General features: G+C 51.5%; 35 protein-coding genes (1 of these 35 running past the window's edge). 18 read left to right on the forward strand and 17 right to left on the reverse strand.

Annotated features, from left to right (window positions below):
• Both ABDW72_RS11960 and ABDW72_RS11965 read right to left on the reverse strand, forming a co-directional pair.
• Positions 1–1,769: Kelch repeat-containing protein (locus ABDW72_RS11960; protein WP_347158798.1), on the reverse strand; the 1,769-nt coding region annotated here is incomplete at its 3' end.
• A gap of 687 nt (positions 1,770–2,456) precedes the next feature.
• On the reverse strand, positions 2,457–8,285 hold the full coding sequence (locus tag ABDW72_RS11965) for a malectin domain-containing carbohydrate-binding protein (protein WP_347158799.1): 5,829 nt from the start codon (positions 8,283–8,285) through the stop codon (positions 2,457–2,459).
• A gap of 647 nt (positions 8,286–8,932) precedes the next feature.
• Here ABDW72_RS11965 and ABDW72_RS11970 point away from each other — a divergent pair.
• Complete coding sequence (locus ABDW72_RS11970) at positions 8,933–9,148, forward strand: Sec-independent protein translocase subunit TatA/TatB (protein ID WP_347158800.1); 216 nt, start codon at positions 8,933–8,935, stop codon at positions 9,146–9,148.
• 80 nt (positions 9,149–9,228) lie between these two features.
• On the opposite strand, the gene ABDW72_RS11975 is transcribed toward ABDW72_RS11970, so the two are convergent.
• The 7 genes from ABDW72_RS11975 to ABDW72_RS12005 form a co-directional block, all read right to left on the reverse strand.
• Positions 9,229–10,347, reverse strand: coding sequence for an ABC transporter permease (locus tag ABDW72_RS11975; protein ID WP_347158801.1), 1,119 nt, complete (start codon positions 10,345–10,347; stop codon positions 9,229–9,231).
• Positions 10,344–11,450, reverse strand: a complete 1,107-nt coding sequence (locus ABDW72_RS11980) for an ABC transporter permease (protein WP_347158802.1) — start codon at positions 11,448–11,450, stop codon at positions 10,344–10,346. The genes ABDW72_RS11975 and ABDW72_RS11980 overlap by 4 nt, the downstream gene beginning before the upstream one ends.
• Positions 11,451–11,869: 419 nt before the next feature.
• On the reverse strand, positions 11,870–12,607 hold the full coding sequence (locus ABDW72_RS11985; RefSeq protein ID WP_347158803.1) for an ABC transporter ATP-binding protein: 738 nt from the start codon (positions 12,605–12,607) through the stop codon (positions 11,870–11,872).
• Entirely contained in the window at positions 12,607–13,533 is a 927-nt protein-coding gene (locus ABDW72_RS11990) for an ABC transporter ATP-binding protein (protein WP_347158804.1), read from the reverse strand. The genes ABDW72_RS11985 and ABDW72_RS11990 overlap by 1 nt, the downstream gene beginning before the upstream one ends.
• Complete coding sequence (locus ABDW72_RS11995) at positions 13,530–14,492, reverse strand: HlyD family secretion protein (protein ID WP_347158805.1); 963 nt, start codon at positions 14,490–14,492, stop codon at positions 13,530–13,532. Before ABDW72_RS11995 ends, ABDW72_RS11990 begins: the two co-directional genes overlap by 4 nt.
• 18 nt (positions 14,493–14,510) lie before the next feature.
• The gene (locus tag ABDW72_RS12000) at positions 14,511–15,797 is read right to left on the reverse strand and encodes a TolC family protein (RefSeq protein WP_347158806.1); all 1,287 of its coding nucleotides are present in this window, start codon (positions 15,795–15,797) and stop codon (positions 14,511–14,513) included.
• Positions 15,798–15,808: 11 nt separating this feature from the next.
• Positions 15,809–16,408, reverse strand: a complete 600-nt coding sequence (locus ABDW72_RS12005) for a TetR/AcrR family transcriptional regulator (protein WP_347158807.1) — start codon at positions 16,406–16,408, stop codon at positions 15,809–15,811.
• Positions 16,409–16,653: 245 nt separating this feature from the next.
• On the opposite strand from ABDW72_RS12005, the gene ABDW72_RS12010 reads away from it, so the two are divergent.
• Positions 16,654–17,667, forward strand: coding sequence for a zinc dependent phospholipase C family protein (locus ABDW72_RS12010; protein ID WP_347158808.1), 1,014 nt, complete (start codon positions 16,654–16,656; stop codon positions 17,665–17,667).
• A gap of 688 nt (positions 17,668–18,355) precedes the next feature.
• Here the strand turns inward: ABDW72_RS12010 and ABDW72_RS12015 are convergent.
• Positions 18,356–18,625 (reverse strand): hypothetical protein, encoded by a 270-nt coding sequence (locus ABDW72_RS12015; protein WP_347158809.1) that lies wholly within the window; start codon positions 18,623–18,625, stop codon positions 18,356–18,358.
• 324 nt (positions 18,626–18,949) lie between these two features.
• Entirely contained in the window at positions 18,950–21,385 is a 2,436-nt protein-coding gene (locus ABDW72_RS12020) for an outer membrane beta-barrel family protein (RefSeq protein WP_347158810.1), read from the reverse strand.
• Positions 21,386–21,767: 382 nt separating this feature from the next.
• On the opposite strand from ABDW72_RS12020, the gene ABDW72_RS12025 reads away from it, so the two are divergent.
• From ABDW72_RS12025 to ABDW72_RS12040, 4 genes are all read left to right on the forward strand, one after another.
• Entirely contained in the window at positions 21,768–22,832 is a 1,065-nt protein-coding gene (locus tag ABDW72_RS12025; RefSeq protein ID WP_347158811.1) for a sensor histidine kinase, read from the forward strand.
• Positions 22,829–23,593 (forward strand): LytR/AlgR family response regulator transcription factor, encoded by a 765-nt coding sequence (locus tag ABDW72_RS12030; protein WP_347158812.1) that lies wholly within the window; start codon positions 22,829–22,831, stop codon positions 23,591–23,593. Before ABDW72_RS12025 ends, ABDW72_RS12030 begins: the two co-directional genes overlap by 4 nt.
• 363 nt (positions 23,594–23,956) lie before the next feature.
• Complete coding sequence (locus ABDW72_RS12035) at positions 23,957–26,137, forward strand: PAS domain-containing sensor histidine kinase (protein ID WP_347158813.1); 2,181 nt, start codon at positions 23,957–23,959, stop codon at positions 26,135–26,137.
• Positions 26,130–26,522, forward strand: coding sequence for a response regulator (locus ABDW72_RS12040; protein WP_347158814.1), 393 nt, complete (start codon positions 26,130–26,132; stop codon positions 26,520–26,522). The genes ABDW72_RS12035 and ABDW72_RS12040 overlap by 8 nt, the downstream gene beginning before the upstream one ends.
• A gap of 50 nt (positions 26,523–26,572) precedes the next feature.
• Here ABDW72_RS12040 and ABDW72_RS12045 read toward each other — a convergent pair whose 3' ends face one another.
• The 4 genes from ABDW72_RS12045 to ABDW72_RS12060 form a co-directional block, all read right to left on the reverse strand.
• Positions 26,573–28,339, reverse strand: coding sequence for a chloride channel protein (locus ABDW72_RS12045; RefSeq protein ID WP_347158815.1), 1,767 nt, complete (start codon positions 28,337–28,339; stop codon positions 26,573–26,575).
• A gap of 163 nt (positions 28,340–28,502) precedes the next feature.
• The gene (gene ligD, locus ABDW72_RS12050) at positions 28,503–31,052 is read right to left on the reverse strand and encodes a DNA ligase D (protein WP_347158816.1); all 2,550 of its coding nucleotides are present in this window, start codon (positions 31,050–31,052) and stop codon (positions 28,503–28,505) included.
• A 400-nt stretch (positions 31,053–31,452) separates the two neighbouring features.
• Complete coding sequence (locus tag ABDW72_RS12055) at positions 31,453–32,253, reverse strand: DsbA family oxidoreductase (RefSeq protein ID WP_347158817.1); 801 nt, start codon at positions 32,251–32,253, stop codon at positions 31,453–31,455.
• 59 nt (positions 32,254–32,312) lie between these two features.
• Positions 32,313–33,248: a manganese catalase family protein gene (locus ABDW72_RS12060; protein ID WP_347158818.1), complete on the reverse strand. Its 936-nt coding sequence runs from the start codon at positions 33,246–33,248 to the stop codon at positions 32,313–32,315.
• 35 nt (positions 33,249–33,283) lie between these two features.
• On the opposite strand from ABDW72_RS12060, the gene ABDW72_RS12065 reads away from it, so the two are divergent.
• Complete coding sequence (locus ABDW72_RS12065; protein ID WP_347158819.1) at positions 33,284–33,619, forward strand: hypothetical protein; 336 nt, start codon at positions 33,284–33,286, stop codon at positions 33,617–33,619.
• Between the two features lie 127 nt (positions 33,620–33,746).
• A complete protein-coding gene (locus ABDW72_RS12070) occupies positions 33,747–36,557 on the forward strand; it encodes an alpha-amylase family glycosyl hydrolase (protein WP_347158820.1) in 2,811 nt (936 codons plus the stop codon).
• Positions 36,558–36,760: 203 nt separating this feature from the next.
• Here ABDW72_RS12070 and ABDW72_RS12075 read toward each other — a convergent pair whose 3' ends face one another.
• Positions 36,761–36,955, reverse strand: a complete 195-nt coding sequence (locus ABDW72_RS12075; RefSeq protein ID WP_347158821.1) for a hypothetical protein — start codon at positions 36,953–36,955, stop codon at positions 36,761–36,763.
• Between the two features lie 199 nt (positions 36,956–37,154).
• Here ABDW72_RS12075 and ABDW72_RS12080 point away from each other — a divergent pair, with 199 nt between their 5' ends.
• From ABDW72_RS12080 to ABDW72_RS12125, 10 genes are all read left to right on the forward strand, one after another.
• Positions 37,155–38,303, forward strand: coding sequence for a galactokinase (locus ABDW72_RS12080; protein ID WP_347158822.1), 1,149 nt, complete (start codon positions 37,155–37,157; stop codon positions 38,301–38,303).
• A gap of 53 nt (positions 38,304–38,356) precedes the next feature.
• Positions 38,357–39,382 carry a UDP-glucose--hexose-1-phosphate uridylyltransferase gene (locus ABDW72_RS12085; protein ID WP_347158823.1) on the forward strand — a complete coding sequence of 342 codons (1,026 nt, stop codon included), beginning with the start codon at positions 38,357–38,359 and terminating at the stop codon, positions 39,380–39,382.
• A 440-nt stretch (positions 39,383–39,822) separates the two neighbouring features.
• Positions 39,823–41,370, forward strand: coding sequence for a SusR family glycan utilization regulator (gene susR / locus ABDW72_RS12090; RefSeq protein ID WP_347158824.1), 1,548 nt, complete (start codon positions 39,823–39,825; stop codon positions 41,368–41,370).
• Positions 41,371–42,258: 888 nt separating this feature from the next.
• Complete coding sequence (locus tag ABDW72_RS12095) at positions 42,259–45,315, forward strand: SusC/RagA family TonB-linked outer membrane protein (protein ID WP_347158825.1); 3,057 nt, start codon at positions 42,259–42,261, stop codon at positions 45,313–45,315.
• Positions 45,316–45,327: 12 nt separating this feature from the next.
• Positions 45,328–46,929 (forward strand): RagB/SusD family nutrient uptake outer membrane protein, encoded by a 1,602-nt coding sequence (locus ABDW72_RS12100; RefSeq protein WP_347158826.1) that lies wholly within the window; start codon positions 45,328–45,330, stop codon positions 46,927–46,929.
• 68 nt (positions 46,930–46,997) lie between these two features.
• Positions 46,998–48,041, forward strand: coding sequence for a SusE domain-containing protein (locus ABDW72_RS12105; RefSeq protein WP_347158827.1), 1,044 nt, complete (start codon positions 46,998–47,000; stop codon positions 48,039–48,041).
• 98 nt (positions 48,042–48,139) lie between these two features.
• Complete coding sequence (locus tag ABDW72_RS12110; protein ID WP_347158828.1) at positions 48,140–50,611, forward strand: glycoside hydrolase family 31 protein; 2,472 nt, start codon at positions 48,140–48,142, stop codon at positions 50,609–50,611.
• A gap of 280 nt (positions 50,612–50,891) precedes the next feature.
• Positions 50,892–52,829 (forward strand): type I pullulanase, encoded by a 1,938-nt coding sequence (pulA, locus tag ABDW72_RS12115; RefSeq protein ID WP_347158829.1) that lies wholly within the window; start codon positions 50,892–50,894, stop codon positions 52,827–52,829.
• 251 nt (positions 52,830–53,080) lie between these two features.
• Complete coding sequence (locus tag ABDW72_RS12120) at positions 53,081–54,937, forward strand: glycoside hydrolase family 13 protein (RefSeq protein ID WP_347158830.1); 1,857 nt, start codon at positions 53,081–53,083, stop codon at positions 54,935–54,937.
• Between the two features lie 49 nt (positions 54,938–54,986).
• Positions 54,987–56,195 carry an aldose epimerase family protein gene (locus ABDW72_RS12125; protein WP_347158831.1) on the forward strand — a complete coding sequence of 403 codons (1,209 nt, stop codon included), beginning with the start codon at positions 54,987–54,989 and terminating at the stop codon, positions 56,193–56,195.
• Between the two features lie 260 nt (positions 56,196–56,455).
• Here ABDW72_RS12125 and ABDW72_RS12130 read toward each other — a convergent pair whose 3' ends face one another.
• Positions 56,456–57,671 carry the 3' portion of a vWA domain-containing protein gene (locus ABDW72_RS12130; protein WP_347158832.1) on the reverse strand. It continues 674 nt past the right edge of the window, so 1,216 of the gene's 1,890 nt are visible here — the last part of the coding sequence; its start codon lies off the right edge, out of view — the gene reads right to left on this strand; its stop codon occupies positions 56,456–56,458.

A 57,671-nucleotide genomic window follows, 5' to 3' on the forward strand; every position in this document is an offset into this window, starting at 1 on the left:
ATCTTCGTTCCTGCGGCCATACTTGCCAAACTATAGCTCTTGCCGCTGCTGGCCGATACGTTCGATACCAGCGCAGTGCTGGTGCTTTGGCTAACGACCGTAAAGCTCACCGACAACGTTGTGCCCGCTGTGCCTGTGCCTTTAGAGGCAGTATAAGGCGTCGCTTTTAAAGTATAGCTTCCCTCAGCAGGGGTCCAGGCATAGTAATCGCCATGTGTGTCATCTCCGAACAAAGCATAGGGTTTAGCACTTTCAGTTACGGTTTTCGTTTGCGTGCCGGAGAGTTGGAAAGTGACGCTGCCTACTGTGGCTGGGTCTGTATTTGCCCGGATGTTGAGGTTCCTGGTTGGCAAAGTTGCCAGATTCAGGGTGCTGCCGCTGGTTAGCGTCTGCAAATCCTGGTTGTTATCTGCATTGATCAATGTCAGACTAGCTACCTGCTGGCTAGTAGTATTGTCAACTCCAACAGGTGTTCCTTTGCGAGCAGTTTTAGAGAAGTTACCGCCGGTATAATAGATCAAACCATTTATAGCACCCGCAACACCTGCAGAGGTGGTAGACGGCAGTGGAGTCAGGTTTTTCCAGGTGTTGGTAGCCGGTGAATACGCAGTAACGAGGTTAGACTTTACGTTGTGGGATGTTTCTCCCCCTAACACCAGGATGCGATCTCCTATAACAATTACCGAAGAAGAGATATGATCGCGCGCCACAGGCATATCAGCCACTCTGGTCCAGGTGTCGGTTGCAGGGTCATAAACTTCCACGGTTTTCTGTGTCACAGTTGCGTTATCCTGGTGATGCGCCCCCCCTATATAGTATAACTTACCACCATACACAGCAGAACCGGGATGGTTGCGCGGGTTTGAAAGAGGAGCTGCAGCTTTCCAGCCAGCAGAAACATTATCCAAGTCCAGCACATAATGATCGGCTATATCTGCACGCGATAAATTTGCGCCGCCAGCATAGTGTAGTTTCCCCTGCACATACTGCATCTGGCCAGCAGCTAATTCCTTAGGAAGGTCGGGCAGCGCGGTATAGGTATTACTGGCCACATTGTAGCGCCATACTTGCTTGGTACCAAATACCTGGCCGGTACCGCTGGAGTTTGAAGTATAGCCTCCGGCAAAGTAAATATCTGTACCATCTGTGGCAAGCCCCTCATGGGTGATGCCACCGAAGTTTGAGCCATTTGGTTTGTGCGGCAGGTCGGCAATAGAGCTCCACCTGTTTGTTGCCGGATCATAAACATAAGCGCGTTTGGTTGGCGTCCAGTTTGGCTGTTTCAGCACATCATAGCCACCAAAGATGTAGAGCTTGCCATTTACTACTTCGCCATGCACTTCATGCGTGCCGATGGGCTGGCTGGCTACTGTACTCCATGTAATAGAAGTAAAATCAGAGGCTGTCGCAGAGGCAACAAGGGCATTGTTTGCTGTAGCAATGTTAGGTGCTGCTGTAACCGTGATCTCGGCCGTCGTATTTGCTGATAAGCCTGCCGCATCTGTCGCTTCTACCGTCAGGCTAAAGCGGCTTTGCATGTGGTAGTTCAGGAACTTAGCCGTGGTAATAGAACCGGTATTACTGTTAATGGCAAACGTGCTGTTCGTATTTCCTGCCGTAATCGTATACTTTAGTGTGTTTCCTACAGGTGCTGTGGCAATCACCTGCCCTACGTTCGTACCCAAAGCAGCCGCATCGGATAAGTTGAAGGCATACGTAGTTTTGCTAAATACAGGGCTGCCACTTACCGGCACCTGCCTAGTTTTCATACTCGGTTTAGCTGTAAGCAAGGCTGATGCGGCTTCTTTTCTGGTGTTGCCTGCTCCATACCCCGGCATAGTGGTTATAGCTAAAAGAATAAACAGGTAGAACCATTTCGGAAGGCCTGAACAGGTAATGATTCGCTCTCCTGCCCTTCGCTGCATACTTCTTCCTAAAAGCGAACTTTCTTGTAAATTTTCTCTCATATTATTTAGTGTTGATATTATTTATTTAGAACTGGTATATAAGCAGCCTTTAATTTTTTGCTGCATAAATTATATTATTATGTCTTTTAATTACGAGGAAAGTCTCCAACTGCGCTCTAAATATTAGAATTTGCGTCCAAAAGTTGTCTTTAGTTACTGAATCTACTTTAACATAGGGTATAAGGTTATTTTTTAATGGTGAATACACCAAAGCTGTTTCATAACCACAGAAATCCAACCAACTCTAGTATCCTAGACATCGTTATTGCTAACGTTATGAAAGCCCAAAGAACTTGACAGAACGCCTTTTTATACTTGCAGCAGTCTCACCAAGGTAATTTATCTACTCCGGCAACATCTTATGTTATCTGAACGTCAGCAGATTACCTTTATTCTTGAATTTAATTCAGGAATAAAGAGCTACAGTAGCGCTAAATAAAAAGGGAGAAGCTGAGCTTCTCCCTTTTTATTTAGCAGGTTGCCCAAGAATTACCTGATTAACATCTTTGCCTGTGCTTTACCGGAAGCTGCTTCTGCTTGGATTAAGTATATACCTGTGGCTAACTTGTTCATAAAGGCTATCTCCGTTTGAAGGCCCCCTTCCTGATTGGTGCGGGCAGTTCTCGTGTGCACAGAATGCCCCAGCACATCATATATAGTTAGCACGATGTCTTCCTCGGCTGCAAATCCTGTTGCTTCCATCCGAATCCTCTCGCCTTGGTTCACCGGGTTCGGGAATACCTGCAAATCAGGTTGCTGGCGCAGGTGCTGCTGGGTAGCGGTGGCGCTCAACGGTTGTGTGGCTACCAGCGCCTGCCCTGCTGCCACGGCCATGGTCAGGTAATTGGTCTCTGCTCCGGCAGCGGGGCTGGCCATGTTGCCGCCCAACGTTACTTTGCCTGCCGGAAAGCTCTTGCTGTAAAGCACCATGGAGCTGATCTTCGAGTCATCTACGCCTACTCTGTCTGCCAGCTTCGTCCAGCCGGAAAGCCAGCTCGGCAGCGCGGTAGCGCGTGGGTCATAGGCCACATACACGATGGCCGGTTGGCTTAAGGTAAAGCTCAGCACGGCAGTACTGGTGCTCCATTTATCGGCATTCGGCGGCTGAATGAGCCAAGCACCCTGCAGCACACTTGGTACGGAGGTAACCTGGTACGTACGGTCGGTATATAGCTTCCGGCCCACTGCCAGATCCGTTAACCCATAGCTGTTGCCACTGCTGCCTGCTACATTCGATACCAGCGCTGCTGCCCCGGCCTGATTGACCACACTAAAGTTGAGGGACAATGCTGTACCCGCCGTACCGGTACCTTTAGAAGCAGAGTACGGTGTTGCTTTGAGCGTGTAATTTCCAACCGCAGGTGTCCAGGCGTAGTAGTCGCCGTGCGTGTCATCCCCCAATAAAGCATAAGGAATTATACTTTCTGTTACGCTCTTGCTCTGCGTTCCAGATAACTGGAAAACCACACTGCCCACGGTCGAAGGATTGGTGTTTGCGCGGATGTTGATGTTCTTGGTCGGTAAACTCGCCAGGTTTAGCGCAGCCCCATTCGTCAGCATCTGCAGATCCTGATTATTGTCGGCATTAACTACCGTCAGACTGCTCACCTGCAGTTCAGAATCGGCTGCTGACTGGTTAACGACCGTAAAGCTCACCGACAGCGTTGTACCCGCTGTGCCTGTGCCTTTAGAAGCAGTATAAGGCGTCGCTTTTAAAGTATAGCTTCCCACAGCAGGGGCCCAGGCATAGTAATCGCCATGTGTGTCATCTCCGAACAAAGCATAGGGTTTAGCACTTTCGGTTACGGTTTTCGTTTGCGTGCCGGAGAGTTGGAAAGTGACGCTGCCTACTGTGGCTGGGTCTGTATTTGCCCGGATGTTGAGATTCTTGGTTGGCAAAGTTGCCAGATTCAGGGTGCTGCCGCTGGTTAGCGTCTGCAAATCCTGGTTGTTATCTGCATCGATCAATGTCATACTAACTACCTGCTGCCCTGCGGGACTACCCGTTACAGGTATGATCTCAATCGCAGAAACCTTTGGCTGGTCTACTTTCACTGAGAAATCAATGTTCAGCACACCATCTGTAACCGTTACATCAAAAGTTTTGGTAACAGCTGTCATTGCCCCTACCTCTGCATAAATGTCGTAGTCCTGCAGTTCTACGGCTCCTCCTTCCAGGTTCACGCTGAAGATCCGCTTCCCGACCCCGCCAGGGCCTCCGCCTGTAGCTCCCCAGTATATTTCGGCAAAGTGCAGATTTACTGTATAGGTGCCATTATTTACAGGAAAAGCGTAGCCAAAGGGCGTAGCCGAGCTTCGCTCTGTTTTGTATAACGCATCTGAGGTCGTATTTTTGATATCCGTGATGTTCAGGTTAGAGTATGACTTGCCTCCGTTAAAGTAAGCATCAGCTGCCCAGTTCTTGCCATCGGCTGTCACTGCTGGCCCGCCGGAATTGAGCTGGTAAGCAGCCGGATTGGTGGTAGTACCTCCTGCGTTGCCACTCAATGAAACGGTGGTACTGCCTCCCTGCCCGGAATGGCTGATAGCCAGCGTAGCGGTCTGCTCTGCCGTGCTGGTGGGGCTGAAGGTAAGGCTCATGGACACGCTCTGCCCGGCAGGAATAACAAACGGAAGATCATGCGGTGCCTTGTAAGCAAATGTACCCGCACCGGATGTACTCAGGGATGAAATGACAATGGCCTGTGTACCGGAGGTATTAGCTAAGGTAATAGTTTTGCTGCTGCTGGTATTAGCCGCCACCTCCCCGAAGTTTATACTTGTAGGTGCCGTAAGCTGACTTTGCGATACTAATGGAGCAAAAGGGTTGGTTGGTCCGAATAAAAAGAACGATTCCTGTGAGCTAAGCAGCGGGCTACCGCCCTGGTTACCTGCCCCTGAAACGATGTAGATCCCGCTGTTGCTTTCAATGGCTTGTGTACCGTGCCGGCCTTGGTTAAGCAGCGCCAGTTTCCGCCATGCTTTGGTCTGCACATTTAAAGCCTCTGTTTCGCGGTGGCCGGCCGGTTGCGTGCTCTCGCCGCCAATTACCAGCAGTTCTTCGCCCAGCACTACTGTTGCGGCACCAGCTCGTTGCGTAGGGATGTTACTAGAACTCGGCAAGGTAGCCCAGCTGCCACTGGTGAAGTCATACACATCCACTTCCGGCACCGTTAAGCTAAAAGTTTGGCCTGTATCGTAGGAGGTGCGCCTGCCACCAGCCAGGTAAAGTTTGTTGCCGATGATGCCGGCCTGGAAGTGGTCGCGGGTTCGCGGTGCGTTCGGGAGGGTCTGCCAGGTGTTGTCTCGCGGATCATACACATCAAACCAGTTTACAAAGCCAGACCGATGCCCGTTGACAATACCACCCGCCAGGTATATTTTTCCATCCCGAAGCACCGCCCCGGCTGAGCCCCTGCGCCGAGCAGAAGGTATAACCGGCCCTTTATACCATTTGTCTGTTAGAGGATTATAGATGTAGACGTTTGGCACAGGTGTTTCAGAAGGGTAAGATCCTGTAAAAGCGCCGATCACATAAATGAGTCCATCCACGGCTACCGCCTGGAAGTGGTGCAGCTCCATAGGAGTATTCGCTTTGTTTGCCCATACTTTGGTAGCGGGGTCATATACCTGCACGGGTTTGATGCCGCGGCCTCCGATCAGGTAAAATTTGCTGCCTACCTGCACATAAGCATTTTCCTCCCGTCCAACAGGTGTACCGCTCGATGGGGTAATCGTTTGCCAGTCACCCGTAGCGGTTATCTGGTCAGGCGTCACATACACATAATCCCAGTTAGCTGTGAACGGAGTGGCTCCGTCTGATGTGGAAAGAATACCCACAGCTAAAGCTGGTGTTCCTTGCACGGCTGCCAGCACGTTGCCTTTCAGCTGGATGGGCGTTCCGACGTTTACAACGCTGCCGCCATTAGTGGCATACTTGGGCTGCACTGTACCCGTGGCCGGGTTAATAGCCAGGAACAAATCAAGCGTGGAAGATGGAATGCCACCGGAGAGCGCATACTGCTTGCTGGTGGCCACGCCGTCTTCTTCATACATGACGAGAATACCCCCTGCCCCGCCATTGGCGTTCAGCACAATTTTCAGGTAATTGTCCTGATCACCGGTACCTATGTAAATTCCCTGCGACTGGTAATCAACGGGCGTGTTGCCGTTGAAGAAAGTCCCCGTCATACGACCCTCCACTGTAAAAGGCCCGGACCCGGATGATACATTCACCCCAAACTGGAAAGCACTTTGCTGGCTGTTACTCCCCTCGTAAGCATCTCCTGCTGTAACATTCACAACAGACAAAGCTCCCGCTGTTCCGCCTGCGATTAGGTTATTTTCGTCGTACAGGTTGCTATAGTTCGTATTGTTGCTCATCAGCCCTGTGAAACCCAGCCCGAAGAACCCTGTACCGGGATTGTTGTTGTACAGGTCGTACCGGATGGGCATTCGGGTATCCAAACCGTTCTGCGCATCTAAAACAAAATAATCGGAAGTATCTGGAAGGCCATCGTTGTCATCGTCCGTATCCTTCAGGTCCGAGAGCTGGTCTTTATCGTTGTCGGCTGGTTTGCTGGAGGCCGAACAGGGGTTCGTATGGTTGTCTATCTCATCGGCATTGGAGTAGCCGTCTCCATCATCATCCAGCGAGGTACTGTACTGACCGCTGCAGGAAGCATAGTCGTTTGGTTCGAAAATGGCGATACCGTTTGCGCCATACGTGGCAGCCCATACTGAGCCGGGAAATACCTCATCATCCCCCTGAGCTACGATGTCCAGTGGCTCCGAACCAAAGTTTGATGCAAAGGGAGCATCCTTATTCAGCTTGCTGCTGCCCTTGCTGTTCAGCACGCCATCGCCGGCATCGTTTAGCCTGATGCGGTGTATGTCGCCGTTATAGCTGGCCACCAGCAGGTTTCCTTTCAGGGCATTGCCAAAGTTAGAAGCCGTATACTCTGTGATGCCGTTCGTGGAGTAGGTAAAGGTGAGCAGGGCGTTATCGGTTTCGCCTGGATTCTGGAAATCACCCTCTTCTTTCTTAGCCATACTTAAAGGCACCGGCGGCCAGTCGGCAGGCAACGGATTGGAGCCGGATTTGCTGCTGCGCCACACGCCGGTAGAGCCGGAGCGGGTATATAGACCTGCCCCGGAAGGATTGGCGCGGATCGGATCGGGATGGCCCGCATACATGCTGCCCGGCGTGTAATTATCGATGTTGCCGACGTAATGAAAATTATCCAGGTTGTTCACTTGCGGGTCGTTCACGCCAGGGCCGGAGGAACCGGGCTCCCCGGAAACATACTTGTTGGTTACCGTGCCATCAGTCCCCTCGTGATCAGGGTAGCCGCCCCAGCCCTGGTTAGCGCCGTTATCTACCGTGTACATGCGACGGGCTTTGCCGGGCGTTTTCGTGATGATAAGATCATAGGGGTTGCGGTAGCCGGCTGAATACACCTGCACAGGGCCACCGGCTACCAGTTTGGCCTGATTCAGCCCGTTATTCCCACCAAACGGATCATTTTGGTCAGTGCCGCCAGAAGTATTGGTGCGGGTCGGGTCATCAAGGGTAGGCAAATCATACTTATACTTGGTGCTGCCACTGCCTTTGGTCGACATCGCATCGATCGCATTCAGATCAACAGAAAGGATCGCTGCCGAAAGCGCATACTCACATATGTATGCGAAGTTGATGGAGGGAGATCCGGCATTCGTAAAGCCACCTACAGCCACATACAAGATATTCTTCTGCTCATCCAGTTGCATGCCGTTCGGAGCATGATTCTCTTCGGAGCGGGGCAGGCCACGAACCAGGTCTACTTTGTCCCAGGCGCTCCCGGTCCAGGTGAGTTTAGAGATGATGCCCGAATTCGTGTCGAGGTTCAGATCGCCGGAAGGCCCCCCCATACGGCTGTCGCTGGAAGTAACGTAAAGCACCGGATTGCTGCTGGTGCCTGTTACCAGCAGCCCTGTTACCTGGCGCGTCGTCACGCTGGTGTTCAGCGCGCCATTATCGTTGTGGTTGGGTATCTGGTTGATCAGGTTGATCGTTTCTGTTGCGGTAACGGTGTAATCATTGGCACCATTCCGTTGGATTTTATAAGCTTTGAGGATGCCGTTTTGCTGGGCAACATACAAACGATTGTCCGGGCCAAACTGCAGCGAAGTCGGGTTAGTAAGCGAAACCCCTTTAAGGTTGCTTGATGAAAAATTTATACTTTGCGCCTGTGCTTCCGGGGCTCTGTAAAAGCAAAGTATAAGCAATAATAAACAAATTTTTTGACCAACACTATTCTTCGTAAATGTTACAATCATACGTATATACTTTAAGTTAAATACTATACCTGGTGCATCCGTCACCAGAGAAAACATACTTCCTACTAAGGCCCGAAGAGAAACCTCCCTTCTAAACAAGAAGGCAAATGCTTCTAATGACGCTTCAAAAAACTACAACCTGAGTAGCCATAGTAGTCAACTTAGGCAAACATACTGTCAACTGCCATATCGTTCATGCTTTCTACTTCTAATGCTACCAGAAAGTAGAACCATATTCCTTAACAAGCAGATGCAGGCAAACCGGGTGCTGCTTGGCTGCCACTTTACTATTTGATTCTCTAGTAATCCTACTTCAATTACAAGCAGGTGTTAAACAAATATCTATAAAATACAATACCTTAATTTTCCCTACTACGCTTATTCTTATTTTTAAAGTAATAGCACGACCCTTATTCATGGTAAAATAGTGCTTAATACCTGTGGAGCTTTTGCTTTAACAGGCAAGTGATAAAAAATGTACTAAGCTATGTCTTTACTGAACTTTTTGTCTGTTTTTAGTTTTAGGGATATGAGTAGTTGCGGTGCTTTGCTCCCGTATTAGAAGCCCCGAATTAATTCAGCAAAACTTGCAGTATTTAATTTTATTTCCCTCTACCTTTGTAGCGGTTCATTTAAATTTTAAAGCCATGGTATTCACCAACATTCTAGCTTTTATCGGAGACCTTGGAGGCTCAGAAATCCTCCTGATCTTAGTTGTCATCCTGCTACTTTTCGGCGCTAAGCGTATACCGGAGCTGGCAAGAGGTTTGGGCAAAGGTATCAACGAGTTTAAAAATGCCGCCAAAGAGGTGACGCACGAAATTTCGACTGCAGCCAAAGACGACGACAAAACTGTAAAGTAGATAGCACTTGTTCTGGCAATGCCAACAAAAAAGCCACTCCCAAGGGAGTGGCTTTTTGCTTTTAAGGTCTAGCGCCCGTTTCAGGCCCGCTTCCGGTAGCTCAGCACCGCCCAGCCGTTCAGCACCACCGCAAAGCCGAGGATTATCAGCAACTGCCGTTTGATGTCGGCCAGGCCCGCCCCTTTGAGCACCACCAGCCGGATCACATCGATAAAATAAGCCACCGGGTTGAGGCGCGTAATCCACTTGGCCCACTCCGGCATACTGTCGATGGAGGTGTAGAGGCCGCTCAAAAGTATAAACACCATCATCATAAAAAAGGAAATGAGCATGGCCTGCTGCTGTGTGTAGGCGTAGGTGGAGATGAGCAGCCCCAGCCCCAGCACCGCCAGCAGGTACACGGCCGCAAACACATACACGGTTACAAAACTGCCCAGCGGCACGATGCCGTAGATAGCCCAGGAGAGGAAAAAGCCGACGGTGAGCACGATGAGCCCCAGCACCCAGAACGGTATCAGCTTGCCAAGTATAAAATGGTACTTTTTGATGGGCGTAACGTTGATCTGCTCGATGGTGCCGATTTCCTTCTCCTTCACGATGTTGAGCGTGGCCAGGAACGAGCCCACCATGGTGACCAGTATAACCAGGATGCCCGGCACCATAAAGTACTTGTAGTTGAGCAGCGGGTTGTACCAGTTTTGCGCCGTAATCTCGATCGTCGGTTCGGGGCTGAAGCGCGGCAGCTGTATCCACTTCATGCGCACCTCGCGGTTATAGTCCTGGATGATGGTGCGGAGATAGGCGCCGCCGAGGTTTGCCTTTACGCCGTTGATGGCGTTGAGCGCCATGTATAGCGTCGCCTCATCCTCCCGCACCAGCGTCTTCTCGAAATCAGCCGGTATCTCCAGAATCAGGTCCGAGCGGTCCCGCTCCACCTCCCGCATCGCCTCAGGGTACGAGGCCGTGTACTCGTCCAGCTGGAAATAGCCGGAGGAAGTGATCTTGTGCACCAGCTGCCGCGAGTAAGTGGAGTGGTCGTGGTCGACCACGCTCAGCAGGATGTTCTTCATCTCGTAGTCGGCGGCCCAGGGCAGCACGAGCAGCTGCATCATCGGCATCACGAAAATGATGCGCAGAATGGCCGGGTCGCGGAAAATCTGCCGGAACTCCTTTTGCAGCAAAAACCGAAGCGTCTTCATCCCAGTCTGATTTTAAATTTCTTGATCGCTAAAAACAGCAGCAGCACCAGCATGCCCGTCAGAATCAGCGTCTCCCGCCACACCGCCGCCAGCCCCACGCCTTTGATCATTACCGACTTTACGATGATGTAAAACCACTTGGCGGGCACCAGGTTGGAGATGAGCTGCAGGATGCGCGGCATGTTCTCGACCGGGAACATGAAGCCGCTGAGCATGACGGTGGGCAGAAAAAGGCCGGTAAGGGAGATGAACATAGCCGTTTGCTGCGAGTCGGTGGCGGAGGAGATGAGCAGGCCCAGCGCCAGCGAGGTGAGGGTGAACAGGATGCTCTCCAGCACCAGCAGCGGCAGGCTCCCGTTTATCGGCACGCCCAGCACGAACACGCTCAGCAGCAGGATGCTGGCAATGTTCACCATGGATAGCAACAGGTAGGGCACGGCCTTGGCCACCACAATCTTCAGCGGCTGCACCGGCGACACCAGCAGCACCTCCATGGTGCCCATTTCCTTTTCGCGCACAATGGTGATGGCAGTCATCATCGTGCACACCAGCATCAGCACCATCGCCATCACGCCCGGCACAAAGCTGTAGGCGCCCTTCAACTGCGGGTTGTAGAGCATCCGGAACTCGGTATGGATAGTATAGGGCAGTTTGCGGTTGTTGGTGATGCGGTCCTGGTAATCGAGGAGGATGGCGCTGGCGTAGTTGGTGAGGGTGTTGGCCACGTTGGGGTCGGAGGCGTCGGCGATGAGCTGCACCTGCGCCTGGTTAAGGTGCTGCAAATCCTCGGCAAAATTCGGCGGCAGCACCACGGCCAGTTTGATGTTCCCTTTCCGGAATTCCTCCTCCACCTCGCGGTACGAATGCAGGTTCTTCTCCAACTCAAAGTAGCGGCTCGCCTCCAGCTCCGAAATCAGTGAGGCCGTGGCCGCGTCCTTCGACTGGTCGAGCACAGCGATGCGGGAGTTCTTTACCTCGTTCGTCAGGGCAAAGCCGAAGATGATGATTTGCACAATCGGCATGCCCAGCAGGATGAACATGGTGCGCGGATCGCGGAAGATGTGGTAAAACTCCTTCCGGACAAATGACAAGAACTGTTTCATCGGTTAGTTCTTTAATGTTTATACTTTGCGGTAGTTGCCAGCGCTTTCCCGGGTCCAACCACCCCTACCCCCTCAGAGCTACGCTCGTTAGCTCAAAACTCTCGTTTTGGCTAATCTAAGGAGGGGAGTTTGGTTTTCCATACTTCATCCTGCCCTTTCCATTGCTCACATCAACCCTACATCCTGGCGCGGGTCTCTGACCCGTGACTTTTGATGAAAGTGAAGTCTCTGATTTCACGCGCCTGCAAGGCGCAAAGGCTACACAGCAAAAGCTTTGGCTATACTTCCAGCCACTGTTTATACTTCCCCAATCGGCACGCGCGCGTCTGGAGACGTGCTTTTATACTTAGTCACGGGTCGGAGACCCGCGCCAGTTATACTCTTTACACTTTTCATACTTACAATACTTTCTCACACCTCTACTCCCCCCGCGTTGCCTTCCGCGCCAGCTTCAAGAAGACCTCGTCCATACTTCGGGCGGCGAATTGCTGCTTCAGGTTTTGGGGCGTGTCCAGCGCGTCGATGCGGCCGTCTACCATAATGGAGACGCGGTGGCAGTACTCGGCTTCGTCCATGTAATGCGTCGTCACGAACACGGTGATGCCGGTTTCGGCGGCCTGGTAAATCATCTGCCAGAACTCGCGCCGCGTCACGGGGTCCACGCCCCCGGTCGGCTCGTCGAGGAACACTATCTCCGGCTCGTGGAAAATGGCTACCGAGAAGGCCAGCTTCTGCTTCCAGCCCAGCGGCAGCGACTTCACCAGCTTATCGCCCTCCGCCTCCAGGTGCAGTTGCTGCAGCAGCCGCTGCGTTTTTTCTTTGATAAAGGCGCTGCTCTTGCCGTAGATGCCCGCGTAAAAGCGGATGTTCTCCCGCACGGTCAGGTCCTCGTAGAGCGAAAACTTCTGGCTCATGTAGCCGATGTTTTGTTTGATCTGCTCCGTCTGTTTGTACACATCAAACCCTGCCACCGTGGCCGCGCCAGAGGTGGGGAGGGAGAGGCCGCAGAGCATGCGCATGGCCGTGGTCTTGCCCGCGCCGTTGGCCCCCAGGAAGCCGAAGATCTCCCCTTTCTCCACGGTAAACGAGATGGCGTCCACGGCAGTGAAATCGCCGAAGCGCTTGGTGAGGCCGGTAGCGGTGATGGCTTTTAGCATCAGGAGGCGGTTTTCATCAGGTCCATAAAGCAGTCTTCAATGTTCGGTTGGATGGGCTGCACCTCCAGCTGGGCGTGCCCCTTTTGCTGCAAGTATACTTTCAGGTCCTGCTCCGTTGTCTCCGGCTTCAGCACGGCATGGTGGTACTCGCCAAAGGGGTAGCTGTCGAGCAGGCCCGGATAGGTTTGCAGGTCCTGCAGCAGGTGGGACATCTGCGGTCCCTTCACCGCCAGCAGCGGCTTGCCGAAGCTGCTGATAACGCCCTCCGGCGTGTCGATCTGCATCAGCCGCCCCTGCTGCATCAGCGCCACGCGGTCGCATAGGCTGGCCTCGTCCATGTAGGGCGTGGAGACGAGAATGGTGATGCCCTGGCTTTTGAGCTTTTGCAGCATCTCCCAGAACTCTTTGCGTGAAACAGCGTCCACGCCCGTGGTGGGCTCGTCCAGAAAAAGCACGGTGGGTCGGTGAATGAGGGCGCAGCAGAGCGCCAGCTTCTGCTTCATCCCGCCCGAAAGCTTGCCCGCCCGCCGGTCTTTGAACGGCTCTATCTGCACGTAAATATCCCGCACCAGCTCATAGTTCTCTTCTATACTTGTGTTGAAAATCGTGGCGAAGAACTGCAGGTTCTCGGCCACCGTCAGGTCCTGGTACAGCGAGAAGCGGCCCGGCATATAGCCCACCCGCTGTCGTATCTGCTTAAAATCCCGCACCACGTCGAAGCTATCCACTTCTGCATCGCCGCTGTCGGCTAGCAGCACGGTCGTCAGGATGCGAAAGAGCGTGGTCTTGCCCGCACCGTCCGGACCAATCAGACCGAACAGCTCGCCCGGTGCTACCTCAAACGAGATACCCTTCAGCGCCTCCACTGGCTCCTTTTTGGTACCGTAAGTTTTCACCACATCTCGCACTGCCACCGCCGCTTTCATCGCTCCTCCTGCTGGTTATCTTCCGGAAACACCACCTCGCCATACATGCCAATTTTCAGGTAGCCGTCGTTTTGCACCTTCACCTTCATGGCGTACACCAGGTTGGCGCGCTCGTCTTTCGTCTGAATGGTTTTGGGCGTGAACTCGGCCTTGTCGGATACCCAGGTGATGGTGCCCGGCAGCTTTTTGTAGCCCTCGCCCTGGTCCACGAGCACCGTTACCTGCTCGCCCAGTTTTACCTGCGGCAGCTGGTCGCCGGTGATGTAGGCGCGGAGAGTGACGGTGGAGAGGTCGGCAATTTTATAGAGTGCCTTGCCTGCCGCCGTCACCTCGCCCTCCTCGGCATACTTCGTGAGTACGGTGCCAGAAATAGGGTTGGTGATGCTGGCCTTGCCGAGTTGATTCTCCAGCTGCGCCACCTGCTTTTGCAGCGGCTGGCGTTCGCTCAGCACACCCCGGTTTTGGGTGGAGGTGGCCGTGCGCTGCACCTGTATCTGCTGCTGCGTCACCTGCATCTGCCCCTGCAGCACGTCAATCTGCGTGTTGAGGTCGTCGAGCTGTTTGGTGGTGGCGGCATCGGCGGCAATCAGGTTCTGCGTGCGCTGTTTCTCGCGCTGCAGGCTGGCCAGCTGCGCTTTTTGCACCTGTAGCTGGTCCTGCAGCAGCCGGATCTGCGGCTGCACGTCCAGCGTCTTCTCCTCCAGCGCGTTGATGCTGGCCTCCACCTGCTCCTTCTGCAGCGCCAGCGTCTGGGCATCAATCACGCCCACCACTTTGCCGGCGGGCAGCTGCTGGCCCTCCTCCACGGCAAAAGAGTCGATGCGGCCAGCCAGCTCCGAGGACACAATTACTTCGTCGGCCTCAAAGGTGCCGGTGGCATCGAAGTCAGGCTCGTTGCTGCCGCAGGCGCTAAGTATAAAACCGAGCAGGAGCGTAAGGTATAAGGATTGATTTTTCATGGTTGCGGATGTTTCTGGTTAGTAGCCGAGGGTGGTTTGATAGGTAAGCTGCGCCTGCAGGAGCTGCAGCTGGTGCAGGAGGAGCGCCTGCCGCGCCTGGTCTTCGGCGTATACTTCCCGCACAAAGTCGTTGGGGGTGATGACGCCGTTTTCGAGCTGGGCGTTGGCGGCGGTTTTTACCTTCTCGCGCAGGACAACAATCTCTTTGTCTGAGGCAATCAGTTGCTGCAGCTTCGTGATCTCCGCCTGCTGCTGCGTGAGCTGGGCGTTGGTGTTGAGCAGGAAGGTCTGCCGCTGCACCTCCGTCATCTGCTCACTCACGTCCAGCAGCCGCTTGTCGTTATGAAAAGTATAAAAGCTGCCCAGCGACCAGTTGAGCCGCACCCCGCCCAGGTACCACCAGTCGAAGTCGTTTTTCAGGAAGTTGAGCCCTGGCCTGCCGTAGCCTGTTTGCCCAAAAAGGCTGGTCTTGGGCAGGTTGCGCGCCAGCAGCAGCTTCTTTTGTTGCTCCAACAAGGTTTGCTGGTTGGAATAGAGCTTCAGCTCGGGCCGCTGTATTTCGGTGGGCGCAGGCGTCTCCTGTACTTCCGGCACGGCCAGCACCACGGCATCACCTATATCCTGGTTCAGGAACAGGCCCAGCGTCTGCAGCGCGGCGTGGCGCGAGGCCTGCAGTTCAGTGAGGCGCTGGTTGTTTTTCAGCAGCTCGGCCTGCAGCAAGTATAAATTGGAGCGAAAGCTGACGCCGTTGTTCACCTGCGCCTCCACTTTTCGGATGCCTGTCTGCAGGTCCTGCGCCACCAACTGCACCTGCTTCAACTGCTCATCCAGCAGCAGCACGCCCAGGTACAGCTGGTTGATGCGCTCCCGCAACTGGTGCAGCTCCACCTCCACCTGCTGAGTTTCCACGGCTGTGCGCAGCTGCTGCACTTTCTTCTGCTGGCAGATCACGCCACCGTCGTACAACACTTGGCTCACGTCGGCCGTCACTTTATACTGGTCTTTGCTCAGCTGCGGCCCCTCCACACCCGGAATCGGAATATCCAGGTTGGTTACCCCGGACTGGTAGGTGGCCTGCCCATTCAGCGACAGTTGCGGCAGGTAGCCTTTGTTCAGGTTCTCCAGCGTATACTTTTCCGTCAGCTGCACCAGGTTGCGCTGCCGCGTGACGGGGTAGTTTTGCTGCGCCAGCTCCTGCGCCTGCGCCAGTGTCAGTGTTTCCGGCTGCTGCGCCTGCGCCAGTCGTGTGCTCAGCAGCACCAGCAAAAGCAGCCTTACCTTTTTGTTTAACCAATTAGTTAACATAGGCTGAAAAACTAATTTCGGATAGAATTGATGATAAACTGCGGTATCTCCCGCTTGCGCGCCGCCATGAGTTGCCGGAAAGCGTCCTCCTCCATCCCCGAGACGTACTGCAGGATCGGCTTGGAGAGAAAGGGAAAGATGCACATCGATACCATGTTCAGGAAAAGCTGCATCGGGTGTACAGGTTTGATGAGCCCCTGGGCTGCCTCGCGCTCCACCTGGTCTGCAAACATCCTTAGATTAGGCCGTTGGTTGCCCCAATGTTTCTCCAGAAACTCCCCTTGCTGCACGTTAGCCTCATTTACCAGAAACAGGGGGATAAAAGGATTTTGCAGCATCCGCTCGATGTACTCCTCGCAAAAAAAATAGATCTTCTCAAATAGCGGCAGGTCCGCCTCCAGCAGTTGGTTAATGCGCGGCATCAGTTGTCCTGATACCTGCCGAAAGATCTCCTCGAACAGCTTTTCTTTGCTCCGGAAATAGTAGTGGAGCATGGCTTTGTTTATACCAGCCTCATCGGCAATGTCCTGCATGCGCGCACCTGCCATCCCTTTCGTAAGGAATACCTTTTTAGCGGCTTCTAAAATACGTTCTTCCGTGCTTCGTTCCATAACATCAACCATACTGTCTAACCGTATGGTTAACGTAAAGATTCAAACTTATATTCAGGATGTCAAGAGAAATTATAACTATTTACAATGCTCTTTGCCGTATCTATAAGCAAGGGCGCAGGAAGGTGAGGACGCCTGGTATAAATTTTGTAAAAGCCTCCGCAGTAAGTACCTTTACCTGCCGGATCATTCCCCGCTATACTTGTGCAGCGCAAGTGATATTCCGGTGCTTAATACCTTTGGTTATGAAAAATTTCCGTTCTAAAACAATTGTTCTTACTGCTCTGCTCGTTCTGAGCGCCGTTTCCGGTTTATTTGCCTGGGGTGCCTGGGGTCACCAGCACATCAACCGGGCAGCTGTTTTTGTGCTACCCGCTCCCATGCGCACTTTCTTCTACAACCATCTGGATTTTGTAACGGAGGAGGCTGTGGTGCCGGATTTGCGCAAATACACGATCAACGATAAGCCCGAATTCGCTCGTCATTTCATTGACCTGGAGGCCTACGGGGAACATCCGCTACGGGATCTGCCTAAAACGATGCCAGAGCTTATGGAGCAGTATGACAGCACTACCCTGCAGAAGAATGGCATACTGCCTTGGTATATCGAAGCAATGACAGCAAAGCTGACACAGGCCTTTAAGGCAAAGCGAAAGGCGGAGATTCTTTTCATCGCCGCAGACCTGGGCCATTATATTGCCGATGCTCATATGCCGCTCCATACTTCTATCAACCACGACGGGCAAGCGACCAACCAGCGCGGGATTCATGCTTTCTGGGAATCGCAGTTGCCGGAGTTGTTTGGTGATACCTATAACCTGCACACCCGCAACGCAAATTATATTGACGACATTCCTGGCCATACCTGGGACATCGTCGCGCATAGTCATGGCCTGGCAGACTCGCTGCTACGAGCAGAATTACAGCTCAAGAACTCCTATCCGGAGGGGCAACTATATGCTATAGACTCCGTTGGCGCTGTTGCAAAGAATAAGTTCGGCCAGCCTGTTCATTCCACTGCCTATGCCACAGCGTACCACCAGCGCCTGAAGGGAATGGTGGAGCGGCAAATGCGCTTGGCCGTAGTTGAAACAGCCAATTACTGGTACACAGCTTGGGTAAATGCGGGTAAACCCGATCTTACAGAGCTGGACCCGGAAAGCCTGACTAAGCGTAATAAGGAAAACCTGAAAAAAGATCTCAAGCTATGGGAGAAGGAAGGAAAAGTAACGGGCGTAAAATCTGAGGCTGAGTTTTAAGCTTCTGCAAAGTATGCACAAGAACTTCTACCGGCACAACAAGAGAAGCCATGTGGCAGCGGCAAGTTCTGTAGTTAGCAGGTATCCGGCGCAAGTATAAAGCTATGAGTTGCTTGTGAGCCAGAAGCAATTCAGGCAAGCGCAGTGTTGGCAAAGGCTTTCGGTGCGTTAGTATTTGGGATAAATTGGTTTCGTTTGACCCGGATAGTACAATAGTATACAGGTCAGAAGCGTATTGATTTGGGGCTACAGAGGGAGTAAATAAGGGTTTGTAGGCGGCCTGCTTTTACATCAGTTTAACAAAGTATAGCCGTCTCGCCCAACCAGCTTCACCTTTTTTTGCTTATCTACGAGGCCCAGCCGCCAAAAAAGCTTCCCCACTTGTGCAGCTAAAGCGGCAGGAGTTGAAGTATGCCTGCCGGCTATGGTAAAGCTCAAAGTGGAATCAATTGTACAAAGGCAGGCGAAAGAAAGTATCAGGACCTGCAGCCGCTAGGCCGACAGAAATATAGACTAGCTTTGAGCTTACAGTGGGTATAGCTCGATGAAAAGGGAATACTGGTGTTTCGTATGTGAAGTATAAGTTGCTTAGTTTGCAGCAGAAAACATAAAGCTTACCTGCTGTAAACTAAGCAGCAGAGATATAAGTGATTTATTGCACAGCTCAGCCGCCTCTCAAACATAGATATTATTTATAGTTAGCCCGTTGCTTGGCCTCTGATTTTAATGCTTCCAGCTCATGCTTGGCTGCTTTAAGGCGGTCTTCTGCGGCTTTTTGTCGCTCTTTTGCCTGCTCTACATATTGCTCTTCCTGCTTAAGCTCGGCTTCCAACTGATCTACACGCTGCTGCTGCGCCGCAACTGCCGGATCATCGGAGTATGAATTGCCTGATAAAACAGAACAGCTACCCAGCAGCGGTAAAAGTATAATTGCCGCAGCAGCGACCATATTTCTCATTTTTATCGGCAGTAGTATATTTTGTGTCATCATGAAAATCTTTAAAATTGTCTATTCCCAATACGGCTTCCGGCAGTAGAATGTTTAAACGGGGCTCTGCTTGGTAATTATACACCTCCGATAAAGTATTAATTGCATTACTTCACTCTGCTCTAGTATTGCCTGTTTAGAGTTTGGCCAGAACCCATTTAGCAAGCGTCTTACACCAACAGCTTGAGGCTAGTTTTTAGCTTCAACTATTCCTCCTAGGCAAGTCTAAACCGGATAGCAGGCTATCCGGATGATCCGAATAGCCTGCTATCTCATGTTTAACTATAAATAGACTTATTTTCCGCCGGCTCTGTTCAGCTCGTCCAGGCTCACGTCGCGCTTCTTTGCTTCGAACTGTGTGCCTTTATTAAAGCGGTAGCGCAGGTTTACTTTAAAGCTCTGGGCACCGGTATACTGGCGGGAGGTAATGTAGGTGCCGTTAAATTCGGTGTCGCCTCGCATGCGGCGGGTGCGGAAAATGTCAGTTACGCTCAGGCTCACATCCAGCTTGTCTTCCATAAAAGAGCGCTTCAGGCCGGCATCCATGCCCCAGCTGGATTTGATGCGGTACAGACCATACACCACCGGTCCCTGGTAGGCAGCATTCAGCTCCATCCGGATGGCTTTAGGCAATTGCACCTGCTGGTTCGATTGTGCCATGAACGTTACCTGGTCGTTCTCCAGCGTGTTACCATTCATTGCTTCGGTATACTGCTGGTAAGAAACAGTAGCGGTATTGTTCATCTGCCACTTCGGCATTACGTTAAGGGGAGCTACCAGCGTGGCGTAAAGGCTTTTGGCATCGTCTACGTTCTGCTGCTGAAACAGGGTCATCTTTTTAGTTTCGTCCTGCACCGGCACTTCAAAAATAAAGTCCTTTGTTACTGCATAGCCTAGAGTCAGGTTATAGGTTTCGTGGAGCACCTGCGTTACTTCCAAAGCATTGGTGAACTGTGGCTTAAGCTGCGTGTTGCCAATAGCGGCAGTATAGGGGTCGAGGTAGAAGACGAAGGGGTTCAGTGCTTCATAGCGGGGGCGGTTAATGCGGCGGCTAAAGCTGTAGCTGATCTGGTACTTATCACTAACTTTTTGCTGCACAAACAGACTGGGGAACAGGTTCAGGTAGCTCCGTTCTGTGGTCTGGTCCAGCGTTACAGAATGGCCTTCCGATACGGTTTGTTCGGCGCGTAAGCCTGCCTGCAAGCTCCATTGCTTGCCAAGTTTAGTGGCGTAGTTGGCATAAGCAGCATAGATGTTCTCTTTGTAGATAAAGTGGTTGCTACGGCTCTGGTCCAGTTGCTGCTGCTCGTTGGCCTGCACATAAAACCCTACTTCGTTGTCGGATACCACCCGGCTGGCTTTAGCGCCCAGTTCCAGTTTGCCTGCCCTGCCGATTGCTCTGGCAAAATCCGTTTTGGCGGCGTAAATGTCGTAGCCCGTCGGGTTTTGCGTGGTCAGGCGGTCCATGTATACCGGTGCGTCATTTTGCAGACTGTCGTAGTGGTTGATGAAACGGGCGTTGTCCTGGCTGCTCAGGCGCACATAGTCCAAGTCGGCAGACAGGGTGGTGCCCACTGTATCGAGCTTGCCTAGGTAATGTATATTAAATGTGCCGTTTTTATACTTCGCTTCGGATGTGTTGCTGGCTTGCACAAACAGGTCGTTCGCACGTTGGTTACTGCGCAGGTAAGTCTCGGAGCTGATCATATCATTTGTTTGGTAGTCAGATAGGGTAGCAGTTGCGCCGATGCTGTGGCGGATGTTCAGTTCATAGTCGGTGCCCAGGCGGAGGGTCGGCACAAAACGTGTACCCTCTTCGTAGATATCCTGCACCAGGTTGCCGCTACTGCTTTCGGCAAACTGGCGCTGCATGAGGTTGGTGCGGTAGTGCGTGCGCTCGGCCATATCAAGGCTACCAAAGGTGTTCCAGTTGCCTTGCTTGTAGTTAAGTTCGGCACCAGCCGTATAGCCCTGCAGTTTGCTGTACTGGTAACCGCCGTGCACGCTACCGTTCATGCCGGATAGCTCGTTTTTCTTCAGGTTGATGTTGATAATACCGGAGGAGCCTTCGGCATCATACTTGGCAGAGGGGTTTGAGATGATCTCCAGATTTTTGATGTTCTCGGCGGGCATACTCTGCAGCAGATTTTGCAGTTCTTTGCCAGACAGGTAAGCGCTTTTGCCATCCAGCATCACCTGCACGCCGCCTTTGCCGTTAAGTTTGATGTTTCCCTCTTGGTCTAACCACACGCCCGGCGATTTGGTCAATACCTCAAAGGCGGTGCTGCCGCCAGCCAGGGCGGTACCTTCCACACTCACCACTGTTTTGCCGGCCTCCGTCACCACCATAGGGCGCATGGCCTGCACCGTTACCTCCTGCAACTGCTGCGCGTCTTCGTTCATAATCAGCGCGCCAAAGTCCTTACCAAAGTTCTCCCCGCTCACCTCGAATGGAGTAGTCTGCAACGGCGCGTAGCCTAAAAAAGTAAGCTTGAGCAGGTAAGTGCCCTTGGCTGGCGACTTGATCAGGAAGTGCCCGTCCATGTCGGCAATGGTGCCGGTCACGACGGCAGCAGACGAAGCATCCAGCACGGCCACGTTCACAAAGCCAAGCGGCTGGTCCTGTGCATCTTTCACGCTGCCGGTCAGCATGTCGGCGGTGGTTTGTGCGTTTGCTGAAGCACCCAGGCTAATCAGCAGTACAAGTAGAAGTAAACGATACATTTTCATGGTTTTATACTTTATAGTGTGATTATTTTGATTGAATTCCTGTTTGATTGAATCAAAGATGCAGCATTGTAATAGGGAATGAAATGAAGTTCTGATGAAGCGGGATTTGAATGGAATGAAGCGGGATATCAGATACTTGAAATAGATGGAGGAACCTTGATTTTATGATGTCTTGAGTATAAAAGCAGACTGCTTCCGCAGGTGCGAGCTTGCAGCTCGCACCTAGCCTTTTTCAACAGAACTAAAAAGGTACGAGCTGCAAACTCGCACCAGCAGTGGCTTAACTAAGGAGGTCGATAAATCAAAGTCGCAACAAAATCCTGTAAAACCTGCTGCAGACAATTTGCTATATTGCAGGGCAAGTATAAATGCAATCCGCCGCATGATCGCGACCTATGATATGAAAGCGCAGCCCAAATCCAGCCGGATGTTTAGAAGAATAGCACTGGCAGCTGTCACAGCTGTCTTCTTCTACTATATCTTTGTATTCATCAACTTGGGCACGATCTGGGTGATGAACTCCAGCATTTTGCGGGAGCTGATGCTGATGTTTTTGTTTTTGCTACTTACTTTCTGGCTGCACGAAAAGATCTCCCGCTACTTCAGCACCAATCCATTTCCGAAGCTGCCTCCGTATGGCAAAACCTTCTTGGAGGCTGCCATTGTGATTGTCGTGAGCCTTTTCCTTTGTTTATTTATCATTTACCTGCCCACCTACATTGTTATTCCGGGGGTAAATATCCTTCCGCTCCGGGTGCGGCTCGGATGCACGGTTAGCACCATTATCTCGCTGTTCTTTTATTATTTTGTGGAGCGGCAGCGCGAACGCAAACAGCTGCAAACTGAGTTTCTGCGGGCCGAGCAGTTGCAAAAAGAAAACTTTAAAGCACAGCTGGAGGCGCTGAAGAACCAGGTAAATCCACACTTTTTGTTTAACAGTCTTAATATCCTCAGCTCGCTCATTTATGTAGACCAGGACCGCGCGGCGCAGTTCCTGGGGCAACTAGCCGACGTATACCGCGCCCTGCTTGATAGTGGCGGCAAAGAGCTGGTGCCCCTGCAAAAAGAACTGGAACTGGCAAACACCTACAGCAGCCTCCTAAAAACACGCTTTGGCGACAGCGTGCACTTCCAGGTGGACGTAAAGCCCAAGATGCTGCACTACCAGCTGCCGCCTACTTCGGTGCAGATGCTGCTTGAGAATGCCATCAAGCACAACGGCTCCACCAGCCAAAAGCCGCTCATAATTAGTATCCGTGTAGTTGATCAAAAACTAGTGGTGACAAACAACCTGCAGCCGCGGCTGGACGAGGTAAGCTCCACCAAAGTAGGCTTGCAGAACATCAGCAACAGGTATAAGTATTTGACTGATCAGCAGGTAGAAGTCGAACAAACGGATTCGGAGTTCATCGTACGCCTGCCCTTGCTACAAGTAGAAGAAGTATGAAGATTATCATAATAGAAGATGAGCAACTGGCCGCTGAAGCGCTGGCCGTCCTGATAAAACGGCTGCGCCCGGAATCGGAACTGCTGGCCATATTGCGTTCGGTGGAGGAGGCTGCGCACTGGCTGCTGTTGCATCCGGTGCCCGACCTGATCTTCTGCGACATTCACCTTTCTGATGGCAACAGTTTCGAGATTTTCCGGCAGGTGGATGTGAAGTGCCCGGTGATTTTCACCACCGCCTTTAACCAGTATGCCATCGAAGCCTTTAAAGTGCACAGCATCGACTACCTGCTCAAACCCATTAAGCCCGAGGAGGTAGCCAAGGCGATCAAGAAATATGAGGAGCTCCGAAGCCTGCACCTGGCGCAAGGAATGGGCAACCTGCAGCAATTAGTACAGGCAAACCCTACACATCAGCCTGAGCACCGTACTCGCTTCCTGGTCAAAAATGGCCAATCTATCAAAGCCATTCCGGTGAAGGAGGTGGCTTACTTTCTGGCCGAAGAGGGCGTGGTATTTTTGGTCACCTTCGAGAAAAAGCGCTACATCATTAGCCAGACGCTCGACCAACTGGAGGGGCAGCTGGACCCTGGTGCTTACTTTCGGGCCAACCGCCAGCTAATGGTGCACATTGAGGCGGTGCAGGAAGTGCGCCCCTACTTTAAAGGACGGCTCTCCCTGGTGCTCAACCCGCCTGTAGTAGAAGATATGATTGTGAGCAGCAGCCGGGCTGCCGCTTTTAAGCAGTGGCTGGACATGTAAGCAGCGTGGCGCAGCTGGCAAAAGTTAACTTCTTCTCCTTTGTTTTATCCTCATCGCCTGCACCCCGCTAAGCGAATGGCCAGAAAAGTACCTGCTGCCTTATCTACGTATTTTCACCGCACAAAAGGATTTTCTTACGTATAAACTACTAGCTTTTTCACTCTGCCAAGTTTTTTGTATCACTTTTTGAACAATCTGGAATTTAACAGTATACTTTCTGGTGAAGGCGCATTTCAAGTCAAATTTTTAAATCACCTTTGCAAATTCAAAAAGCGGTCCCTGGTCTAGCATTTTTATTTGTGGCAGACTTTTAGTGCCATATTAGCCCTTCCGGGACGGCCTTAGTGGCGCCAATGTGAACATATGCTTTCTACTAAGTTTTACAGTTCTATTGTAAGTAACAGCACCGACCTGATCTCGGTGATAGACCACACAGGCAGGTACAGCTATGTGGGCGCCTCTGTAGCACATATTCTGGGGTACAGCATCGAGGAACTTACCGGGCGCAGCGCTTTCGACTTTATACACCCCGAGGATTTCTGCGCAGCTTCAACTGCCCTGGCCGCCATTGCACAGCACCAGCAGGTCCGGCTGGCACCCTTCCGCTTTCGTAACAAAGCCGGCGCCTGGCGTTGGATCGATTGTTCTATTTCTAATATGCTGGAGAACGAAGCGGTAAAAGGCTTCGTGACAAACTCCAGAGACATCACCGAAACGGTAGAGGCTGAGTACCAGAAAGAGCAGCAGCAGGCCTTTTACGAATCGCTTTTTTTTGAACACCCCGATGCTGTATTTACCCTGAACAATCAGGGTATTTTTCAGCAGATAAACCGGCATGTGGCGAAGATCACCGGCATATCCGAAAACGAAACCATCGGCACCCACTTCGTTAAGTTTCTGCACCCTGAGGATACCGAAGAAACAGCCAAAGCTTTTTTGCGGGTGCTACAAGGCGAGGCACTTACCCTTGAAACACGCATCCTGGATGCAGCACAGCGGGAGCTGGACCTGTCTGTCACGCTGATGCCAGTATACTTCAGAGGCACTATTTCGGGGGTGCAAGGTATTGCCCGCGATATAACGGAGGTGAAGCGCAGCGAGCAACTGATAAAAGACCAGGCCGCGCAGTTAAAAAAGATCGTAGAAAGTATTACCGATCCTTTTCTTGCCTTCGATGCAGAATGGCGCTACACGTATGCCAACCAGCCGTTTGCCGCCTTTATGGGCAAGCAGCGTGATGAGTTGCTGGGGCAGGTGGTTTGGGACATGTACCCGGACGCTAAAAGTTCGCGCTTCTACCAGCAGTGCCTGCAGGTGGCTCAAAGTAAAGTGGCCACTACCTTTGAGGAAACTTTCCAGCAATTCGCGAATGCTACCCTCAGCTTCAGCATCTTTCCGGCCGATGGCGGCATTGCGGTACATTTTGTAGACGTGACCACCCAAAAAGCCGTTCACACCGAGCTGGAGAAGCTCTCGCTGGTGGCCAGCAAAACTACCAACGGCGTGATCATCACCGATAAAGACGGCAAAGTGGAGTGGGTGAACGAAGGCTTTACCCGCATCACCGGCTATAGCCTGGCCGAAGCCCTCCACCACAAGCCGGGCCAACTGTTGCAGATCCCCGAAACAGACCGGGAAACCATTCAGCGCGTCCACCAGAAGCTAGCCCAGGCTGTTCCTTTTTCCGAAGAAATCCTGAATGCCCGCAAAAACGGGGAACGGGTATGGTTCCTGATGGACATCACCCCTATCCTCGACGAGGCCGGTCAGGTAGTCAAATTCATCGCCATCCAAACGGACGTTACCGAGAAAAAAGCGGCGGAAGCAGAGCAGCAAAAGCTTACGAACGACCTGTTCAAGCACAACCGCGACCTGCAGCAGTTTACGTATATTGTGTCGCATAACCTGCGCGCGCCGGTGGCTAATGCTATTGGCCTGGCTGGTCTGGTAAACAAGGTGGATAAAAACACGCCTTTGTTCGATAAAACACTGCAAAAGCTGGAGACCTCTATCCACCAGCTGGACCAGGTCATCAAAGACATCAACCACATTCTTACCATGCGCGATTATAACCGCCACCTCCACCGCGAGGAGGTGCACCTGCTGGCGGTGTGCCAGGAAGTGCTCGGTAGCATGGAAGACAAACTGACGTCTATGCAGGCGCTGGTAACAGTGGCTGTAGATGCCAGCTACAGTATGCTCTCCAGTAAAGCGTATCTTTATAGCATACTTTATAACCTGGTTTCCAATGCCATCAAGTATAGCGCGCCCCACAGGATCCTGGCCCTGCACATTGCCGCACATAAAGACAAAAGAGGTTATGTGCTGACAGTAGCCGATAACGGGCTGGGCATGGAAATGCACGTGGTGCAAACTCAATTATTTAAGCTCTACAAGCGGTTTCACCCGAACACACATGGCAAAGGGATTGGCCTTTTCCTGGTGAAAACTCAGGTAGAGACGCTGGGAGGCAAAATAGACGTACAAAGTGCTCCTGACAAAGGCACAACTTTTACATTATACTTAGGAGCAAAGCATGTATAAGCAGGTATTTATTATAGATGATGATGAGGTAAGCATCTTCCTGACAGAGGCAACCCTGACCATAGAGAACTTTGCCAGCGAGTACAAGACCTTTACCTGTGCCGAAGCAGCGCTTGCTGCTCTTACCGCAAGTATAAACGGCACCTCGCCGGCTCCGCTGCCAGAAGTAATTTTCCTGGACCTGAACATGCCTCTGATGAGCGGCTGGGACCTGCTGGAGGCGCTTACCCTCTATGAAGCGCAGTTAACAGGCCAGTGTCGCTTTTTTATACTTACCTCGTCGGTAGATGAACAGGAAACTAAGCGGGCAGACAAGTATCAACTGGTTGCCGGCTTCCTTCAAAAACCACTGGAAGAAGAAACAATCCTGCGGCTAAAACAATAGCCTGGCAGCCGTAACATCAAAGCTTTGCGGCAGGCCGTTTTTCGTCCTGATCAGAAAAAGCGGTTTACGCGGGTCAGCTCCCGGCGGTACTGTGTCATGAGCCGGTTTTTAGAGATAAAGCCTTTAAACTTCTGCCCCCGCACTACTGGCAACGACCACTGCTTATACTTGTCGAACTTGTCAAGTACTTCCGAGGCGGGCTCATCAATCTCGGCTAAAACAGGCGCCTGGTGCATCAGGTCGCGGGCCAGGATGGTATCGTAGTTAGAGGTATCGCCCAGCCGTTTCCGGATGTCACTCAGCGAAATAATGCCTTTCAGGTTGCCCTGCGCATCCAGCACTTGCAACAGGCCTCTGTCGGAATTAGCGAAATTCTCCACCACCGACCGGAAAGTAGCATCTTCAGCTACCGGGTAGTGGTCCTCCTCCACCAGCTGTTTTATACTGAGCTCGTTTAGTAAGATACGGTCTACCCGGAAGGCCTTGGCCTGCCCTTTAGGTTGCACCACATGCTTGCTCAGATTTTCGAAATAGTACTTCAGGAAATAAGATACGGCACAGACCAGCATCAGCGGCACAAACAACTGGTAGCTTTGCGTGATCTCCGCCACTAAGAATATGGCCGTAACCGGCGCATTCATGATGCAGGCAAAAATGCTGGCCATGCCCAGGAACATGTAAGTGGCCTGGTTCAACCCGTAAAATGGGAAAACCAGAATCGCCACTTTATAAAAGAAAAAGCCCAGGAAGCCACCCGTGATAATGGAGGGCGCAAAGTAGCCACCTTCTCCGCCGGAGTTTACGCAAATGCCCGTGCTCAGCGGCTTTGCCATGGTGATCAGGAAAAAGAAGACCAGGTTAAACCATACTGTGTTTGGCAATGCCGCCAGAGGCGAATTAAAGAACAGCGAGCGTTCCTCTGAGTTCAGCAGGGCGTCGATGCTCACATAGCCTTCGCCATACATAGGCGGAAGCAGAAAAATAACGCTCCCCAGGGCAACGCCGCCCGTTAATGCACGCAGGTAATCATTCTTGATCTTGGCCAGGTAACGAAAGCAAAAGCTGTAGGTGCGCAGCAGATAGTTGGACAGGAGCATGCCCATAACGCCCAGCAGAATCACCAGCGGTATTTGCTCGTAGGCAAAATCGGTGAGCGGCACCTGAAAGCGCAAGTGCGAGCCCATAATGAACTCGAAAAGGATCTTACCGGTAGCAGCTGCTACTAGCAGCGGAATAAGAAGTGTAGGCGTAAACTCGGGCAAAATGGTTTCGAGGGCAAAGATAAAGCCGCCCATAGGTGCGTTGTACACTGCCGAAATGCCTGCCGCCACACCGCAGCCGATCAGCAGGGTACGCAGCCGGTAGCCCAGGCCCAGAAAACGGCCGATGTTTGAACCCACAGCGGCCCCATTCGTGATAATGGCTGCCTCTACGCCGGAGCTCCCACCAAAACCAATGGTAAGACCCGTGGTGATAAACTTGGAATAAACGAGCCGGAACTTGATAATAGAGGAGTTTTTCTCGATCGACTCGATCACGTTTCGCGTGCCGCTGAAATAGGCGGTTTTGCGAAAGACATTGCGGTTGAGGAACGTTACCAGCAGAAACCCGATCAGGGGCAGCAGGAAGTAGAGCAGCTTGGGGGCAAAGTATACAGCGTACTGCTCAAAATAAAAAATGATGGTTTTGATCAGAATTGCCGACAGGCCAACAATGAGCCCCACCACCACACTTAATATAAAAGGAAGAATGCGGTTGTTACTCTGGCTCCTGCGCCATTTAAAAAAGGCGAGCTGGTATCGGTTTAGTCTGCTCATGATTCTCCCACAGGGACGTCGCTACATGGAGCCGAATGTAGCAAATATTTATGAAGTATACCGGTCTTGGGCAATACTCTTGCGCCCTTTGCCTGCCGGGCAGCCTTAAAGTATAGGCAAAGGGCGCAGCAAGGCTGCAAACGTAGGTTATTCTACAGCAGCCTTACACCTGCAGCTTTTTCAGGCAGGCGGCCAGGTCTATTCCTTTCCCCCTGACGCCTTTAAAAAGATCGCCTTCTTTTTTGATGCGGCCAGGTATGTTCCGGATGGTGAAATCAGTAGGCCTGAGCCCCGGCTTCACCTCTTCCCAGTGCAGGGGCGTAGAAACGGTGGCTCCCGCCCGCGGCCGTACACTGTAGGGAGCCGCTATCGTCTGGCCGATGGAGTTTTGCAGGTAATCCAGGTAGATCTGCTTGCGGCGCTCTTTGGGGCTGCGCTCCAGGCTGGTAAGTTCGGGTAGGCCTGCATGCACCTGCTGCGCCACCAGGTGGGCAAAGTGGCGTACTTCTTCAAATTTATACTTGGCGCCGAGCGGCACGTAGAGGTGCATGCCCGTTGCTCCGGAAGTTTTACAGTAGCAGGCAGCGCCAATTTTATCTAGCACAGCCTTGGTAGCCAGCGCCACTTCCACTACTTCATCATACGTATTTTCGCCGGGGTCCAGGTCGATGACGAGGTAATCCGGCTGCTCCAGGTTGGCCAGCCGCGAGTTCCAGGGGTTAAGCTGAATACAGCCCAGGTTGTTGAGGTAGGCCAGCGTAGCCTTGTCGTCGCACACTACATACTCCACCTCCTGCCCCGTAGACTCTGCCTTTAGCGATGCTTTATGTACCCATTCCGGTGTATGAATGGCGTTTTTTTGAAAAAAGCCTGCTTTGGCGATGCCGTTCGGGTGGCGCAGCAGCGTTTCGGGCCTGTCCTGCAAATAGGGAAGAATGGTGTCGGCTATACTTTGGTAATAGGCGACGAGGTCCTGCTTGGTATAGCCTTCGTTGGGCCAATATAGCTTGTCGAGGTTGGTGAGGGGCACCTGCTGCCCGTTCAGGTTGAGGGTTTCCTTGTTTTCAGCTTTACTATTCTCTTCCTGCTCCCCTGATTTGGCTGCAGGCTTCGCTTTTCCTTTAGCAGCGGTCTTTTTAGTAGCTTCTTTCATCGCTTTCTCCTTTTGTTCTGCTGTTTCGCGTACTACAGCAGTCGCTTTCTTGTCTTCGCGCAATCCTTCAAAAATAGCTTGCCGCATCAGCCCGTCGGAGGTCCACTCGGCAAAGGAGATCTCCGCCACCAGTTCCGGTTTCACCCAGGTAGCCGGCGCGTTAGGCTTCACCTTACCCGAAAAAGGTGATTCTTCCTGCACTAACTCATCTAACTTGGCCTTCAGCATTTCCAGCGACTTGCGGTTAAAGCCACTGCCGCTCTGACCTACATAGGTCAATTCACCTTCTTCATATACCCCTAGAATCAGGGCACCAATGTGCTTGCGCTTGCCTTTGGGCTCAGTAAAGCCGCCGATCACCACCTCCTGCCGCAGGTGCGTTTTTATCTTGAGCCACTCGCTGCTGCGCTTGCCGGTGCGGTACGGGCTGTTTGCCAGCTTGCCCATAATGCCCTCCACCTGCTTGCGCTGCGCCTCCTTGAAGAAGTTTATCCCCTTCCCCACCACATGGTCTGAGTAACGAACAGCAGGAATATCCACTAATATTTTCTCCAGCTTTCTCTTCCGCTCCAGCAAGGGCAGGTCGCGCAGGTCCTCGCCATCCAGGTACAGCAGGTCGAACACGCAATAGTATAAGTTCTCTTTCGGGGTGTTCTGGTAGTTCTGCAACTCCTGAAAAGTAGCGTCACCCTGCTCGTTCAGCACCACGATCTCCCCGTCCAGCACGGCGGCATGCTTCAGCTGTTGCAGGCCTTCTACAATGGGTTCATACTTGTCTTCATACGATTTGCCGCTTCGGGAGTACAGTTCCACCTTGCCGTCCTGCACCTCGGCCACTGCACGGTAGCCATCCCACTTCACTTCAAATATCCAGTCTTCATTGTCAAAAGGGCCGTCTGTGAGTTTGGCCATCATGGGGATGATGTGGTGCGGCATCTTGGCTGTGTCTGCCTTCTTAGCTTTGGCTGCCGCTTTAGAGATTTTGGATTTGGCGGTAACCGCTTTTTTGCTGGTTTTTACTTTGCCCAAGTGTTCCTCGCTGTCATAGGGTTCATGCACGGCTTCGGCATCGTCTTTTTTGATTAGCAGCCAGGCATCTTTTTGCCGCCCTCTCATTTTAACAAGCGCGAACTCGCCCTGCAACTTGTTGCCCTGCAGCACAAATTTGATGCTCCCCGCCTGGAGGCCCTGTAGCAGCAGGGCTTCATCCTCCGCGCGCTTGTCCGTTTCGGCAGCGTAGTAGGTGCCTTCATCCCAGATATCGACGTGGCCCGCGCCATAGTTTCCCTCCGGAATATCGCCTACAAAGGTGCCGTAAGCAAACGGGTGGTCTTCCACTTCCACGGCCAGGCGCTTGTCCGCCGGATTCATTGAGGGGCCTTTTGGGACAGCCCAACTCTTGAGCACACCTTCCATTTCCAGCCTGAAATCATAATGCAGTTTGCTGGCTTGGTGGCGGTGCACGACAAAGCGCAGTGCTCCGGGCGAAGGTGTTTCGTTGCCTTCCGGCTCTGAGGTTTGGTTAAAGTTGCGCTTCTGGTTATACTTCTCTAAGGTCATCGGTTGCTGCTTTTGTCCGTATCAGGTCGCACGACACATGCTGCAAAGAGTTTGAGTACAAAGGAGATTTGAACCATGTTAGTTTATACTTTTCATACTTGCTCAAGGCGCGGTTTATACTTGCTGAGTAAGTTTTCAGCGCCTACCTGTACCGTTAGCTTCTTATAAGTATTTTATATCTCTTGCCTACGTCACCAGTCCTATTCTCAATATTTCTCTCCGTTTTATGTCGAATAATCCTAAAACGAAATAGACTATACTTCGTTTTTCGTTGGCCCTAAAGAGCAGGACAACTACTACCTGTCAGAACGGAAAACGCCCTTTACGGCCATACTCAAGTATAAGCGTAAAGGGCGTTTAGACAAGGTGTTTCAGCCGCTCAGCGGATGCACATGTATCTTTACTGATTGCCTGTTGTGTAGCTGTTCGCCTGCGACTGCCGCAAGGCTTCCTGCACCTCCCGATCCGTAGCACTGCCCCAGAATGTCTTGTAAACAGCGGCATCTGTGGCATGTCGGATGGGTTTCAGTTCCGGAGCTGCTTGTTGTAGGGCAAGCACCAGCGCATCGTAGGGACGGTAGCCCACGATCATCACGCCTGGCTGACCGGGCTTGTTAATGGTGAGTGTCGGGAAACGGCTGATGCCAAGCAGGCGCACCTGCTGCAAGTCATCCTCAAAGGCTTGCTTCGCTTCCTGTCCGCTGGCCGCCTGCTTAAAAGCGTCAAAGTCCAGCAGTTCGGGCGAACTTTCAGAGAGTTCTCTGGCTACTTCCAGCAGCACCTCCCATTTGCCAATGTTGCGGCCGTGCAGCATCACAGCTTCGCGCACGCGCCGCAGGTAATGCTCCACGGCGTCAGCCGACTGCAAGCCGGCCGCTTTAACGGCTATACATGCCGGAAAAGAAGAGGCAGGCGGATCAGAGAACCATATCTTGTCTTCTATCGGCATGCCAGAAGTATACTTGGCTTCCATCCAGAGTGGCCCCATCTGCAGCGGCTTGCTAACGGTGTTCATCGGGTCGCTGTACTTATCCCAGTTAGGTATAAGGCCGCCCATGCGATACCGCCATTTTATACTTCCGGCAAATTCGTAGCGCAGCCGGCGCCACTGAGGCTCCAGCGCCCAGCTCCAACAACAGAGAGGGTCGGTGTAGAACTCAATCTGCACCGACCCTGCCTGGGTATTCGTTTCGTTTTTCAATTTATCTTATTTCCATTAAGCTTATTCATGTAGGCAAAATCATTAGGCAAGCGTGCATGCTATTCATCATACGTGCTCCACTGGCTTACGCCTTCGGGCATCGACATCTTCACTTCTTCGCTTCGGATCTCGCTCAGTGCTTTGTCATTGGTAGATACACTCTCCATGGTGCGGTGCGTGCCTTCCGGTGCGTGGGTGGTCATACCCTGTGATTCAATCACGTGCTTAATCGGATCTTCGATGTACTGCCAGGTTTCGCCTTGTCCCAGCGTTTCGCCTTCGTTCCACGGGCCTCTGTACGAAGCACCATTCGACATGTTGAAGTACTTGTTGCTGAAACGGGGATCGCCTTGTAATACCCCGGGTGGAAAATTCGGCTGAATGGTGCAAAGGGCCGCCTCAAACATCTGATAATGGGCTACTTCGCGCGTCATCAGAAAGTTTAGCGTCTCTTTTACATAAGGATCATCTGTGAATTGCATCAGGTATTCATACACGATCTTGGCCCTCGACTCTGCAGCTATATCAGAGCGCAGGTCTACGGTCAGGTCGCCGTTAGCGTGGATGTACGCAGCCGTCCAAGGGTTGCCCTGGCTGTCAGCTGGTTTAGGGCCGCCGCCGGTTACTGCCCAAAACTGCGGGTTCAGCATACCTTCATGTATCACCCCTTCTTTGGCGGCTTTGCCGTCCAAAAGCTTCATAATTTCTGATTCTTCAGCGGCATTTTTCAAGTCGCCGTTTACCCCCTTAAGCAGCATCTGGATGGTAGCGCCCACAATTTCGAGGTGACTGAACTCCTCGGTGGCAATGTCCATCAGCATGTCATACTTGTCGGGATAGGGGTTTTTGGCAGCAAATGCCTGCGTAAAATACTGCAGTGCAGCTGATAACTCGCCGTTCGCTCCCCCAAACTGCTCTAGCAGCATGCCTGCAAAACGAGGATCGGGCTTTGATACCCGGGCATTAAATTGTAAGTCTTTTACGTGGTAAAACATAGTAGTTCGTATTAAGTTTTAAATTCATAGCGTACATGTTTTTGAACGGGAGAAACAGAATGGTGTTGCAATGCAGGCCTGTATTAGGCAAATCAGGTTTAAAAAACACGACAAACGCCATCCCTGTCTATTTCCTATTAAACCCACTAAATCCGGAAAATCAAGGCTGCCTGGAGACAGGCGGCGGCTTTAGAAGCGGTGTTGGCGCACCTGTTTGTGGCACCAGCACAGGCGTTGGCTGTAAAGAAGACAGCACTGAGCTGGCAGCAGGCGATTTTCCGGAATGGGAGCAAAGTAAATGCAGGAAAAAAGCAGTACCTTTCGGCTCAGTCAGACAGGTTTGTTGCTGCCTTACGGCAGGGCAAATTTAAGTTGGCGTACAACCCAAACATCTCCAGGCATTTAGGGTTATCACACTACCTGCATTCGTTGGAGTGCGGGGTATCTGTACTGTTATCGTTATGCCGGCAAGCAGTTAAATCCATGAAAATTTCCTATATGCAAAAACTCTACACCCTTCTCCTTTTTATTTTAATCGGGCTTCCCGGCTTTGTAGCGGCCCAGGTGGTAACGACCACCCCTGAGTTCCCGACAGCCGACAAGGAGGTAACCATCACATTCGATTTATCCAAAGCGACCGACGCGCGCGCCAAAGGCCTGCTAGGTAAAACTGACGATGTATACTTATGGTCTGGAGCGGGCACTTCCGCTACGGGCGACGCTTTTGAGTACCAGCCTGCCGGACAGACGAATTTCAATGCGCCCTTTGCTCCCGGAAAAATGACTTCATTGGGTAATAACAAGTGGCAGATAACGCTGGTGCCCCGCCAGTATTTCGGCGTGCCGGCAGACAAGCCGATCCGACGCTTGGGCGTGCTGCTGAAGAACGGCAATGGAACGGCACAGACCGAAGACCTTTTTATTAAAGTGTATGAAGATAAACTGAGTGTTTCGTTTACCAGCCCCACTGCTTCTGCTTTTTATGTAGACGCCAATGCTACGATCAACATCAGCGCCGTAGCCTCTGCGCCGGCAACCCTGACGCTGAAGCAGGAAACCACTGTGCTGAAAACAGTAACAAATGCCAATGCTATCAGCTATACTTTAAATGCGGGAACAGTAGCAGGCGCGCAGCACCAAATTACGCTGGAGGCCAAAACAGCAACAGAAACCGCTACCGCCAGCTTTACTTATACTGTCGCCCCGCAACCCACGGTGGCGGCGCTACCGTCCGGCATCATCGACGGCATCAACTATACCAGCCCGACCAGTGCCATCCTTAGCCTTTTTGCGCCTGAAAAAAGCTTTGTCTACCTAATCGGGGAGTTTAATAATTGGACGCCTTCTGCTGCTTACCTGATGAAGCGCACACCCGACGGCAACCACTACTGGCTGGAGCTTAACAACCTGACGCCTGGCGCCGAAGTGGCTTACCAGTACCTGGTGGATGGCACCATTGCGGTGGCAGACCCTTATGCGCAGAAAGTTCTGGACCCCAACAACGACCAGTACATCTCCAGTGCCTCTTACCCGAACCTGAAGCCTTATCCGCAAGGAGCCACCGGCATCGTATCGGTGCTGCAGACAAACCAGACGCCTTATACCTGGAAGGTGACAGATTTTAAGCGGCCGAAAGTGGAGAAAATGGTAGTGTATGAGTTGCTCGTGCGCGACTTTGTAGCCACACAAAATTATACGACTCTCTCCGATACGATCTCCTACTTTAAGCGCCTCGGCGTGAATGCCATCGAGCTGATGCCGGTAATGGAGTTTACCGGAAACGACTCCTGGGGCTACAACCCAACCTTCTATTTTGCCCCTGACAAAGCTTACGGTACTGAGAACGCTCTAAAAGCCTTTATCGACAAATGCCACGAAAATGGCATTGCGGTTATACTTGATATGGTATTGAACCAGGCCGACTACGAGTTTCCGTATGTGAAGCTGTACTGGGACGGAAATAAGCCTGCTGCGAACAACCCATACTTCAACCAGCAAGCCACCCACCCCTACAGCGTTTTCTTCGACTTTAACCACGAGAGCCTGTATACCAAGGCCTTTGTTGATCGGGTGACACAGTTCTGGCTGGAGGAATACCACGTAGACGGCTATCGTTTCGACTTATCCAAAGGCTTTACACAAAAAAATTCGGGCAATGACGTAAGTGCCTGGAGTGCCTATGATGCCAGCCGGGTGGCCATCTGGAAACGCATTTACGATAACATCCGCAGCGTAGACAAGACGGCTTTTGTGATGCTGGAGCACTTTGCCGACAACCAGGAAGAGAAAGAACTGGCCAACTATGGACTGCTGTTCTGGGGCAACCTTAACTATGAGTACCGTAACCTGGCCAAAGGGAACACGTCAAACCCGGAGTGGATCTCCTATAAAAAACGAGATTGGCTGTACCCGTACGTGGTGGGCTACATGGAAAGCCACGACGAGGAACGCCTGCTATTTGATGTGACGCACAACGGCCGCACCAGCGGCGCCTATAATACCCGCACCCTGGCTACTGCCCTTAACCGCGACAAGCTGGCGGCTGCTTTTTTCCTGCCCATCCCTGGGCCAAAGCTGATCTGGCAGTTTGGAGAGTTGGGCTACGATGTATCGATTGATCAGAATGGCCGCACTGGCCGCAAACCGCTGCACTGGGAGTACCAAAACAACACCGACCGGCAAAAGCTTTTTGATGTATATGCCGCGCTTATCCACTTAAAGGAGACGCAGCGGGTGTTCCAGACCTCTGATTATACTTTGGCTATGGATGCTTATGTGAAGCGCATCACCCTGAATGGCGATGGCGATACTACCGTGTACATCATTGGCAACTCCGATGTGCAGAAGCTGTCGGTGCCTGTCAATTTCCCTGCTGCGGGCACGTGGTACGATTACTTCAGCGGAGAGCAGGTGCAGGTAACCAACACCGCCGAAGCGCTGGAGCTGCAGCCGGGCGAGTTCCACCTCTACTCTACGGTGCCGTTTCCGGCCCCGAAAGCAAATCTGGTGCCATGGCAACAGGGTGTGCTGGCAGTAGAAGGAGAACTGGTGGACAGCAAGAACCTGCTAGTTTACCCGAACCCTGCTACCGCTACAGTGCTTGTAGAACTGACGGATGCTTACCGCGGTGATGTAACGCTGCAGCTTTCCAATATGACGAGCGGCACTATTCGCACCTTTAGTACGCGTAAAACGCAGCAGACCTTTATTGAGAAGCTGGACCTGCATGGCATTGCTGCCGGCACATACTTTTTACAGATACAAACAGGCGACAAGCGAATGGTGAAGAAGGTAGTAAAACTGCCTTAACAGCCCTGCAGTAGCATTTCAGTAATTTAGAAGAGCAGCAGTTTTCGGCGATCCACCGGAGGCTGCTGCTTTTTTGCTGTTTAAACTACTCTCCTTCTGCACTATTGTTGCTTGTAAAAGTCAGGGAATATTTTAAACAATAAAGCTGTATTCAGGGTAGAAAACAGCTATTTACCGTATTCCTATCATAGTTTATACTTGATTTATACTTGCCCACGCACCTTCCACATAAAACTTACCGTGCTGCTTAAAACAGGCAACACCCCCGGGCTTGTAAAGATAACCGCCAGTAGCAATGGGTTAGAACGTGCCGCAGCCACGTTGTTGGTGGATGCCAGAAAAGAGTAGGGATACACCCACCGCTTTACTTTTAAAGTATGGGTTAGTTCATAAGGCATCGCTGCCGCGCGCCTGTAGCCACACAAAAGTAAACTCTGTAGCCGGTGGTGCGTTATGGAAAAACAGACTTATCAAATAGGTATCTCTGTACCGGGTGCCCGGTTTTGATTTTTACTTTTTATATTGCTTTTGATAATCTATGCGGCTGTATAGCCACAGGCACCGCTGGCGCAAAGCCGGCCAAAACATCTATTCCTGATGATCAACGATATCAAAGAAAAGTTTGAGGACGTGTACGGGCAGCAGCCTGTTGTAGTGCGCTCGCCGGGTCGGGTAAACCTGATTGGGGAGCACACAGATTACAACGACGGCTTTGTGCTGCCGGCAGCCATCGACAAGGAAATTTACTTCGCCCTGGCTCCCAACAACACCAATACCTTCCGCGCCCATGCCTATGATCTGGACGAAAGTGCCGAGTTTGACCTGGGCAATGTGCACCGCACCGGTACAGGCTGGGCCAACTACCTGCTGGGTGTGATCGCTCAGTTGCAGAAAGCAGGGCACCAGGTAAAAGGTTTTGATCTGGTATTTGGGGGTAACATCCCCATCGGCGCCGGCCTCTCCTCCTCTGCAGCAGTAGAGTGTGGCCTGGCCTTCGGCCTCAACCACCTCTTCAACTTTGGCCTCGAACGGCTCACTATGGTAAAAATGGCGCAGACAGCCGAGCACGAGTATGCCTTGGTCATGTGCGGGATCATGGACCAGTTTGCCAGCATGTTCGGACAGAAAAACCACGCTGTGCGCCTCGACTGCCGCTCGCTGGAGTATGCCTATTATGATATTGACATGCGGGACTACCGCATTGTGCTTTGCGACACGCAGGTAAAGCACTCGCTCGCTTCCTCAGAGTATAACAAGCGCCGGCAGGAATGTGAAGCAGGCGTTGCCCTCTTGCAGCAGTACCACCCGCTGGTAATGAGCCTGCGCGATGCGACCATGGAGATGCTGGAACAGCACCAGGAAGAGTTTGACTCAGAAGTGTACAAGCGCTGCGCCTATGTGATACAGGAGAACGAGCGTGTGGTTGCTGCTTGCCGCCACCTGCAGCAAGGGGATATGTATGCCTTTGGTTGGCAGATGTATGCTTCGCATGACGGACTGCAGCACCAATACGAAGTGAGCTGCCCTGAACTGGACTTCCTGGTGGACCAGACCAGGGCATCTGACGCCGTGGTAGGTGCCCGCATGATGGGCGGTGGCTTTGGGGGCTGCACTATCAACATTGTCAGGATAGATGCCATAGAGGCTTTTATAGCGCAGATGGAGGAGGCGTATCAGCAACAGTTCGGTGTGCAGCTCAAAACTTACATCGCCGGCATTGTAGACGGCACTAGCCTGGCCCAGTAAGAAAAGAAAAGATGCCGGACTGCGGTTGCGGCAACAACCATACTTCATGAACTATGTCAGCATTTAACCTGGGCGATCATCCGCACCGACGGTATAACCCGCTAAAAAGCGAGTGGGTGCTTGTGTCGCCCCATCGTGCCAAGCGCCCCTGGCAGGGCCAGCAGGAAGAGGTCAGCAAGGAGGAAAGACCTGCTTACGACCCTACCTGCTACTTATGCCCTACCAACGAGCGGGCCAACGGTGAGCATAATCCGGATTATACTTCCACCTTTGTTTTTGAGAATGACTTTGCCGCCCTGCAGCCAAATGCACCGGGTGGCTCCGTAGAAAAGGGCGGCCTGCTGGTCGCTAAAAGCGAACGTGGCCTCTGCAAAGTGATCTGCTTTTCGCCCCGCCACGACCTGACGCTGCCGGAGATGGAAGTAAGCGCCATTCGGGGAGTTGTGGACGTATGGCAGCGCGAATACCTGGAACTGGGCGCGCTGGATTACGTCAACCATGTACAAATATTTGAGAACAAGGGCAGCGTGATGGGCAGCAGCAACCCGCATCCGCACGGGCAGATATGGGCCCAAAGCTCCATTCCCGACGAACCTGCCAAGGAAACTGCCTGCCAGCGGGCATACTTTGCGCAGCACGGGCGCAGCCTGCTGGCCGACTACCTGGACCTGGAACTGAAAGAGCAGGTACGCATAGTGGCACAGAACGAGCATTTTGTTGCCTTGGTACCCTTCTGGGCCGTGTGGCCTTTCGAAACGCTGATCATCAGCCGGCGCCATATCCAGCACATCGGGCAGATGACGGACGCGGAAAAAGATGCCTATGCCGGCATCATCAAACAGCTTACAGGCGTATACGACCGCCTTTTTGGTGTCTCGTTCCCCTACTCATCCGGTTTGCACCAAAGCCCTACCGATGGGCAGGAACACCCGGAGTGGCACTTTCATATGCACTTTTACCCGCCGCTGCTGCGCTCGGCAACCGTCAAAAAGTTTATGGTCGGGTATGAGATGATGGGCGAACCCCAGCGCGACATAACAGCCGAAACAAGCGCTGAGCGCCTGCGAAGCCTCTTATAGGAAAGCAGGAGTGCAGGCCAGCAAATTACTATACCTTACGGGCGGCGCTCCTGCTTAACATAAAATTTCAACCAGCTTATTCTGATCTAATAGTCAGTGTGAGTTGATATTTCCTGCCGGTGCCTGCACATATTCATTCTGCTCTGCCACAGCCGCCGGTCCTTATTCCTTCGGAAATACCTGATAAAAGTAGGTGCGCAATACCTCCTGAGCCATACAGCACAACTGCTACACGAAGTCCTTACGCCAGCTACAAGTAAGCACTCACCCGGCCTTAGTACAAGTGCTTCATACTTTTAAACTAGGCTTTTATACCGTCCCAGGAAAAAAACTTTTTTGGTACGCCTCCCCTTGGTAACTTGCTGCTAGCATTGCCCTGTTTTATGAAGTTGATCTCTCTTTTATTGCTGCTTCTACTGCACTACAGTACTGCTTATAGTATGGCAGATTCTGATAGCTTGCTAAATGAACTCAGCCGTACCCTGGAGAGTAAGGAAATTTACAGCAGCCAGAAAGAAGAAAGGATTGATAAACTAAAACAACAGCTCCTCGATCAGGAGAATCTTTCAGAGGTAGAGCAGTTCAACCTCTATAACAAGCTCTACGACGAGTACAAGTCCTTCCAATATGATTCGGCCTTCAATTATGCCTTAAAGCTACAGCGTTCGGCCGGCCAGTTACAGGATGTCCCCCGGGAAACCTACGCCCGCATAAAGATGAGCTTCATTCTGCTGTCATCAGGTCTGTTTAAAGAGACACTGGACTCCCTGCGATCCGTGCAGCTGGCTGGTATGCCGGACAGCATCAAAACAGATTATTATGCTCTGAAAGCGCGGGCCTATTACGACCTGGCCAACTATAACATGGATAATTATTATTCGCATCGTTATGTAGCTAACGGAAACACGTACCTGGATTCGGCTGTTGCCCTGGCCAACCCGAACACCCTGCAGTTCCACTCCCTCCGGGGGTTAAGAAACCTGAAATTGGGCAAGTATGGCCCGGCAGCCGATGACTTCCGGCAAATCATACAGCAGTACCATCCCTCGTTTCACGAGTATGCGATAGCTGCTGCCTCGCTGGGGAATGTGTACAAGGCGACCGGAGATACCGACTTGGCCATTTACTGGATGGCTAAAGCAGCCGTGGCAGACATCCGGTCGAGTACCAACGAAGCAGTGGCGCTGATGAACCTGGCGGAGTTGCTGTACAACAAAGGCGATGAGAGCCGGGCCTACACTTACATTAAGCAGGCGCTGGAGGATGCGACCTTTTATGGCGCCAGGCAGCGCAAAATACAGGTGGCCGCTATTCTTCCGATTATTGAGGGCGAAAGGCTAACGACAGTGGAGAGCCAGCGCCGGCGCTTGGTGCTGTATGTACTGGCGGTTACAGTGCTTTCCGCGCTGGTCGTGCTGTTTGCTGCCATCATTTTCCGGCAGGTAAGCCGCCTGAAGCAGGCGAAAAAAACGATATCGGAAACAAACGAGGACCTGCAGGAAATGAACGACAAACTGGTGGAGGCCAATAAGATCAAAGAAGAGTATATAGGATATTCTTTTAACGTGTACGCAGACTACATCAGCAAACTCGAGAAATTTAAGAACTCGGTGGATAAGAAACTGATGACCCGGAAACACGAGGATATCCAGCAGGTGCTCAAATCGGTTAACTTAAAAAAAGAAAGAGCATTGCTCTACCAAAGCTTTGACAAAGTGTTTCTGAAGATCTTTCCGGGATTCGTAACTGCATTCAACTCATACTTTAAGGAGGAGGACAAGATCATACCGCCGGATCATGAATCACTTACCATCGAACTGCGCATTTTCGCTCTCATCCGCATGGGCATCCACGACCACGAGCAGATTGCCCAGATTTTGGAGTATTCTGTGAACACGATTTATACTTATAAAACACGGGTAAAGAACCGATCCATACTTCCGAATGAGGAATTTGAAAAGAAAATTATGGAAATTAAAGCATTTTAGAGAAACCCTGTTTCCAGTTTCCCTTTCGGGAGTGTAGGTCTGCAACATTCCTCCTATAAGTTGCAAACCAGTTAACACCTGTATTCTTTACTACAGAGTGATTGAAGCGCTAAGCACCTGAGCGGCCATTGCACCCACAGGGGCAAGATCGTTACTTTCACAGCAGCAAGTTGCATCCGGCCTTTTTACATCATCCTTTTTCCTGGGGCGAGACTGCTTTGGCTGGCTATGCGCCTGTCTGAAGCGCTTTATTCCCCCATATTTTACTTATATTTTTTTACCTACTCAGAGATGCTAACCTACTATAATGTAAGTGGTTACTCACCTATAGTTGTTAATATTTTCTATACATTTACAGTATTAATTGTATTAGCCCTAGCAGCCAATATATTTGTAGTATGATATTCTCTCTTTACCACTAAATAATATAGTTCGGCTGTTCGCAAATGGCAACAATCTCCCTAAAGCACACATATGGCTTCACTCTGAGGCTGCCCCACAACAAAGGGATGCCGGAGTGTATCAGCACCTGAAGATGCTGAATACACTGAACCGGCGTTGCAACGAAAAGTGGGGGTGCAGCCGTATAGCAGCTCGCAGCAGGCACCTGGAGCAGTAGCCAGCGGATAATTAACAAAGGATGTACAAGAAAATACCTTACTCCGCTTAAACAAGAATACGTCCTGCCTGTTTGTGGATAACAGGTACCACTTTGCTGGTGGAAAAACAGCTCTTGCATTATTCCTGGCTGGCGAACAGCCCCGAAACGAGTGTTACAGGAGCTCTGATAGGGTTCTTAGAATGAAAACAGAAATTACGATTGACCGAATAGAATAGCTTCCGTTTAATGACACCAAGACCAACCACACTAACCAATTTTCTATGCAAATGAAGTATACAAAGGGACTAAGCTCTTTTGGCTTAACCGTTGCATTGAGCTGCCTCTACATGTCAGGCAATGCGCAAACTCACACCCCTCCCCCACAGCTGCTTGCGGGTAACTACAAGCCGGTAATGCTCAACGCTCCTGTAAAGTACCAGGACGATGTAACCGTAACAGGCACCGTTGTTGACCAAAGTGGTACTGGCCTGCCGGGCGTAACCGTAGTAGTACAAGGCACTACCCGGGGCACGGCCACCGATGTTAACGGCAATTTCACCTTGGCTGCACCAGCCGGCAGCACGCTGGTGTTCTCGTACATCGGCTACACTACGCAAGAAGTACCTTTAGGCAACAAAACCAACCTGAACGTTACCCTCAGCCAGGACACCAAAGCCCTGCAGGAAGTAGTGATTGTAGGCTACGGAACGCAGAAGAAAAGTGACGTTACCGGGTCCGTGACTTCTGTAACGTCTGAAAACTTTGTGAAAGGCCAGGTAACTACACCGGAGCAGCTGATCACTGGCAAAGTGGCCGGTGTGCAGATTACTTCCAATGGCGGTGCCCCAGGATCAGGCAGCCGCATCCGTATCCGCGGCGGATCTTCGCTGAATGCCAGCAACGACCCGCTGATCGTAATTGATGGTGTTCCGATTGAGAACTCCACAGTGGCTGGCTCAGGCAACCCGCTGAACTTCATCAATCCCGATGATATCGAAAGTTTTAACATCCTGAAAGACGCCTCTGCAACGGCTATTTACGGTTCAAGAGCATCAAACGGTGTTATTATTATCACGACCAAAAAAGGTAAAATCGGGCAGAAACAGGAGATCAGATTCAGCTCACAGTTCTCTTTATCAAAAATCAAAAAGGAGAATGATGTGCTAACTGCTGATCAGTTCCGTTCTATAGTGCAGGAGCATGGTTCTGCTGCACAGGCTGCTCTTTTAGGCAGTGCTAATACCAACTGGCAGGATTTGATTTTCCAGGAAGCTTACACGACAGATAACAACTTTAGCTTGTCCGGAGCCGACAAATCACTCCCATACCATGTAACTGTTGGTTACCTGAACCAGGAAGGTATCCTGAAAACTTCGAAATTCGACAGAGCCTCTGGTTCTGTGAGCTTGAGCCCGTCGCTGTTTGATGATCACCTGAAGGTGAATTTCAATGTAAAGGGCGCCATTACGAACAGCCGCTTTGCTGATGCAGGCGCTATTGGAGCTGCTGTTGCGTTTGACCCAACCAAGCCTGTTTATGCACCGGAAAATGCTTTTGGCGGATACTACCAGTGGACAGATGCCAACGGCAACTTTAATCCGCTGGCTACCCGCAACCCACTAAGTTTGCTGGAGCAGCGCAGAGATGAGGGATTTGTGAAGCGCAGCATCGGTAATATCCAGCTGGACTACAAGTTTCACTTTTTACCTGATCTGAGAGCAAACCTGAACTTAGGTTACGATATTACAAGCAGCAACGGAACTACAACATTCCCAGCCAATTTCGCTCCCAATGCGGTAGAAGGCGGCAGAACCACTACGTTTGCACAGTCCAAGCAAAACCACCTAGCTGACTTTTACCTGAATTACGTGAAGGAGTTAAGCTCCCTGAGCAGCAGAATAGAGGCAACGGCGGGTTATTCGTACCAGCAGTTTGAAATCAACAACCCAAAATTCCCGGTTCTGAATGCAGCCGGTACTGTTATAACTGAAGCTGGCAGACCAGAGCAGATCCCGTATCGCCTGAAATCATACTTCGGCCGAATCAACTACTCCTTGCTGGACCGCTACCTGTTAACAGCTACGTTACGTGCAGACGGATCATCCAGATTTAGCGAAAATAACCGTTGGGGCACATTCCCGGCTATTGCTTTCGCCTGGAGAATCGCCGAAGAGAGCTTCCTGAAAAACTCCAGCTTCGTTTCTGACCTGAAGCTTAGATTAGGATATGGCCTAACCGGCCAGCAGGACCTTGGCACAGGCAGCCGAGACGTATTCCCGTATCTGGCTCGCTATACCCTCGGCGACAACACTGCGCAGTACCAGCTTGGCTTTGATGCACAAGGCAATCCGGTATACTACACCACTTTCCGCCCTGAAGGATATGACCAGAATATCAAGTGGGAAGAAACAGCTACTTACAATGCTGGTTTAGACTTTGGCTTCGCTAACAATAGAATTACTGGTAGCTTAGACTACTTCTTTAAAGAAACCCGCGACCTGTTAGCTGAAGTTGATGTTCCTGCGGGCTCAAACCTGATCAACCGACTCACAACAAACGTGGGTAACATGGAGACCAAAGGTTTAGAAGCAGCTTTAAACTTTACTGCAATCGACAACGGCCGTTTAACCTGGGATGTGGGCGTAAATGCGACCTACATCACACGTGAAATCACAAAGCTGTCTAAAGTAAAAGATGAGAACTCTATTGGTAACCTGGTAGGGACTATCGCTGGTGGTACTGGCAACAGAATCCAGGTAAATACAGTTGGCTATGCACCAAACTCCTTCTATGTATACAAGCAGGTATACGACGAGAACGGCAAGCCGATTGAGGGCCTCTATGCTGACCTGGATGGCAATGGTGTTGTGAATGAGAAAGATAAGTACCGTTACAAAAATCCGGAAGGAAATGTTAACCTGGGCTTTAATTCAAGCCTGACGTATGGCAAATGGAACTTCAGCCTGGTAGCACGTGCCGTTCTCGACAACTACGTGTATAACAACATCTACTCCAACAACGGTGCTTACCAGGCATTTAGCTTCTCTAACTACCTGACAAACGTTTCGCCAAACGTGCTGGAAACTAATTTCCAGAACTTTCAGCTATTCTCTGATTATTACATGGAGAATGCCTCTTTCTTACGCATGGAGAGCATGAACCTGAGCTACGAACTGGGAAGTGTTGCGAATAACAAAGTAGGTGTTCGCTTGAATGCGAATGTGCAGAACGCTTTTGTGATCACTAAATACAAAGGCTTAGACCCTGAGATCGCCGGCGGTATTGACAATAACTTCTACCCCAGACCACGTGTGTACACACTGGGTGTAAGTCTTCAACTTTAATTTAATAAAATAATGAATACTAAATTCATCAGAAATATAGCGCTGGCAGGTGTGCTTACGATGGCAGCCACCTCGTGCGACCAAAGCCTGGACATTGAACCAAAGTATGACGTTGTATCTGCTAACGTGTATAAGGACTTCAGCAATTACAAGCTTATACTTGCTAAACTCTATGCTGGCTATGCTGTAACAGGCCAGCAGGGCCCTACCGGCAACCCGGACATTCTGGGCGGTGACGAAGGTGCTTCCAACTACCTGCGCCAGTACTGGCAGGCAGAAGAACTGACAACCGACGAAGCGGTAATTGCCTGGAACGACGGTACCATTCAGGACCTCCACGAAATGGACTGGACACCTGCAAACGAGTTCCTGCGTGAGCTCTACAACCGTATCTATTACCAAGTGGCACTTACAAATGAATTTATTCGCGAAACGACCGATGCCAAACTAAGTGAACGCGGTATAACCGGTACGCAGTTGGAAGACGCTAAACATTATCGTGCAGAAGCCCGCTTCCTGCGAGCCCTGAGCTACTGGCATGCTTTAGACTTGTATGGTAATGTTCCGTTTGCAACCGAAGCAGATCCTGTAGGAACATTCCTGCCACCGCAAACGAATCGTCAGGAACTGTTTAACTATGTTGAGTCTGAGCTATTGGCCGTACAGGACGAGTTGATGCCTGCTACGCCTGGCGACCTGACCAACTATGGCCGCGCAAATAAAGCTGCCGCCTGGACATTACTGACAAAGCTGTACCTGAATGCCGAAGTATACACCGGTAACGCCCGTTATACAGATGCTGTTACCTACGCAAAGAAAGTGATAGACGCCGGTTATACATTGGAGCCGGAGTATGATAACCTTTTCCTGGCAGATAACTATAAGTCGAATGAGATCATCTTCCCGATCACGTTCGATGGCGTGCATACTACTACCTGGGGTGGCATGACGTACCTGGTGCATGCACCAGTAGGAGGCGCAATGAACCCGGCGAACTTTGGTATCAACGGCGGCTGGGGAGGTTTGCGCACCACCAAGGCAATCGTGAACCTCTTTGACGATGTTACCGGCAACACCGACGAGCGTGCAAACTTCTTTACAGAGGGCCAGAGCCTGGAGATCAACAGCCTTACTACTTTCACAGACGGCTACCCGATCACCAAGTGGAAAAACGTGACCTCTACAGGCCAGGTAGGTTCTGACGTGACCGGAAATCATCCGGACACAGACTTCCCAATGTTCCGCCTGGCAGATGTTTACCTGATGTATGCGGAAGCCGTTTTGCGTGGCGGTACCGGTGGTAGCGTAGAGCAGGCATTGGAGTATGTGAATATGCTGCGTGAGCGTGCTTATAACGGAACATCCGGTAATATCACGCAGGCCCAGTTAACCCTGCCGTTTATCCTCGATGAGCGTGCCCGTGAGTTAAAGTGGGAAGGCCATCGCCGCACAGACCTGATCCGTTTCGGACTGTTTACATCAGGTGATTACCTGTGGCCTTGGAAAGGTGGTGTAAAAGAAGGACAGCCTGTAAGTGAATTCCGCAGGTTATTCCCTATCCCGACGTCTGATCTGACGGCCAACCCGAACCTGGTTCAGAACAACGGTTATTAATGCTATAATGAATTCAATCAGGTGCAGAACTGCTGCACCTGATTTTACATCACTTTAACTATAACTTTATGAAGCGTTGGTTTAATTATACGTTTATATTCAGTATGCTTACGCTCGCTCTCTTTTCATGCGAAAAAGATGAGGAGCAGGCCATTTTAAGAGCAGGAACAGCTCCTGTACTCGCGGTATCAACAACAAATGTTGTTTTAACCGAAGAGAACGCTGCCAATGAGGCAGTGACTTTTACATGGGACAAAGCAGATTTTGGCTACATGGCAGCTGTAAACTACTCACTACAGATAGACACAGCCGGAAATAATTTCGCACAGCCGTACAGCATCGCTTTAGGCAATGAGCCAAAAAAGACCTTTACGGTGGAGGAACTCAATAATCTCCTCACAAAATTGAAGTATACGCCGGATGAGGCTCATGATCTTCCTATGCGGATCAAAGCCTCTGTTTCAGACAAGGTTAGCCCTGTTTACTCGAATGTAATTACCCTTTCAGTTACGCCTTACTCTACTTATGTAGAGCCTACCTATGTGTATGTTCCCGGAGGATATCAGGATTGGAAGCCTGAAACGGCACCAGCTTTAGCTTCAGTAGAAAACAATGAAATTTACCAGGGCCTGATCAGCTTTGTGGATGCCAGCAGCTTAGAATTTAAGATCACCAAAGACAGAAGCTGGAATGATAACTATGGCAGTGGCGACGCAGCAGGATCATTAGCACCAAATGGAGCGAACTTAAGTGTACCAACGGCTGATACCTACATGCTGGTAGCTGACTTTAATACTTTAACCTGGACTGCCGCAAAGTACTCCTGGGGTGTTATCGGCGATGCCACGCCGGGTGGATGGGATGCCGACACCAACATGAAGTACATTAACGATGAAGGGGTATGGAAAATCACACTTCCTTTAAAAGCAGGTGCATTCAAGTTCAGGTTCAATGATGCCTGGGACACCAACTATGGCGACGATGATACGAGCAACCCAGCGCTTAATGCGAGTGGTGCTAATATTGCTGTTGCTACAGCAGGCACTTATGAAATTACCCTTGACGTGGACAATGAAGATGGCAGCGTTACTTACGCTATCGTCAAAAAGTAAGTAACCCTCAATTCGATCTTCAAGCAGCCCGGCAAAAGTTAGTTCTCCGCTGGGTTGCTTGAAGATCGACTTTTTTAAATCAATCATAAGCCTTTGTAATGAGAATCTCTTTAAAACAGCTTAGTCCCGTAGTGCTTCTAACGATGCTTACCTTTGCCGCTGCTGGGCAAACTACATCGAATCCCGTGCACCAGGTGGGCAACGTGAGTGCTGTTAACGTGGAGGGCCAGAGCGTCAGCATCACAACCGATAACAACGACCATGTGCTGCTGCAGGTGTATAGCCCTACCGTGGTACGTGTACGCATGGATAAGAAGCCGCTGGGCGATGACTTCTCGTATGCCGTCATCTCCAAACCGCAGCCAACCAAAGCCAACATCACGCAGAATGCCAGTGAAATAACCATTACCACGGACTCGCTGACAGCCCGTGTCAGCAAAAATCCGTTTGCGGTTGCTTTTTATACTTCAAAGGGCCAGCTCATCAACCAGGACGAACCAGGCCTGGGCACCTCCTGGATTGGTGAAGAGGTTACTACCTACAAGCACATGCAGCCCAATGAGCGCTACATCGGCCTGGGCGAAAAAACCGGCCCGCTCGACCGTAAGGGCAACGGCTATACCAACTGGAACACCGATGCCTATGGCTACTCAGCCGGGCAGGACCCGATTTACTCCACCATTCCATTTTACATCGGTATTCATGATGGCCTCAACTATGGCATCTTTCTGGACAACACCTACCAGAGCGACTTTAACTTCGGAGCCAGCAACAACCGCTTTGCTTCGTTTGGAGCGCAGGGCGGTGAGATGGACTACTACTTTATCTACCACAAAAAAGTAGCCAACATCATTACCTCTTATACTAACCTGACCGGCCGCATGAACCTGCCGCCGCTCTGGAGCCTGGGCTACCAGCAGAACCGCTACTCCTATTACCCCGAAACGGAGGTTATGCGCATCGCCCAAACGTTGCGCGAGAAGAAGATTCCGGCCGACGGTATTACGCTTGACATCCACTACATGGATGCATACAAGCTGTTCACCTGGGATAAGAACCGCTTCCCGAACCCGCTGCAGATGAACAAAAACCTGGAGGACATGGGCTTTAAGACGACCGTGATTGTAGACCCGGGCATTAAGGTAGAAGAAGGGTATGATGCGTACGAGAGCGGCAAGAAAGCCGACATTTTCCTGAAGTATGTAGACGGCCAGTACTACACCGGCCAGGTATGGCCCGGCTGGACGCACTTTCCGGATTTTACAAGTGAGAAAGGCCGCGACTGGTGGCGAAACCAGGTGAAGCGCTTCGCTGATGATGGCGTAGACGGCATCTGGAACGATATGAACGAAATTGCGACCTGGGGCAATAAAATGCCGGACAATGTGCTGTTTAACTACGACGGCCACCTGACCACCAGCAAGCAAGGCCACAACGTGTATGGTCTGGAAATGGCCCGCACCAGTTACGAAGGCGCCCGTGCCACCATGAACAAGCGTCCGTTTATACTTACCCGCGCCGGTTATGCCGGCCTGCAGCGCTACACCGCTATCTGGACCGGCGATAACCGCTCCGAAGATGAGCACATGCTGGCAGGTGTGCGCCTGCTCAACAGCCTTGGCCTGAGCGGCGTACCATTTACCGGTATGGACATCGGCGGCTTTACCGGCAACCCAACCGTGGGCCTGTATGCCCGCTGGATTCAGCTAGGTGCCTTTATCCCCTATTTCCGGAATCACACCGGCGTAAACTCCAAATCGTCGGAGCCCTGGGCTTATGGCGAAGAAGTGACTGAGATAGCGCGTAATTTTATCAGTCTGCGCTATAAACTGCTGCCATACCTGTACTCCACTTTTTATGAGGCAACGCAGGATGGTATGCCGGTAATGCGCTCCTTGGCCATCGACTATACCCAGGATGCGAAGATCTACGACAGCCAATACCAGAACCAGTACCTTTTCGGGGAAGCTTTCCTGGTAGCGCCGTTTGTGAGCACTACTAACTTTGGCAAAGTATACTTTCCGCAGGGCAAGTGGTACAACCTGTATACCGGCGAAGTGCAGCAAGGGAACCAGGAGAAGATTATCCCACTGGCTTACAATAAAATGCCAATCTATGTAAAGGAAAGCAGCATCATTCCAATGCAGTCGCTGATCCAGAACACGACAGAGCATCCGACCGACACGCTGACGGTGAACGTGTACAAAGGTGACGCTGCCAACTCCTTCGTATACTATGAGGACGACGGCAAATCTTACGACTACGAGAAAGGTCAGTACTACAAGCGTACTATTTCGTACGAACCGCGCCGCAACACCATTACGTTTGGCAAGGTGGATGGCACGTATAACTCCAACTTCAAAAACGTGAAAGTGCTGCTGCATGGCTTCGGCAACGCTACAAAAGTGAAAGTGAACGGTAAGTCAGGCAACCTGCACAAGGACTTTGCTTCTTACCTCACTCCTATTTCGCGCTTCGACCCGCAAGGCGATGCCAACCCCGTAGAGGGCTACAACGTGCAGAGTCTCGTAATTAAAAACGAGAAGGATCAGTTTACGATCAGCCTTTAAATTTTATCAGAAACACCCGGATGTATTTATACTTCCGGGTGTTTTGCTTTAGGACGGCAAGTATACATTAGCAGTTACCTATGCCAGGGCGGCCGTTTTCTAGGCGTTGGTGCTTTTCGCTACATTGTGTAGCTTTAGAAGAGAATGGATCATGGGCTATTCTATTTGTGAGCCTGAAGGAATCAATTAAAAACTATTTAGCTGAATTGTGATGCAAAAGATGAAGAATAAGACGAGGCGCTATCGTATACCGTTCTTTCTGTTATTAACGCTCCTATTTATGGCCTTTGCCCCCGCAACACTTCCCGATTATGCCTCTTATGCAACTACAGAAGCCAACCTGTGGACGAAGTATACGCCGCAACAGACCACCTTCAGCCTTTGGTCGCCGGTGGCAGAGGCAGTGACGGTAAACTTATACAAGCAAGGCGATGGCGAAGCGAAGCCTTTCGAAACACATCCGCTGCAAAAAGAGCAGAACGGCCTGTGGCAAGCACGTATAAAAGGAGACTGGCAAGGCACCTATTATACATATCAGGTAAAGCTAAATGGGCATTGGCTGGCGGAAACACCCGGCATCTACGCAACGGCCGTAGGCGTAAACGGCAAGCGTGCCATGATACTGGACTTGGCAACGACGAACCCGCAGAACTGGAAGAATGACAAAGGCCCTACTTTGGCGTCGCCTAATGACGCTATCCTCTATGAGCTACATGTGCGGGACTTGACAGCCAGCAAGAGCAGCGGCAGCAGCCATCCGGGCAAGTTCCTGGGTTTGGTGGAGGAAGGCACTACCAACCCTGCAGGTCTGGCCACCGGCCTCGACCACATCAAAGCGCTGGGCGTAACACATGTGCACCTGCTCCCCGCCTTCGACCACCGCTCCATTGACGAAACGGCACTCGACAAACCGCAATACAACTGGGGCTACGACCCGCAAAATTACAATGTGCCGGAAGGTTCCTATTCTTCCGATCCTTACCATGCGGAGGTACGCATCCGGGAGTTTAAGCAAATGATAAAGGGCTTCCACGACAAAGGGCTGGGCGTAGTGCTGGATGTGGTGTATAACCACACCGGCCAAACCGAAGGCTCTAACTTTAACCTGGAGGTGCCCGGTTATTATTACAGGCACAAAGCAGATGGCAGCTTATCGGATGCAACAGCTTGTGGCAACGAAACAGCCAGCGAACGGGCTATGATGCGCCGCTTTATGATCGAGTCCTGCGCCTATTGGGCAAAGGAGTACCACCTCGACGGCTTCCGCTTTGACTTGATGGGCGTGCACGACATCGAAACCATGAACCTGCTGGCTAAAGAGCTGAAGAAGATCAACCCCAGCATTTTGATCTATGGCGAAGGATGGACTGCCGGAGACAGCCCCCTGCCTGAAAAACTCAGGGCCATAAAGGCGAACACCACAGAACTACAAAGTATAGCCGCCTTCAGCGATGATATTCGCGATGGCTTGAAAGGATCTGTCTTCGAAGAAAAATCCACTGGTTTTGTGAGCGGCGCTAAAGACACGGAAGAATCGGTGAAGTTTGGCGTTGTCGGAAGCACCAACCACCCGCAAATCAACTACAAGCAGGTAAACTATTCAAAGGCTCCTTGGGCCCGTCAGCCCTGGCAAGCGGTTTCCTACGTATCGTGCCATGACAACCAGACGCTTTACGACAAGCTAAAGATCTCCAATCCGGGTGCTACAGAAGCGCAGCTGCAACAGATGGACGAGCTGGCCAACGCCGTGGTACTAACGTCGCAGGGTATTCCGTTTCTGCATGCCGGGGCTGAGATGCTGCGCACCAAAAAAGGAGAGCACAACAGCTATAACCTGCCGGATGAGATCAACCAGATAGACTGGAACTGGAAGACCAAGCACCAGGATGTGTATGACTACTACAAGGGCCTGATCGCCTTACGCAAAGCACATCCAGCTTTTCGAATGCCAACAACAGACATGCTGCAAAAGCACCTGGAGTTCACCACTACAAAGCCCGGCTTCATCGGCTATGTGCTGAAAGACCACGCCAACAAGGATAGCTGGAAGAACATTCGGGTATACTATAATGCTACCCAAACAGCTGTACCAGTTACTTTGGAAGGAAGCTGGCAAACCGCGGTAGCCGGGCAGGAAATCGCATTAGATGGAAAGCGTAAGGTAAGCGGCCAGGTAGAAGTGCCGCCGGTTTCGATGCTGGTGTTGTTTCAACAATAGCCGTTGATGAGCATGTGCTGACGTATTTGCTGGCGCAAGCTTGCAGCTTGTGCCTCTACTTAACCGAAAGTATGATACGACTTGCAAGCGCGCACCCGCAAAGGATCATTTTCTTTATTGCTTGTTGGCACCAACATGGTCTTCTGATGAAATCCTGCTCCTTCCTACGTCCTGCAGATCCTGGTAAAAGAGTTGCGGATAAAGCCATACATACTTGTTCTTTACGCATCATCATTTAAGTATAAATACTCATGAAACTAAAACTAATCCTTTTCTCCTGCTGCTTGTTTTTGGCAGCACAACTCCTCGCCCAGAAGCTGCCGGCGCTGGAACGCGTAGAGCCGATGTTCTGGTGGGCAGGCATGCACAATCCTAAGCTGCAACTCATTGTGCATGGCGATAACATTGCCAGCCGCGAGGTGAGCCTGAACTACCCGGGCGTGCAGTTGCAGGAGGTACACAAAGTAGAGAATCCGAATTACCTGTTCCTCGACCTCACCATCTCCCCTGCCGCGAAAGCAGGCTCCTTCCCAATTAAATTCACGCAGAAAGGTAAAAAGGCGCTGAGCTATACCTATGAGCTGCGCAGCCGCAACCAGGACCCAAACTACATTGTGCCTGTCACGAGCGCCGATTTTATTTACCTGATCATGCCGGACCGCTTTGCCAATGGCAACCCCAAAAACGACGTGGTGAAGGGATTGCAGGAAACAGCGCTGGCCCGCGACTCGATGTACTACCGCCACGGCGGCGACATACAAGGCATTCTCGACCACCTGGACTACCTGCAGGACCTGGGCGTGACAGCGCTGTGGCTGAACCCGGTGCTGGAGAACGACCAGCCGCATGCCTCCTACCACGGCTACGCCAACACAGAGAACTACCAGGTAGATCCCCGCTTTGGCAGCAACGAACTGTATAAAAAGCTAGGTGATGAGCTAGAAAAGCGCCACATGAAGCTGATTCAGGACATCGTACCCAACCACGTAGGCAGCCAGCACTGGACGGTACGCGATATGCCGATGAAAGACTGGGTGCACCAGTGGCCGGCGTACACCCGCTCCAGCTTTAAAGACCAGCCAGTGTTTGACCCCTACGCTGCCAAGGCCGATGTAAAGCAGATGCAGAACGGCTGGTTCGATACGCACATGCCCGACATGAACCAGGACAACCCGTACGTGCAGAACTACATTACCCAAAGCACCATCTGGTGGGTGGAGTATGCTGGTGTGGATGGCTTCCGGATCGACACCTATGCCTACAACGACGGAAAGTATATGGCAGATTGGGGCAAGGCCATCCAGGATGAATACCCGGGCTACCACTCCTTTGGCGAAACTTGGGTGCACGGCGTACCCAACCAAGTATACTTTACCCAGGGCAATACCGTGAACCGCGGCCTGGACACGCACCTGCCGGGTGTAACCGATTTCCAGACGCTGTGGGGCATACAGGCAGCTATGAACGAGAAGTTTGGCTGGGACGAAGGCGTCAATAAACTCTACACTACCCTGGCCAGCGATTACCAGTACCAGGACGCGACGCGCAATGTCGTATTCCTCGACAACCATGACCTGAGCCGTTGGTATTCGGTGATAGGTGAAGACCTGAACAAGTATAAATCGGGCATTGCCTGGCTGCTGACCACGCGCGGCATTCCGCAGTTATACTATGGGACCGAGGTGCTGATGAAGAATTACTCGAACCCCGATGGCAAAGTGCGCGAAGATTTTAAAGGCGGCTGGACCGGCGATAAGGTGAATATGTTTACGGCTGCAGGGCGCACCAAGCAAGAGCAGGAAGCTTTTGATTATGTAAAAACGCTGGCCAACTACCGTAAGAATAACCCGGTATTGCAAACCGGCAAGCTGATGCAGTATGTGCCGGAAGATGCCGTGTATACTTACTTCCGCTACAACCCTGATAAAACGGTGATGGTGGTGATGAACACAGCCGACGAGGAACGCACTGTCAAAACCGAGCGCTTTGCTGAGCGTATGAACGGCTTTACCAGCGCTACCAATGTTGCCACCGGCGAAAACATGAATAATTTGCAATCGCTGAAGCTGCCGGGTAAAACTACTTTGGTGCTGGAGTTGAAAAAGTAGCTTTAGTTCTATACATTCACATTATAAAATCTCTCGGAACTATTCCATTATGAAAAAAAGAAACACACTCCTGGCGCTGGCGCTGTTTGGCAGCCTGAGCATGGGCAGCCTCGTAAGCTGCAACAGCCAGGAAACTAAAAAAGAAGACACTGCTGCTGTCGCATCCACAGACACTAACATGAAAATCAAAAAAGAACCTTTTGGCACTACAAAAGACGGGCAGGAAGTAAGCCTGTATACACTAACCAACAAAAATGGCGTGCAGGTAAAGATCAGCGACTTTGGCGGCATTATTACCTCGCTTATGGTGCCGGATAAAAGCGGTAACATGGGTGATGTAGTGCTGGGCTTCGACAGCATTTCCGGTTACCAGAGCGATGCTTATGCGAAGAGCGGCCCCTACTTTGGTGCCCTTATCGGCCGCTACGGCAACCGCATTGCCAACGGCAAATTTACGCTTGACGGTCAGGAGTATACACTGGCCAAGAACAATGGCCCGAACAGCCTGCACGGCGGCACCAAAGGTTTTGATAAAGTGATCTGGAATGTGGAGCCGATGGAAGATCAGAATGCCCTGAAGCTGACCTATACCAGCAAGGACATGGAAGAAGGCTACCCTGGCAACCTGCAAACCACCGTGGTGTATACTTTAACGGATGACAACGAGCTGAAGATAGATTATAACGCTACCACCGATAAGGCTACACCGCTGAACCTCACCAACCACAGCTACTTCAACCTATCAGCCGGCAAAGACAACAGCATTCTGGATGATGTGCTGCAAATTAACGCGGATAAGTATACTGAGGTGAACGAGACACTCATCCCAACCGGCAAGTCGCCGGACGTGAAAGGCACGCCGATGGACTTTACGACGCCGCAAACAATCGGCTCCCGTATTGGCCAGGTGCCGGGCGGCTATGATCACAACTATGTGCTGAACGGAGCAGATGGCACCATGAAACTGGCAGCAACCTTATACGACCCGACAAGCGGCCGCTACATGGAAGTTTCTACCACGCAGCCGGGCATTCAGGTATACACCGGCAACTTCCTCGATGGCACCCTGACCGGCAAAGGCGACCAGAAGTATACCAAGAACTACGCCATTGCCCTGGAAACGCAGCACTTCCCTGATTCGCCAAATCAATCCAGCTTCCCTTCTACTATCCTGAAACCAGGCGAGCAATACAAGGAATCCACTGTATATAAGTTCTCAACCAAAGACGAAGCCCCTGCACAAGCACAGGCGCAGTAAGAACAGCCACATATAAGTATAAACAACAAGGCCCCGGCAAGTATAGCCGGGGCCTTGTTGTTTATACTTGTCCCGACTTAAAATCCTGCTGAAGTGGACAGGGCAGCTGTTGCTGATTTCTGCGAGCCTGTGGAGGCAGAGATTCCGCGTAATACTTTGTCACGTATCTGAAGAATCGCGCCTGTTGGCGTCAGTTTTACAAGTATAGTATGGCTTACGTTATGACAAGTATAACAGGAGCGCAAGCCATAGTATACCTGCTACTCTTCATTTAGGCTAAGCAGGTGCATGGATTTTACCAGGTTGATGAACTCGATGCGATAGCCTTCTTTGTCTTCGCCGCGGGCGCCTTCAGCCAGTTGGAGCACCATCGGGAAAGTGGCATCAGCTTTCAGTGCGGAGTTGCGCAGCAGCATGCCACAGGCCGCTACCGCCGCCGAAAACCGGAAGTTGTCAGATGTTTTGTTTGCGGCTATAGCTTGTGCCGCCACGGTGTGGGTAAGCAGTTTGCTTTGGCTTCCGTTCGGGTCTTTGTAGCGCAGTTTCAGCGTCAGGAGCTCATCAGCGGTTGCTGCCGGGTTCAGCTTGCTTTGCTGGTACTTCAGATCATCCACATTGCCGGTATATTTCTCAGCGGTTTTAGAACTTGCCGGTATGATCTCGTACAGAGCCGTTACGGTGTGGCCGGAGCCCATATCACCGGCATCTTTTTTGTCGTCGTTGAAGTCTTTATCAGCCAAAGTGCGGTTCTCATAGCCGATCAGTCGGTATGCTTTTACCTGTGCCGGGTTAAATTCCAATTGCAATTTCACATCTTTGGCAATGGTAAAGAGCGTGCCGCCAAACTCATTGACAAACACCTTTTTCGCCTCCAGAATATTATCGACATACGCATAATTGCCGTTGCCCTTATCGGCCAATTGCTCCATGCGGGCATCCTTTAAATTACCAGTTCCAAAGCCCAGTACCGTCAGCGCCACACCTGATTCACGCTTCTCCTCTATCAGCCGCTGCAGTTCGCTGTCGCTGCTCACGCCTACGTTAAAGTCGCCGTCAGTTGCCAGAATTACGCGGTTGTTACCTTCTTTCCTAAACTGTTCCTGCGCCACTTTATAGGCGAGTTTTATACCTTCGCCTCCCGCCGTAGAGCCGCCGGCAGCCAGGTTATCGATGGCCCGCATGATTTTAGCTTTCTCGCTGCCGGCCGTGGCAGGTAATACCAATCCGGCTGCGCCCGCATACACCACCAGCGCCACTTTGTCCTGCGGCCGTAACTGTTCCACCAGCAGCTTTAATCCTGCTTTTACCAGCGGCAGCTTGTCCGGCGACTCCATCGAGCCCGATACATCCACCAAAAACACCAGGTTCGACGGCGGCAGGTTGTCAGTTGGGATCTCTTTGCCCTTTAGGCCGATGTGCAGCAACTGGTGCGCCTTGTTCCAGGGGCAGGCCGAGAGCTCGGTTGTGACGGAGAAC

This window comes from Pontibacter chitinilyticus (assembly GCF_039748935.1).
Lineage (GTDB): Bacteria > Bacteroidota > Bacteroidia > Cytophagales > Hymenobacteraceae > Pontibacter > Pontibacter chitinilyticus.

Bases quoted from the DNA above. Each gene is read 5' to 3' on its own strand.
- ABDW72_RS12070 (WP_347158820.1), top strand. From the start codon at position 33,747: ATGCAAAAACTCTACACCCTTCTCCTTTTTATTTTAATCGGGCTTCCC.
- pulA (WP_347158829.1), top strand. From the start codon at position 50,892: ATGGCCTTTGCCCCCGCAACACTTCCCGATTATGCCTCTTATGCAACT.
- ABDW72_RS11980 (WP_347158802.1), bottom strand. From the start codon at position 11,450: ATGAAACAGTTCTTGTCATTTGTCCGGAAGGAGTTTTACCACATCTTC.
- ABDW72_RS12015 (WP_347158809.1), bottom strand. From the start codon at position 18,625: ATGAGAAATATGGTCGCTGCTGCGGCAATTATACTTTTACCGCTGCTG.
- ABDW72_RS12120 (WP_347158830.1), top strand. From the start codon at position 53,081: ATGAAACTAAAACTAATCCTTTTCTCCTGCTGCTTGTTTTTGGCAGCA.
- ABDW72_RS12010 (WP_347158808.1), top strand. From the start codon at position 16,654: ATGAAAAATTTCCGTTCTAAAACAATTGTTCTTACTGCTCTGCTCGTT.
- ABDW72_RS12075 (WP_347158821.1), bottom strand. From the start codon at position 36,955: ATGCCTTATGAACTAACCCATACTTTAAAAGTAAAGCGGTGGGTGTAT.
- susR (WP_347158824.1), top strand. From the start codon at position 39,823: ATGGCAGATTCTGATAGCTTGCTAAATGAACTCAGCCGTACCCTGGAG.
- ABDW72_RS12000 (WP_347158806.1), bottom strand. From the start codon at position 15,797: ATGTTAACTAATTGGTTAAACAAAAAGGTAAGGCTGCTTTTGCTGGTG.
- ABDW72_RS11995 (WP_347158805.1), bottom strand. From the start codon at position 14,492: ATGAAAAATCAATCCTTATACCTTACGCTCCTGCTCGGTTTTATACTT.
- ABDW72_RS11985 (WP_347158803.1), bottom strand. From the start codon at position 12,607: ATGCTAAAAGCCATCACCGCTACCGGCCTCACCAAGCGCTTCGGCGAT.
- ABDW72_RS12040 (WP_347158814.1), top strand. From the start codon at position 26,130: ATGTATAAGCAGGTATTTATTATAGATGATGATGAGGTAAGCATCTTC.
- ABDW72_RS12095 (WP_347158825.1), top strand. From the start codon at position 42,259: ATGAAGTATACAAAGGGACTAAGCTCTTTTGGCTTAACCGTTGCATTG.
- ABDW72_RS12065 (WP_347158819.1), top strand. From the start codon at position 33,284: ATGTTTTTGAACGGGAGAAACAGAATGGTGTTGCAATGCAGGCCTGTA.
- ABDW72_RS11975 (WP_347158801.1), bottom strand. From the start codon at position 10,347: ATGAAGACGCTTCGGTTTTTGCTGCAAAAGGAGTTCCGGCAGATTTTC.
- ABDW72_RS11990 (WP_347158804.1), bottom strand. From the start codon at position 13,533: ATGAAAGCGGCGGTGGCAGTGCGAGATGTGGTGAAAACTTACGGTACC.
- ABDW72_RS12035 (WP_347158813.1), top strand. From the start codon at position 23,957: ATGCTTTCTACTAAGTTTTACAGTTCTATTGTAAGTAACAGCACCGAC.
- ABDW72_RS12110 (WP_347158828.1), top strand. From the start codon at position 48,140: ATGAGAATCTCTTTAAAACAGCTTAGTCCCGTAGTGCTTCTAACGATG.
- ABDW72_RS12030 (WP_347158812.1), top strand. From the start codon at position 22,829: ATGAAGATTATCATAATAGAAGATGAGCAACTGGCCGCTGAAGCGCTG.
- ABDW72_RS12060 (WP_347158818.1), bottom strand. From the start codon at position 33,248: ATGTTTTACCACGTAAAAGACTTACAATTTAATGCCCGGGTATCAAAG.
- ABDW72_RS12105 (WP_347158827.1), top strand. From the start codon at position 46,998: ATGAAGCGTTGGTTTAATTATACGTTTATATTCAGTATGCTTACGCTC.
- ABDW72_RS12020 (WP_347158810.1), bottom strand. From the start codon at position 21,385: ATGAAAATGTATCGTTTACTTCTACTTGTACTGCTGATTAGCCTGGGT.
- ABDW72_RS11970 (WP_347158800.1), top strand. From the start codon at position 8,933: ATGGTATTCACCAACATTCTAGCTTTTATCGGAGACCTTGGAGGCTCA.
- ligD (WP_347158816.1), bottom strand. From the start codon at position 31,052: ATGACCTTAGAGAAGTATAACCAGAAGCGCAACTTTAACCAAACCTCA.
- ABDW72_RS12005 (WP_347158807.1), bottom strand. From the start codon at position 16,408: ATGGAACGAAGCACGGAAGAACGTATTTTAGAAGCCGCTAAAAAGGTA.
- ABDW72_RS11965 (WP_347158799.1), bottom strand. From the start codon at position 8,285: ATGATTGTAACATTTACGAAGAATAGTGTTGGTCAAAAAATTTGTTTA.
- ABDW72_RS12025 (WP_347158811.1), top strand. From the start codon at position 21,768: ATGATCGCGACCTATGATATGAAAGCGCAGCCCAAATCCAGCCGGATG.
- ABDW72_RS12125 (WP_347158831.1), top strand. From the start codon at position 54,987: ATGAAAAAAAGAAACACACTCCTGGCGCTGGCGCTGTTTGGCAGCCTG.
- ABDW72_RS12100 (WP_347158826.1), top strand. From the start codon at position 45,328: ATGAATACTAAATTCATCAGAAATATAGCGCTGGCAGGTGTGCTTACG.
- ABDW72_RS12085 (WP_347158823.1), top strand. From the start codon at position 38,357: ATGTCAGCATTTAACCTGGGCGATCATCCGCACCGACGGTATAACCCG.
- ABDW72_RS12045 (WP_347158815.1), bottom strand. From the start codon at position 28,339: ATGAGCAGACTAAACCGATACCAGCTCGCCTTTTTTAAATGGCGCAGG.
- ABDW72_RS12080 (WP_347158822.1), top strand. From the start codon at position 37,155: ATGATCAACGATATCAAAGAAAAGTTTGAGGACGTGTACGGGCAGCAG.